This window comes from Cupriavidus sp. U2 (assembly GCF_009663685.2).
Classification (GTDB): domain Bacteria; phylum Pseudomonadota; class Gammaproteobacteria; order Burkholderiales; family Burkholderiaceae; genus Cupriavidus; species Cupriavidus necator_C.
Genome location: NZ_RCOG02000003.1, coordinates 56,690 through 114,093, shown reverse-complemented (window position 1 = coordinate 114,093; position 57,404 = coordinate 56,690). Strand labels below are relative to the sequence as shown.

Sequence of the window (57,404 nt, the reverse complement as noted above, 5' to 3'; positions counted from 1 at the left end):
GCGCGCGGCGTTCTTCCCGCGTATCACGCTGACCGCCTCGGGCGGCACGGCCAGCCGCCAGCTGTCCGGCCTGTTCGATGCGGGATCGGGCACGTGGCTGTTCTCGCCGCAGATCACGCTGCCGATCTTCACGGCCGGCAGCCTGCGCGCGAGCCTGGATTACGCGAAGATCCAGAAGGACATCAACGTCGCCACGTACGAGCGTACCGTGCAGTCTGCGTTCCGCGAGGTGTCCGATGGCCTGGCCGCGCGCGGTACGTTCACCGACCAGGTGGCGGCACAGACCCGGCTGGTAGAGGCCAGTTCGGACTACTACCGGCTTGCGGAAGGGCGCTACCGTACCGGCGTGGACAGCTACCTGACCGTGCTGGATGCGCAGCGCCAGCTGTTCACGGCGCGCCAGGCGCTGATCGAGGCCCGCCTTAACCAGCTGACCAGCGAGGTGAACCTCTACAAGGCGCTGGGCGGCGGCCTGAACGAGGCCACCGGCGCACCGGCGCCCGACGCCGGCACCACCACGGGCAGCACGTCGAACGGCAGCAAGTCGGCGTCCTGATCGGCACTGCGGCATGGTCCGCAGGCAATGAAGGAGGCAGCTTCGGGCTGCCTCTTTTTTTTTGGCTGACGATGTGTTCCGGTGCCATGCGCGGCCAGCGGCAGGCATGGCGCCGTAGCCGCCGCCTACAACGTCGATTTGCCGAACAGGCTTTCGAGCAGCTCCACAACCAGTTCCGCCGTCTGGTTGTGCACATCGCGCGCGGGATTCAGTTCGAGCACGTCCAGCGAGCCGAGCGCGCCGGTATCCTCGATCATCTCCAGGGCAAGGTGCGCTTCGCGGTAGGTCGGGCCGCCGCGCACGGGCGTGCCCACGCCAGGCGCGATCTGGCTGTCCAGGAAATCGACATCGAAGCTGACGTGCAGGTGCGTATTGCCGTCGATACCCGCCAGGGCGTGTTCCATGGTCAGGCGCATGCCGTTCTCGTCGATATAGCGCATGTCATAGACCGTCAGGCCCAGTTCCCGCAGCCGCATCTTCTCTTCGGCATCGACGCTGCGGATGCCGATCTGGCGGATCTGCCGCGCCGTCACAGCCGGGGTGACGCCGCTGAGCGCGGTCAGCGGTGCCGGCCCGTCGCCGCAAAGGCAGGCCACCGGCATGCCGTGAATATTGCCGGTGGGGCTGGTGCTGCCGGTATTGGCATCGGCGTGGGCGTCGAGCCACAGCACCATCAGGCGCTTGCCCTGTTCGCGGCAGTGGCGGGCGGCCGCGCTGACCGACCCGATGGCCAGGCAATGATCGCCCCCCATCAGCAGCGGCATGTGGCCGGCCGCCAGCGTCGCATAGGCGGTCTCGAAAACCTGCTCGTTCCAGGTCAGCACCTCCTGCAGATGCCGCATGCCGTCGACCGGCGCCTGCCACGGGTTGCCCGGCCCGCTCAGGGTGCCCAGGTCGCGCACCTGCAGCCCGTTGCGGGCCAGCGCACTGGCGATGTCGGCCACGCGTAACGCGTCGGGGCCCATCGAAGCGCCGCGAATGCTGGCGCCGACATCGGTGGGCGCGCCAATCAATGTGACTGACTTCATGCAATCTCCCGGGAGCTGGATGAAAGTGTCGAGGGCTCAGTGCATCGATGTGTCCTGTGATGCACCCGGTGGGCCGGCATCAATAAACCTGCTGCTAACCATCATCGCACCGATCCTGTAACCCATCGTAGGAACGCCAAAATCTTCTGCCGGAACAAATTGCCGCCCCTATAATCTGAAGATCATTGATCGCACAATTATTGATCGGGCAATAGATATGGCATCGGATTCGGGGCACGTGCAGGGCAAGTCACAGTCGGGTAGCCAAGGGCAGGTCTTGCCATTTCGCGAGTCGCTGCTGGCGATGCTTGGCATTGCCTTTGTCGTGATGCTGGTCGCACTGGACCAGACCGTGGTGTCCACGGCGCTGCCGACCGTGGTGGCCGAGCTGCAGGGGTTCGAGTACTACGCTTGGGTGGCCACGGCATATCTGCTCACTTCGGTGGTCACGGTGCCGATCTTCGGCCGGCTCGGGGATTACTACGGGCGCAAGCCGTTTGTGCTGGCGTCGATCGTCGTCTTTCTGGTGGCTTCGGTGTTATGCGGCATGGCTTCGAGCATGCCGTACCTGGTGGCGGCGCGTGCGCTGCAGGGGATTGGCGGCGGCATGCTGGTCGGCACCGCGTTCGCCTGTGTTCCCGACCTGTTTCCCGATTCGCATGTGCGTCTGCGCTGGCAGGTCATCCTGAGCACGGCATTCGGGCTGGCCAACGCGCTCGGCCCGTCGCTGGGCGGGCTGCTGACCGAATGGTATGGCTGGCGCGCGGTGTTCTATATCAATGTGCCTGTCGGCCTGATGGGGCTGGTGATGGCCTGGCGCTACCTGCCCCATCTACGCCAGTCGGGGCACGAGGGGCCGGTTCGCATCGACTGGCTGGGGGCGCTACTGATTGCGGCCGGGCTGGGCAGCCTGCAGCTGTCGGTGGAATGGTTGCCGGAGCGCGGCTTCGACATCGTGACCACCGGCCTGATGGTGCTGTCCTGCGCGTCGTTCATCGCGCTGTGGCAATGGTCACGCCGGTGCGAGGCGCCGATCCTGCCGCTGGACATGTTTCGCAATCCGGCGCTGGCGCCGCTGTTCCTGCTGGGCGTCCTGGGTGGTTTTGCGATGTTCGCGCTGCTGCTGTACGCGCCGCTGCTGTTCCAGGGCGGATTTGGCTACTCGCCGAAGGAAGCCGGCCTGCTGGTCACGCCGCTGGTGGTCTGCATTACCGTCGGCAGTATCGTCAATGGCCGTATCATTACGCGCATTCCGCAGCCCAACAGCATGCTGTATGCAGGGTTTGCCATGCTGGCGCTGGCGCTGCTCGGTCTGTCGCAGGCGACGCGCAGCATGCATCACAATGTGCTGCTGGCCATCATGCTGTGCGCGGGCCTGGGGCTGGGCTTCGTCCTGCCTAACCTGACCGTATTCGCACAACAGACGGCGGGGCGCGCGCACCTGGGCATTGCCACCGCCATGTTGCAGTCTCTGCGCATGGTGGGCGGCATGGTGGGCACGGCGCTGGTGGGAACGCTGGTGACGCGCAGCTACACCACAGGGGTGACGGCGTCGCTGGCAGCGGCGAATGCATCGGACTGGGCGTCCCGGCTGACCGATCCGCAGATCCTGATCGACAAGGCCGCCCAGGCGGAATTGCTGACCCATCTGCAAAAGGCAGGGCACAATGGAGCCCTGCTGCTGGAGCAGGCGCGGGTGTCGCTGGTAAGCGCCATCCATCTTGGCCTGTTGCTGGCGGCCGTCGCGGCGCTGATCGGCATATGGCGGGTGCGCCGCGTGCCGCCGATCAGGCTGGCGCGGGTGCATGAGCCCGCAATGGCCGCGGACTGATATCTGCCAACTGGAGACTCGATTTTGGAACTGGAGCGACAAAGCCTGGCCGTGCTGCAACAGTTCGGACGCACTTACCGCGCATACGCCGCCGCGTTCGAACAGCGCATCGGGCATCCGTTGCCGCGCTGGCGCATTCTGTTTGCCCTGTACGGACACGAAGGCCCGATTGCGCAAAAGCCGCTGGCTGACCGCGTGGGCATGGACCCGGGCGCCCTCACGCGCCAACTCAAGGCCCTCCAGGAACTGGGATGGATCGAGCGTTCCACGAGCGAGCGCGACAATCGCATGACCAACGTGACGCTCACCCAGCTGGGCCGCGACATCGTTGACCAGGCCATGCCGCGCCGTTCGGCATTCCTGCAGGACGTGCTGACGGGCGTGTCGGAAACGACGATGCACAACCTGTCGAAGGGGCTGGCCCAGCTGGAAGCCGGCATCGCCGACGCCGTGGCACGCACCGAACGCGACGCCGCCTGACCCGCCGCCCGCTATCGCGCTTCCGTCAGCATGCGCCCAGCACCGCCGCAATCGCGGCGGGATTCGACGGAAAATAAAAATGGACGTACGACGCGGTGAGGCTGCCGGCCTGATAGACCGCTTCTCCCGTGCCGCCATCGCGTGGCGACACGGCCCTGACCGCTGGCGTCAGCGGCGTTGCTGCGCTCGAATAGTGGAACGTATGGCCGCGCAGCACTCCGCCGGTGCCGGGTAGTGTGACCGCCTGGTGGCCAATCGCGGCCAGCCTGCGCTGCATCGTCACCGTTCCGGGCAGCAGACCGGCCATGGCATGGCTGACGCCGTCCTTGTCAACGAGGCGCTCGAACAGCGCCATCATTCCGCCGCATTCCGCCAGTATCGGCACGCCCCGCGCATGCGCATCGCGCAGGGCATCGCGCATCGCCGAGTTGGCTGCCAGTGTGGCGCCGTGGAGCTCAGGGTATCCGCCCGGAAGCCACACGGCGTCGCAAGGTGGCAAGCCGTGGTCGCGCAGCGGCGAAAACCACGCGACATGCGTGCCCAGCGCCGTCAGCGTATCGAGGTTGGCCGGATAAATGAAGCGGAAGGCGTCGTCACGCGCAATGGCGATGCGCTTGCCCGCCAGCAGCCGAGGCAGCGGCGCCGCAGTGTTGGCCGGCCCAAACGCCACGGGCGCGGGCAGGTGCGACAGCGGCAGTGCGGCCAGTGCGTCGGCCAGCCTGTCGAGCCGCGTCATCAGGTCCGGCAGTTCGTCGGCACTGAACAGTCCAAGATGCCGCTCGGGCAGGCTGGCCGATGCGTCGCGCGCCAGCGCGCCGGCCCACGCAATGCCCGGCGGCACGCTTTCGCGCAGCATCTCGGCATGACGGGCCGTGGCAACGCCATTGGCCAGCACATGCATCGCCCAGAACGGCTCCCCGTAGTGCGCCAGCCCGTAGGCCAGCGCGCCGAACGTCTGGGCCATCGCGCCGGCCTGGATGACCACCAGCACCGGCAGGCCGAACAGGCGCGCCACATCGGCGCTGCTCGGCGTGCCGTCGTGCAGGCCCATCACGCCTTCCACCAGGATCAGGTCTGCGTCGGCCGCGGCGTCGCCCAGGCGCGCCCTGGCATCGGCTTCGCCCGTCATCCAGAGATCGATCGACTGCACTGGCGCGCCGCTTGCCGCGGCCAGCAGCGTGGGGTCCAGGAAATCGGGCCCCGTCTTGAAGACCCGCACGCGGCGGCCCTGGCGTGCGTGCAGCCGCGCCAGCGCCGCGGTGACGGTGGTCTTGCCCTGGCCTGACGCCGGTGCGGCAATCATCAAGGCGGGCACCGCGCGGCCAGGGGGCGCGTCGGGAGGTAGCGAAGGCGGTGGCGATGTCGGCAACATGAACGTAGCGGATGCGGCGGGCCGGCCCCCGCACGGTGAGGGCTTCGGAGGGGCCGGTTGGCGTGGCCGATTATAGCGAGCGGCGTCCATGGTCATCCGCCTTGTGGCAGCACCATGCCCTGCAGGGCCGCGCATTCGAACAGCTCGCGGTCGTTGGTGACCCCGAGCTTGTGCATGGCGCAATTCTTCTGCCGGCTGATGGTCTTGACGCTGCGGCACAGCGTGGCGGCAATCTCGGTTACCGAGCGTCCGGTCAGGTACAGGCGCAGCACTTCCGTTTCCCGCGCCGACAGCCGCTGCATGCCTTCGCGCCCGATCGGCATCATGGGGCGTACTTCGGTCGGCGCCAACGCCCGCAGCGCCGACTTGCCGATATAGGTGAAGCCGCGCTGGGCACGGGCAATCGCCGTCACGATTTCGGAAAGCTGGCTGTCCTTGAGCAGCAGGCCCTGCACACGGACATCGAGTATCGTGCGCAGCACCAGCGGATTCGTGATCATCGTCAGCACCACGACCGCCATGGCCGGATAGCGGCGGCGCAAGGCCGTGATCAGGCGTACGCCATCGAGCTCGGCGGGCCCGGGCATGTGATAGTCGGTGACCACGACATCGGGCCGCAAGTTGTCGGCCTGCTGCAGCAGGTCGGTGGCACTGATCACTTCCCCGCAGACCTCCCAGCCGGTCTGCGTCTGCAACCTGGCCCGGATCGCCGCCGTAATGACGGGGTGGTCGTCGGCCAGCAAAATCCTCAACGTCATCCATCGACTCCTGTCCTGTTCACATGGCTCTTCAGCGTTCGGCTTCGCGCTGGCGTCAAAAAATGCGCCGCACGCGGGAGTGGCGTGCGGCGCCAACACGCATCGACTGCGTGCACGCGCGTGGCGGACTGCATGGGAGACAGCCCGCAACACTGCGATGCCCGGCGAGGTTAATGCCCGCAGGCGCGGATGGGAGTAAGAGGATTCGCAAAATGCACGAAAGACTGCTGCGATTGCGCAGGGGAAATGCAGACGGCCCCGCGATGTCGCCATCGCGGGGCCGTGTCAGTGGGTCGGGGCCGTGTTGGGGCCGGCGCTGGCCGGTTCGCCAGGCTCAGGCGATCGCCGCCAGCGCGGGGGTGCGGTGCTGTGCGTGGCGGCGCCCGTCGATGGCCTTGAGCGGATCGCGCAGGATCGACGCGCCCACGTCCATGATGTCGCGCAGCGCGGCGGGGTCCTGTGCCCGCTGCGGCGTCCAGAAATGCAGCGCCGCCCAGGCCGGAAACGCGGCAGGCGGTGCCAGCAGCCGGGTCTTGCGGTCGCGGGTGACCAGCGGCACGTTGAAATCCAGGACCGGGCAGATGCCGCCGGCGGAATGCAGCAGCGTGATCTGCGTATGCCATGACGGCACCACGGTCTCGCGATGGCCTGGCGTATTGGCGCGCCGTGCCAGAAACGCATGCAACGGGCTGCCGCTTTCGCAGTCCTCCTGCAGCAGGATCCAGTCGGTTTCCGCTTCGTCGTTCGTGCCCCCGCGCGCGGCGCTTACCAGGCGGCGCGGCGTGGCCAGGATGCTATGCGGCAGCACGCTGTCGGGCACGTTGGCGCCATCCACCACGAACGCGCAATCGAGGTGGCCGGCGTCGAGACTGTCGCCCAGCGACGCATCGGCAATGACCGGCCGCGTGACGAAGCTGTCATGTGGAAAGCGTTCGCACAGCGTGGTGAGGATTTCCGTGATGACCGGATCGCCGATCGACGACGAGAACCCGATCGAAATGCGCCGGCGGTTGCCGGTGGCATGGGCCGAATGGTCCTGCGGCTGGACCAGATGGTTCCAGCGCGCCAGGATTTGCCGGGCCGTCTGTTCGAGCCGCAGCGCGTGGGGCGTAGGCTCCAGCGTGCCGTTGCGCTTGACGAACAGCGCATCGCCGGTGATCTCTCGCAGGCGGGCCAGGCTGTAGGCCACGGTTGGAATGCGTCCCTGTGTGCAAGCCGCCACCGCGCCGAGGTCGCGGTACTCCATGAGCAGGACGAACACATGCAATAGCTTGGTACTGACGTGCCGCATACTGACTTCTCCCGATCCGAACTTCTGTTTTTCTTGTTGTGGCGAAGCGTTGCAACTTCGTGACTACGAGACCTGCCGTTGCCGGTCCTGCCATCACGCAACGCCTGCGACCTGTACAGCATGAAACTACGGGGGGCGGGAACGAAAAACATGTGCGCCCGGGCAATGCCACCCGCGTCTTTGCACGCGGGTACATCCACGATTGCCGCGCTTCTTCGACAGAGCATCGAAGGCATGTGCGGTACGGCAGTGGCTCCTCTTCCTCAGGCCCGGACCCGGCAATCGCCATCATCACCATGGCGGTGAAGGGGCTGCCGGACGCCTGTCTGCGAACGCCGGGGAGGCGTGCCCTGCAGGCGTTTGAAATTTAGTTGATGCGAAGAAATCTTAATACAACATTTTGGAAACTACTAGAACGGCGTGTGATGTCATGTTTGTCATCTGACCTGCAAAGGCACCTTTGTTCGCACATCCATACAAGGCGAAAACCCGCATGGCACGTACCTCGCAGGGCGATGCACCTGACGCGGCACTGACCCGGAGGCGATTGCACGGTGTGCCAGAAAAGTGTTTCAACCCGATGATCCGGCATGAATTCGGAATCGGAATATTCCAAGATGGAAAAACAAAATTTGGTCGCGGTGGCAAGGCTTGCGCCATAGGGGCGGAGTCCGCATGGGATTGCCGCCGCCAGCGACGTTGACCATGCCGATGCTTTCATTCAATTTGCTTAACTCGTGCGGCGAAGACACTGAATTCCTTTTGCGCAAGGGCTGGGCTACCTTACCGGCATGAACGGCAGGCCGTTGCGCCCGCCGCGCGGGGGGAGGCCACGAGCGGAGGCATCGGTGAACAGACGCTATTCGGAGGAGCAGATCCGCATGTACCTCGCCGAGGCCGCGAATGGCGTGCCCGTGCGGGAACTGTGCGCGCGCTATGGTTTCAGCGATGCCTCGTTCTACGGCTGGCGTGCCAGGTATGGTCCGACACGGCATGGCGACGGCGCCGACACGCGGCGCGTGCGTCAGCTCGAGGAAGAAAATGTGCGTCTGAAGAGTATGCTTGCGGATGCGCTGCTGCAGCTCGAGCTGCTGCGCAACCGAACCGGCAGGCGGAGCCACGGCAAGACGGATGCATGACATCGTGCCCGGACCTCTTGCCTGCCGGAGGCCGTCGCAAGGCAACCCCCGTGTTGCCAATGAATTCTGGAGTGTTTCTGGTGAGAAAGGTTTTGGCAGCCATGGCTGCAGCCGTATGCGTGGTCCCATTCGTTGCCTACGGGCAGGCGCCATCGACGGATCCGTCCACGCCGATGATCGCCCCGCCGCCCCCGCGCATGCTTGATCCCGCCACGTCCACGGTAGATGATCCGGGCGGCGCGTCAGGCACATCGCAGCGCGAGCATTGCCGCCAGTTGCTCGACAAGATCAATGCATTGCCCGCCGGGCCGCAGTGGTCGCAGGGCCAGTCGAACGTCACCACCGCCGACGGGCGCAGCTATTCCACGCTCGAACGCGCGCCGGAACGCAAGCGCCTGGAAGAAGCCTACCGGCAGGAGTGCGCGCAGGCCCGCAAGTAAGTCAATAGTCAGCCAGTCAGTCGGGGTAACGAAGCCTGGGCCAGCATTGGCAGGCAGGTGTAGCGGTCCTTTTTCGTCATTGAGGGAGTGATCATGTTGCGCGTGCGACGAATCGTGGCCTGGCTGCTCGGGCTGACCCTGCTCGCCATGGCTGGCAGTGCGTTGGCCCAGGCCAAGCTGGACAAGCCTCATCTTGACCAGTTGCTGGCGCCCGTGGCGCTTTATCCGGATGCGCTGCTGTCGCAGGTGCTAATGGCTTCGACCTATCCCGCCGACGTGGCGGCAGCCGCGCAGTGGTCGAAATCGAATGCGAGCCTGTCGGGCGATGCCGCCACCAAGGCCGTGGCCAATGAGCCATGGGACCCTAGCGTGCAGTCGCTGGTGGCCTTCCCGTCGGTCATGGACATGATGGGGCGCCAGCCGCAATGGGTGCAGTCGGTGGGCGATGCGTTCCTGGCGCAGCCTGACGACGTCATGGATTCGGTGCAGCGGCTGCGCGTGCAGGCGCAGAAGGCCGGCACGCTGAAGACCACCGAGCAGCAGAAGGTGGTGACGCAGCAAAGTGGCAGTACGACGATCGTACAGATCGAGCCCGCCAATCCCCAGGTCGTGTATGTGCCTGCCTACAACCCCACCGCGGTCTATGGCACGTGGCCCTATCCGGCTTATCCGCCCGCCTACTATCCGCCGCCGCCGGGCTCGGTGTTCGCGACGTCGCTGGTGGCGGGCATCGGCTTCGGGCTGGGTGTGGCGGCGGTGAATTCGATGTGGGGCGGATTCAACTGGGGCGCGCATGACGTCAACATCAACGTCAACCGCTACAACAATATCAACGTGAACCAGCGGCTCGACGTCAACCGCGCCAACGTGAACTGGCAGCATAACCCGGCCAACCGCGGCAACGTGCCGTACAACAATCCCAACGTCGCCAACCGTTTCGATGCGCAGCGGCAGCAGGCCCTGGCCAATCGTCCGCCGCCGGGACAAGCCGGTGGTCAGCGGCTGGGGCAGGGCGGTGGCGGCGTCCAGAACCCGCAGCGGCCAGGACAGGCCGGGGCCGCCCAAAGCCAGCGTGACGCCGCGCGAGACCGCGCCGCACAGTCGTTCCAGGGACGGACCGGCCAGTCGATTGCAGGACACGGCTCGCCCGGCGTCAATCGCCCGGGCAGCGGGCAGAATCCTCGCCCGGCCGGCGCAGATCGCCAGCACGCCGATCAGATGGACGCGCGCAACCGGGCCCGCGACACCAATCATGCCAACGCCTTCCACGATGCCGGCAATGGCGACCGCATGCGCCAGCAGGCCGAGCGTGGCGGTGCAGGACTGCAGAGCTTCGGTGGCCAGCGGACCATGCCGGACCACGGCGGCTTCCACGGCGGCGGCGGCGGAGGCGGCGGCCATTTCGGCGGCGGAGTCGGTGCTGGCGGCGGTCATTTCGGTCACGGTCGGAGATAACGATGAAGCACAACCAGGGAACTCGCGGAAACGCACGCGGTTGGAAGTCGTTGCGCGCGCTGGCCATGGCCGTGCTGGTCGGCGCGTCGATGTCTGCGCCGGCCGTGGCGTTGGCGCAGCAGGTTTTCCCGTCACCCGAGGCGGCCATGGACGCGCTGGGCGATGGCGTGGCACGCAGCGATACCGACGCGCTCAAGCGCGTGCTGGGCGCGCAGTATCGCCGGATCGTGCCGCCACATCTGGACCAGCAGGACATCTACGATTTTCTCGGCGCCTGGGCCAATCACCATGCTGTCCGCAAGGACGGCGAGAATAGCGCCAGCGTGGAAGTGGGCGGCAGCGGCTGGACGTTTCCGGTGCCGATCGTGAAACGCAAGGCGGGATGGCAGTTCGACCTGACGGCAGGCGAGCGCGAGGTCAGGGTTCGCCGGATCGGCCGCAACGAGATCGTCGCCATGGACACGCTGCTGCAGCTGGCCGATGCCCAGCAACGCTATGCCGAGCAGGTGGGCAAGGGCGCCTACGCCGGGCAACTGGTCAGCACGCCGGGCAAGACCAATGGCCTGTACTGGCCGTCGGCATCGAAGGAAAACGACAGTCCGCTGGGGCCGGATGCCCTGGCCATGGGACCGGAGACGCCGCCCGACGAGGCGTTCTTCGGCTATCGCTACCGCGTCATCGCGCCGCCGAAGGGCAGCGACGCAAAATTCGCGTTCATCGCATGGCCGGCGCGCTATGGCGATTCCGGCGTGCATTCGTTCATGCTGGACAGCGAGCGCCGTTTCTACGAGCGCGACCTGGGCAAGGCTACGGCGTCGCGCGCTGCGGCCATCCGGACGTTCGCGCCGCAAGGGTGGAAGCCGGTGGCAAAGGAGTAGGGGATCTTCAGTCGCCCGGGCCCCGCAGCGCCACGCGGTCGGGGTCCGCGTAGACGTCTGCCAGCCCGTCTGGATCGACGATCCGCAGCATGCGGTGCCGTACCGTGATCAGTCCCACCGACCGGAAGCGCGATAGCAGCCGGGACACTGTTTCCAGGGTCAGGCCAAGGTAGCTGGCGATGTCATTACGCGTCATCGCCAGCGTCAATCCGCCGTCGGAAATGCCGCGACGCGCCTGTTCTGCGGCCAGGTCGAGCAGCAGCATGGCCAGCCGTTGCGACGCCTTCATCGACCCAATGGCCACCATCAGTTCGGCTTGACGCCCGGCCTGCCGCCGCAGGTTGGCCAGAATGGCGGCGCGCAATGCCGGATCGGCAAGGCTCTCGTGCAAAGCCTCGATGGGGATGGTGCAGCACTCGCTGTCCTGAAGTGCAACGGCGCTGGCCCCATGGGCGGCGGATTCGTTCGGCTCCAGGCCGCATACATCGCCGCACTGAAAAAAGCCGCTTACCTGCCGCCATCCCAGACGGGATTCGTAGACCTGCTTCAGCCCACCCGTGCGCAGGGGGAAGACCGCCAGTGTGGGCCGGCCCTGCGCATAAAGCACGTCGCCAGCCCGTAACCGCACCCGACCGGGCGCAAGCGGCACGGGTGCCCGCAATGCGCTATCGCCGCAGGCATGGCGACATGCCTGACGGAATGGACAAATTGTGCAGGATGGGGCGCTTGCGCCGGGACGTTCGAAGGACATCGTCGCGCCGATCGGTCCATGGGGTGTTTATGCGTTTCAGTATAAATGTCCGTAAATGGCATGGATTTGCCGCCGTTCTGCATTCTTTCGTCGCCATGACGTAAGTTTTTTCGAAGGCATTCCCCCCGTTCGGGGCAGGACGATTCCCACAAGGGAATCTTTGTTTCCAAAATTCATGTTGCATCTTGCAGACAATGACGGCAGTTCGTCACTTCGCCTGTGTTATGCTGCGTCGCACAAATAGAGGAGGAGACTCGTTCCTAGATGAGCAGGAGTCTTCATATGGCCAAAAGCCTGTCTCCGACCTGGGATGCACAGTGGCGACAATTCGGTCGCCCGCACTCCCAGGCCGCGAAGCAAATTCGTTCCTGGCTGGGGCGCCTTGATCCGGCGCAGCCGGCTGCAAGGCGGCTGCGACACCCCGCGGGTGAGCCCGCGCCAGCCGAACTGCCCGGATCGTGGCAATCCCACAAGCTGGGCCTGGAACCGCTGCCGGGCGAGCTGGTGCCGCAGCTGTCGTATCGTCTCTATATTCCGTCTGGCGCCAAGGGCGCGTTGCCGCTGGTGGTGATGCTGCACGGCTGCCAGCAGACGCCCGAAGACCTGGCTGCCGGCACGCGCATGAACGCACTGGCCGAGCGCGAGGGATTCATGGTGGCTTACCCGCAGCAGCCGTTGCGCCGCTCCGTACACCGCTGCTGGCAATGGTTCGACCTGGGCGACGGCGTGGGCGGTCGCGAGGCGCAGGCCGTGGCCATGCTGATCGACGAACTGTCCAGCCGGCCTGACGTGCGCACAGGCGAGATTTATCTGGCGGGTTTGTCCGCCGGGGCGGCCATGGCTGCCGTGGTGGCGCTGCGTTATCCGGAAAAAGTCGCGGCGGTGGGTTTGCACTCGGGCGTCGTGATCGGCGCGGCCGGTAATCCGGGCGCGGGCCTGAAGGCGATGCGGCATGGCACCGAGCTGGAACCGGCTTTGCTGCTCGATGCCGCCGGCGTGACGCCGGGCGGCCCGGAGATGCCCGCGATCGTCGTGCACGGCATGACCGATGACGCCGTGAATCCCATCAATGGCCGCCTGCTGGCCCGCCAGTTTCTGACCTACAACGGGCTGAGCGAACGCACCGGCGCGCGTCTGGACTGCGCCAACGATGCGCCGCCGCTGGAAGCGGGCGACTATCGGGAAGCCCGCTTTGGCCGATGGAATCGCGACGTCGTGCGGCTGGTGGAGGTGGCCGGTCTGGACCACGCGTGGAGCGGTGGCGACGCCAGCGTGCAGTACCACAGCGACGTTGGGCCGGACGCAAGCTGGATGATGTGGCAGTTCTTCCGGCAGCATCGCCGCGCGGCATGATGCGGCCGCCGTGGAATGGAAAAAGGGGAAGGCTTCTGGCCTTCCCCTTTTTTCATCCGGACGTGCCGGAAAACGCGGTGATGCCGTAAATCAGGCTTCCCGCTTGCGCACGAACAGTGCGGTGATGATGCCCATGACGCAGACACCGACCACGTAGTGCGCCGGGGCCAGCTTGTCGGTCTTCAGCATCAGCGAGACGATGACAGGCGTCAGCCCGCCGAAGATCGCGTACGAGACGTTGTACGAGAAGGACAGGCCCGAGAAACGCACCTGCGCCGGGAAGGCATGCACCAGCACATACGGCACCGCGCCGATCGTGCCGACGAAGAAGCCAGCCAGTGCGTACAGCGGCAGCAGCAGGTCAGGGCGCGTGCCGATGGTGGTGTACAGCAGGTAGGCCGTCGCCGCCAGCAGCGCGCCGCCGATGGACAGCGTCAGGCGGGCGCCGATGCGGTCGGCCAGCACGCCGGCCACCACGCAGCCAATCGACAGGAACAGCGTGGCCGCACTGTTGGCAACCAGCGCCGTGCGGGCGTCGAAGCCGAACAGCGTCTGCAGGTAGGTGGGGGTCAGCAGGATCACCACCACGATGCCGGCCGACAGCATCCAGGTCAGCAGCACCGAGATCAGCACGGCGCCGCGATGGTCGCGCACCACGGCCTTCAGCGGCATTTCGGCGGCGAGCGCCTTGCGCTGCTGCAGTTCGGCGAACACCGGCGTCTCGTGCAGCCAGCGGCGCAGGTACATCGACCCCACGCCGAAGATGCCGCCCAGCACGAACGGCAAGCGCCAGCCATGGGCGAGGAGTTCCTGCGGATCGAAGATCGCATTGATGCCGGTGGCCACCAGCGAGCCCAGCAGGATGCCTGCCGTCAGGCCCGCCGTCAGCGTGCCGCAGGCATAGCCGATGTGGCGCTTGGGCACGTGTTCGGACACGAACACCCAGGCACCCGGCACTTCGCCACCCACGGCGGCACCTTGCAGGATGCGCAGCACCAGCAGCAGCACCGGGGCCAGCAGGCCGATGGTCGCGTAGGTGGGCAGCAGGCCCATCAGCAGCGTTGGCACCGACATCAGCAGGATCGACAGCGTAAACATCTTCTTGCGGCCCAGCAGGTCGCCGAAGTGCGCCATGATGATGCCGCCCAGCGGGCGCGCCAGGTAGCCGGCCGCGAAAATGCCGAAGGTCTGCAGCAGGCGCAGCCAGTCCGGCACCGAAGCCGGGAAGAACAGCTGGCCAATGACCTTGGCGAAAAAGACAAAAATAATAAAATCGTAGAACTCAAGCGCACCGCCCAATGCTGCAAGGGCAAGCGTCTTGTAGTCCTGGCCGGTCAGCGGGCGGGCGGCGTGGCCGCCTTGCGCGCCCAGTTCCCCGGCAGTACTGCTGGACGTGGACATGAAAAGACTCGCATGGATACATTCACATGCGAAGCGCGCAACACGGATGACGTGGAGGAAGACGGCCGAGGGGTGACGACACGAACTTGGCGAACCGGGGCCGGCGGGTAAGCCGGCAGGCACGACGGGACGCTTCGCAAAGGCGTAAAGATACCAGATCGATGTGTTTCATCTGCGATTTTGATCAGATTGAATACTAAATCGGCCGTCGCGCTGCCATAATCCGTCTCCATAATACAAAAGCAAGTGAAATCCGGGGCACAAAGCGCGAAATGCGCGGGGTCATATATTCTGGGGTGACATGGCTTTCAAGGATTCCATCCAGGCTGCAACAGGGGCGGCCATGGCAACGCCGCGCCGGCGCGTGGCCGTGCGCGTCGCCGGCGGCGTGGTGGCCGCGCTGGCTGTTTTCGGACTGGCCGGCTATGTTGGCGGGCCGCCGCTGATCAAATACCTGGTAGAAAAGAACGCGACCGAGGCGCTGGGCCGCAAGGTCACGCTGGGTGGCGCGCAGGTGCGGCCATTCGAACTGGGCGCGACGCTGAACGACCTGACCATTTTCGAGCCCGATGGCAAGACGCCCATGCTGACGCTGGGCGAGGTCGAGGCCAATACCTCGGCCGCGTCGATCTGGCATCTGGCGCCGGTGGTTGATTTCCTGCATGTGGACCGGCTCAGCGTGCATGTGGTGCGCAATGCCGACGGCCGCATGAGCTTTGCCGACATCCAGGAACGCTTTGCCGCCCAGCCGCCCAAACCGGCCGACAGCAAGCCGGCGCGGTTCTCGGTCAGCAATATCGCCGTGTCCAACAGCAGCTTCGTCTATGACGACAAGCTGCTCGATACCGTGCAGCGCGTGGAGAACTTCACGCTGACCCTGCCGTTCCTGTCGAACCTGCCGCACGATGTAGCCATCAATACGCGGCCGTCATTGTTTGCCAAGATCAATGGCACGCCGCTGGCGCTGGACGGTACATCGCAACCGTTTTCCGATAGTCACCAGACCGACCTCAACGTGAATCTGGACGGTCTGGAATTGGCGAAGTACATGGCATTCGCGCCAAAACTGAAGGATGCGGAGGTCAAGGGCGGTCTCGTCGATACCCGGCTGAAGGTGGGCTTCCGGCAGGAAAAGGACAAGCAGGACCTGTATGTATCCGGCACGATCGCGCTGCGCGATGCCGACGTGCAGACGCACGCCGGAGCGCCGATCGTCAAGGCCGGACGTCTGGCCGTCGATCTGGACCGCGTGCAGCCGCTGGCGCACACGGCACATGTGAAAAGCATCGAACTGGAGGGATTCGACCTGCAGGCGCTGCGTCGCCGGGACGGTACGCTGAACCTGGCCACCGCCTTTCTGCCGGCAGCGGCCCCAGCACCGAAGGCCGCGGCACAGGCCCCGGCCAAGGCCGCACCGACATCGGCTGCTTCGGCTGCATCGGCATCCGCGCCTGCGGCAGCAGGCGTTCAGGCGCCGCCGAAGGCCGAGGAGGTGCCGTGGTCGTATGCCGTGGACCGCGTTACGGTCAAGGAAGCCAGGCTCGGGTTTGTCGACGAACTGGCGCCATCGGGCCCCGGCAAGCTCGACATCGGCCAGGTCAACGTCGATATCGTCAATCTCGCCAGTACCGGCGACAAGCCCGCGAAGCTTGACGCCAATATCACGATCGCCAACGGGCAGACCGTCAAGCACACTGGTGAACTGGGCCTGAAGCAGGGCACGCTGACGGGCACGCTGGAAACGGCGGGCCTGCGGCCGCAAGGCTTCTCGGCGTGGTGGCCGCGCGCGCTGCACAGCCAGCTGGGCGAGACGGCCGTCAACGCCGCGCTGCATTACACGATGGCGTGGACGCAGCCAGTGTTCCAGTTCACGTTGCAGAAATCGCGCGTCGAATTGTCGCCGGTCTATGTGGCTACGCGCGATCCGGTCAAGGTGCCGGCCGCGTCAGGCGCATCGGCCGCCGCCAATGACAGCGATGACGATGCCAAGGCCGCATCGGCCCGGCGCGGTGCCCGGGCGGCACGTACGGCGCGCGTGGCGGATACCGCAGGCGCCAACCTGCCGCTGATCCATGCCGACAAGCTGATCCTGGACGATATCCAGCTCGATCTGGCCAAACAGACTTTCGAAGCCGGGCAAGTGGCGCTGGTGAAGCCGCGCATCGCGGCCACGCGCGATCGTCGCGGCGAGCTGCTGGAATCGGCGCAAATCTGGGCCACCGAATCTGCCGAACAGAAGGCAGCGGACCAGAAGGCCGCTGCGAAGCCGGCACCGCAGGCCAATGGCGGTGCGGCGGCGCCCGGCTGGAAGGTGCGCGTGGGCAAGGTGGCCGTGGACGGTGGCGAGGCACGGCTGGCGGACTACGCACCTGCTGAAGTCAATCACGGCCGTCCGGTGATCCACCAGTTCCGCAATATCGGACTGAGCACCGGCACCATCACGTGGCCGCTGTCGCCGGGCGCGTTGCCGATGAAGCTGCATGCCGAAAGCGGCCGCAAGGGCGTGATGAACATCGACGGGCAGGTGGTGCCGACCGGGCCCGCCGCGCAACTGCAACTGGACCTGCGCGATCTCGATATGGCGCCGCTGCAGCCTTATCTGGCCGATCGCTTCAACGCGGCGCTGCGCAGCGGCACGATGACGGTCAAGGGCAAGGTGGCGTACGACGCGCCAGCCGGCAAGCCGATCGCCGTGCGCTTCAGCGGCAACGCCTTTGCGAGCAACGTGCGTACCGTCGATCGCATTTCCGGGGATGACTTCCTGCGCTGGCGCGCACTGGCGGTCAATGGTATCGACTTCAGCATGGACGATGCCAAGGGGCCGATGCAGGTTGGCGTGAGCAACGTGGCGCTGAACGACTTCTATGCGCGCGTGATTCTCAATGCCAACGGCCGGCTGAACCTGCAGGACGTGGTGGCCGGCGGTGCCGAGAAGGGCGAGGCGGCGCCGTCCACGAGCCTGACGCAGGCCAGCCCGGCGTCGGCCCCGGAGGCCAGGCCCGCACCGCAGGCCGCACCCGCCAGGCAAGCGGCCGGCCCGAAACCCCAGATTCGCCTGGGCGGCGTGACGATCAACAAGGGCAACATCAACTTCTCGGACTTCTTCGTCAAGCCGAACTACTCGGCCAACCTGACCGACATGAAGGGCTCGGTGTCGAAGGTGTCGTCGGCCGATCCCACGCCGGCGGACCTGGTGCTCGACGGCCGGCTCGACGACGACGCGCCGGTCAGCATCAGCGGCAAGCTCAATCCGCTGGGCGAGCAGCTCTATCTGGACATCGCGGCCAAGGCTGCCGGCGTGGAACTGACACGCCTGACGCCGTACGCGGCCAAGTACGCCGGCTACCCCATCACCAAGGGCAAGCTGACGGTCGATGTGGCGTACAAGATCGAGAATGGCAAGCTGGACGCGAGGAACCACCTGTACCTGGACCAACTCACGTTCGGCGACAAGGTGGACAGCCCCGATGCCGTGAAGCTGCCGGTGCTGCTGGCCGTGTCGCTGCTCAAGGACCGCAATGGCGTGATCGACATCAACCTGCCGGTGTCGGGCTCGCTGTCGGATCCCGAGTTCAGCATTGGCGGCGTGATCATGCGCGTGATCGTGAACCTGCTGACCAAGGCGATCACATCACCGTTTTCGCTGATCGCCTCGGCGTTCGGTGGCAACGGCGAGGAGCTTGGCTATATCGAGTTCGCGCCGGGATCGTCCACGCTGACCGATGAGGGGCGCAAGAAAATCGAGACGGTGGGCAAGGCGCTGAACGACCGCCCCTCGCTGCGGCTGGAAATCAGCGGGCGTATCGATCCGGCGACTGATGCCGATGGCGCGCGCCGCGTCTGGCTGGACCAGCGCGTGGCCGAAGCCAAGCAGCGCGACCTGCGCCGGTCGGCCCAGGCTGGCGTGCAGGCCGAGGAAGGCGAGGGCGGCGACCAGGGTGCCAAGGTGACCGTGTCGAAGCAGGAGTATCCAAAGTACCTCGAAGCGGTGTACAAGCGCGAGTCGTTCAAGAAACCGAAGAATTTTATCGGCCTGAACAAGTCGCTGCCGCCGGCCGAAATGGAAAAACTGCTGCTGGAAAACGCCCCGGTCACCGATGCCGAACTGCGTGCGCTGGCGGACCAGCGCGCGCTGGCGGTCAAGCAGTCGCTGGAACGGGACGGCAAGGTGCCCGATTCGAAGCTGTTCCTGACGGCGCCGAAGCTGACCGCCGAGGGCATCAAGGACAAGGGCACGCCCAACCGCGTCGACTTCTCGATCCGGCAATAGCCGTCGCCCGACATGCTGCCCGGTGCGGCGTTTGAACGAAAGCTTCGAACGCCGCAGCCCGGGTGCCCGCACCGAAACCGCGTATCATTCGCCCCGGACTGACCGATTGACGATCAAAAGGAGCGAGTGTTGGAGCAGGAAGCGATTGCCTACAAGACCTGGGTTTGCCTGATTTGCGGGTGGGTGTACGACGAGGAACAGGGCTGGCCCGAGGACGGCATCGCGCCTGGCACGCGCTGGGAAGCGATCCCCGAGGACTGGCGTTGCCCCGAGTGCGACGTCAGCAAGGGTGACTTCTCGATGATCGAGATCTGAGTTCCGGCAGGCATTCAGCGGATGTGGGAGTGCCTGTGCCGCAACTCCCTGCACAGGCCGGCGCGTGCGCGCCGGCGCGCGCATCGCGTGTAGCGCATCCGGAAGGGATGGCTGCATCGCCATAGCGCGGACGCCACGGTCAGGACCAGCAGCGCCGCCATCAAGGCAGCGAGCAGTGTCAATGACATCGCGCCTCCTTCTCTCTCACAGGCGCTTCACTTCCAGCGGCCGCGCAGCTATATCAGCAGCGGCAACGCCTCCAGCACGAGCACCCCCAGGAGCACCCCGATGATTGCGCCCGCGCACCGGCAGCTGATACGCAGCGCCTTGGCGGCCACCGGGATCGCACCCATCGCCAACAGCCCGACGAGCGCCATGGGGATCAAAAACACAAGATCGTGCGCCTGTACGTGAATCATGGCGGTCTCCTGTCTTGTTTCGTTCTGATCCCAGTATAGGCCGTGGGTGGCGAATACAAGGCCGGAAGCGTCAGGGTTGTCCCGCAATGTTTGAAACGCTTGCAGAGTTTCTATCTTGCGGCGCATGTCGCGCGAGACGCGGCTGTCGTCGGGCCGTGCGTGCGCTGCGCCGCGCTGCACAACGTGCCGGGCGGGCGCGCCGTCTGCACCTGCCGCGGCCCGTGTCCTATGCTGGACGCATGATGGCTATCGTCGGCCACCAATGGGAGGAAGCTATGGAACTTCACATGCATTCGCACCACTACGTGCGCCGCCTGCCCGACTGGTCTGCCGCCGCGGTATCGGGCCTGGCCGCAGGGGCGTTGCTGATCGTCGTGGAGATGTTCTGGTCGAGCATGGTGGCCGGCGTGCATCCGTGGGGCACCACGCGCCTGATCGCTGCCATCGTGATGGGCCCCGACGTGCTGCAGACGTCGATGTTCAGTGTCAGCACGGTGGCCGTGGCACTGATCATTCACTTTGTGATAGGCATTGTGCTGGGCTGTGTGCTTTGCGCCATCATCGCGCCGTTCCAGCTCGATTCGAGCGCGGGCATGTCGATGCTGGTGGGCGCCGGATTCGGAGTGGTGGTCTACCTGTTCAACTTCCATGTGATGACGGCCGCGTTCCCGTGGTTCATCGACGCGCGGGGCTGGCATACGCTGGTGGGCCACCTGATCTTCGGCATGTGCATCGCGCTGTGCTACTGGAAGCTGGAATCGCGCGATGTCGTGCACTAGATACATCGTCTTGTGATGCAAGGTGTTGTGCGCATGGCATGGCTGTGAGCCACGGCCCGCAGGCGCACACGGATGGCAGTTGGGACCGGCATGTCCCCACTGCCATTTTTGCTGTGCCGCACGCGTGACATGCCGGGTGTGGCCGCGCGAGTGCCTCCGAACGATATGGGGCACATGTCGCCTTGCAGTGGCCTGAACCGATGCACTAGTCTTATTCCACGTGCGTGAACGGGCGCACCTGCCTGCCCCTGCCTTCCGGCCCGTTCCCTTGCGTGCGTAAGAGGAGGGGGACATGGCGATCGCGGTCGTGCTCGTCATCATGGTCGCTGCTTCGGTGCTCTTTCATTTCCTGAGCCCCTGGTGGCTGACACCGCTGGCGTCCAACTGGAAGCAGATGGACGACACGCTCACCATTACCCTCGTCATCACCGGCCTGTTCTTCGTCGGCATCAATGTGCTGCTGGGGTATATCGTCTGGCGCTTCCGGCATCGCGCGGGGCATCGGGCCGCCTACGAACCCGAAAACCGCAGGCTGGAGCATTGGCTGATCGGCCTCAGCGCGGTGGGCATCATGGCACTGCTGGCACCGGGGCTGATTGTCTACGCCGACTATGTCAGGCCGCCGCACGAGGCCATGGCGATGGAGGTGGTGGGCCAGCAATGGCAATGGGCATTCCGCTTTCCCGGCCGGGGCGGCACGCTGGGCACGACGGACCCGCGCTTCACCAGCGCCACCAATCCGATGGGCCTGAATCCGGACGACCCGAACAGCCAGGACGATGTGATCGTACTGGGTCCGGAAGTGCACCTGCCGTTGAACCGCCCGGTCAAGGTGCTGCTGAGATCGAAGGACGTGCTGCACGATTTCTATGTGCCGCCGTTCCGGGCCCGCATGAACATGGTGCCGGGCATGGTGACGTCGTTCTGGTTCACGCCCACGCAGGCGGGCAAGTACGACATCCTGTGCGCGCAGCTTTGCGGCGTGGGGCACTACAACATGCGCGGCCATGTGGTGGTGGAGGATGCCGCGGCATTCGACGCCTGGCTGGCCAAGCAGCAGACGTTCGCGATGACGCAGGCCAAGTCGCCGCAGCCGGCCGCGCTGCCGGGGACCGGCGTTGCCCCCGGCGCGGGCGCCAGTGGCAACGTCGAGCAGGGCCGGGCGCTGGCACAGAGCAAGGGTTGCGTGGCATGCCACAGCATCGACGGGACGCAGGGCGTGGGCCCGTCGTGGAAGGGCTTGTACGGCAGCACGCAGACGTTTGCCGATGGCAGCAGTGCCACCGTCGACGACGCCTTCCTGAAGAAGGAAATCGAGGATCCGCAGGCGCGCGTGGTCAAGGGCTTTGGGCCGGTCATGCCAAAGTTGCCCGTGACCGATGCGGAGGTGGCGGCGCTGTCCGCCTATATCCATTCGCTGGGCTCCGGCGCCGGTGCGGCGCCCCAGGCCGGAAAGTAGGCAAGGAGGATGCGATGGCCTATGCCGACGACGCCACCCATCACGGTCCGCAGAGCTTCTGGACGCGTTACGTCTGGAGCCAGGACCACAAGGTGATTGCCGTGCAATACACGCTGGTGGCCATCTTCGTGGGGCTGGTCGGCGTGGCGCTGTCGAACCTGATGCGCATGCAGCTGGGGTTTCCGGGGAAGTTCGAGTTCATCGATGCCAACCGCTATTACCAGTTCGTCACCATGCACGGCATGATCATGGTGATCTACCTGCTGACGGCACTGTTCCTGGGCGGCTTCGGCAATTACCTGATCCCGCTGATGGTGGGCGCGCGCGACATGGTGTTCCCGTTCCTGAACATGCTCAGCTTCTGGGTCTACTTCCTGTCGGTGATCGTGCTGCTGGCCAGCTTCTTCGTGCCCGGCGGGCCCACGGGCGCGGGCTGGACGCTGTATCCGCCGCAGGCGATCCTGCCGGGCACGCCGGGGCATGACTGGGGCATCATCCTGATGCTGGTGTCGCTGCTGATCTTCATCGTCGCCGCCACGATGGGCGGGCTGAACTACGTGACCACCGTGCTGCAGGCGCGTACCGAGGGCATGACGATGTTGCGCATGCCGCTGGCCGTGTGGGGCATCTTCATGGCCACCATCCTGGCGCTGCTGGCATTCCCCGCGCTGTTCGTCTCCGGGGTGATGATGCTGCTCGACAAGACGCTGGGCACCAGCTTTTTCATGCCGGCCATGGTATCGATGGGCCAGCAGCTCAACTACAAGGGCGGCAGCCCGTTGCTGTTCCAGCACCTGTTCTGGTTCTTCGGCCATCCCGAGGTGTATATCGTGGCGCTGCCGGCGTTCGGCATCGTCTCCGACCTGGTCAGCGTGCATTCGCGCAAGAGCATCTTCGGCTACCGGACGATGGTCTGGGCCATCCTGGCGATCGGCCTGCTGTCCGTGGTGGTCTGGGCGCACCACATGTTCGTAAGCGGCATGAATCCGTACTTCGGCTTCTTCTTCGCCACGACCACGCTGATCATCGCCGTGCCAACGGCCATCAAGGTGTACAACTGGGTCATCACGCTGTGGCGGGGCGACATTCATTTCTCGGTGCCAATGCTGTTCGCCATCGCGTTCATCAGCACCTTCGTGATCGGCGGCCTGACGGGGCTGTTCCTTGGCAACGTCAGCGTCGACATACCGCTGTCCAACACCTATTTCGTGGTAGCGCACTTCCATATGGTGATGGGCGTGTCGCCGATCCTGGTGGTGTTCGGCGGCATCTACCACTGGTATCCGAAGGTGACCGGGCGCATGCTCAACGACACCATGGGCAGGATCCATTTCTGGGTGACGTTCGTGGGCACCTATGCGATCTTCTTCCCGATGCACTACCTGGGCATCATGGGCATGCCGCGCCGCTACTACGCCTGGGACAACTACAGCTTCATTCCGGAATCGGCGCATACGATGAACATGTACATCTCGATCGCGGCCTTCGTGGTGGCGACGGCCCAGCTGCTGTTCGTCTTCAACCTGTTCTGGAGCGTGCGCCGCGGACGGGTGTCGGGCCCCAATCCCTGGCGCGCGGCGTCGCTGGAATGGCAGACGCCGCAGACGCCTCCCGTGCATGGCAACTGGGGGCCGCATCTGCCCGTGGTGTACCGCTGGGCCTATGCGTACAGCGTGCCGGGCGCCAGCGAAGACTTTATCGCGCAGAACGCGCCGCCCGATGCCGGGGGTGGCGAGCCCGAGCCGTATCCCAGCCGGGGAGCCGTGGCATGAATGCCGATCCGATGACGGCCGGTTCGGGAGCCGGCGTTTTCCGCGTATCGCCCGATTCGCCCGGCAGTGGCGCGGGCGGCGACGCCATGCACGGCCACGGCCAGCGTGCACCGGGCAGCACGGGGCTGTGGGTATTCATGGGCGTGGTGGCCGCGTTGTTCACGCTGTTCCTGGCGGCCTACGTCATGCGCATGGACAGCCCGGACTGGCATCGGATTGCCTTGCCGTGGCAGGTCTGGCTCTCAACGGGCCTGCTTGCGATGGCCAGCGTGGCGATGGCGGTGGCATCGCGCGCGGCCACGGCAGGGCGGATGGCGCGCGCGCGCGGCGCGCTGCGGCTGGGCGGACTTGGCGCGCTGGCGTTCGTGGGGTCGCAGCTTTGGGGGTGGGCGGCGCTGTATGCCGCGCATGTCGTGCCGGCCAGCAATCCGGCCGGCAGCTTTTTCTACCTGCTGACGGCCATGCACGGTCTTCACATGATTGGCGGGCTCGTTGCCTTTGCATTCGTGGCGTTCGATCGCGGCAGCGGCATGCGCACGCAGGTGCGCATCGGTCTTTGCGCCCGGTACTGGCATTTTCTGCTGGGCGTATGGATCGTACTGCTGGCCGCGCTGGCGTGGTTGACACCCGAGCTCGTCAACTACATCTGCGGCCGGGGATGAGGGAGGTACACCGATGAGTTCGCAACTCTCCACCCCGGCGGCGTCGCCGCACGATCATCCGCCGGGCGGCCTGCGCGGCCTGGTCGCCGACTGGTCTTCGGACCAGCGCGCGTTCAAGGTGTCGTGGGGCAAGGCAATGATGTGGATCTTCCTGCTGTCCGACACCTTCGTCTTCAGCTGCTTCCTGACCGGCTACATGACCGTGCGGATCGCCACCACCGTGCCCTGGCCGAACGTGGCCGAGCTTTTCGGCATGAACATTGGCGGCCGGCAGGTGCCAATGCTGCTGATTGCGATCATGACGTTCACGCTGATCACCAGCAGTGGCACGATGGCCATGGCGGTCAACTGCGCCTACCGGCGCGACCGCATGAACTGCGCCAAGCTGATATTCGTGACGGCGTGGCTGGGCGAAGTCTTCGTCTGCATGCAGGCATACGAATGGACCAAACTCATCGTCCTGGAAGGCGTGCGCCCGTGGGGTAACCCGCATGGCGCTGCGCAGTTCGGTTCCGTGTTCTTCATGATCACGGGGTTCCATGGCTTTCACGTGACGTGTGGCGTGATCTACCTGCTGGTGATCGCCAGCAAGGTGCTGCGCGGCCATTACGACATCGGCGGGAACTACCAGCCCGTGGAGATCGCCGGCCTGTACTGGCACTTCGTGGATCTGGTCTGGGTCTTCATCTTCGCGCTGTTCTACCTGTGGTGAGGCGCATCATGGCATCGACACCAACCCAAGCGGCGCCGCACGGCGAACCGGCCCAGGAGCACGGCGGGCAATCGCATTCGATCAAGCTGTACCTGAAGGTGTGGCTGCTGCTGTTCGTGCTGTCCACCATGTCGTACATGGTGGACTACTTCAACCTGACCGGGTACCTGCGCTGGTTCCTGCTTCTGCTGTTCATGTTGCTCAAGGCCGGGCTGATCGTTGCCGTGTTCATGCACATGGCGTGGGAACGGTTGGCGCTGATCTGCGCGATCCTGTTGCCGCCGCTGTGCCTGCTGGTGCTGGTATGGCTCATGGCTGCGGAAGCGGATTACACTTTCCTGACCCGCGGCGTGTTTTTCCGCTAGCGTCCCCATGCTGGCGGCGGGCGCCGCGACGTTTCCCAGGGACCTCGCACATGCACGCCGTCACCGAAAGCATCCTGCTCTACAACCATGGCCGCGACCCGGACCGGCTGACCATGAAGCTGGCCGCCATCGCGGCGGAGCCGTTCGCTTTCTTCCGGGGCACCAACCATCTCTACGCGGCGTCGCTGCGGGCCGAGATCGGGCTGGATGCGCCCCGCACCTATGTCTGCGGCGACCTGCACGTGGAGAACTTCGGATCGTTCAAGGGCGACAACGGGCTGGTGTACTTCGACCTGAACGATTTCGATGACGCGCTGGTGGCGCCATTTACCGTGGATACCGTACGGATGCTGTCGAGCGTGCTGGTGGCCGCGCACCAGTACGGGCTGTCCGAAGCCGACGCCCACGTGGCCTGCGCCAACATGCTGGGCGAATATACCCATACACTGCGCACCGGCAAGCCGCGCTGGATCGAACGCGCGACGGCAACCGGGCTGGTGGCCACGCTGTTGCGGCAGGTGAAGCGCCGCCGGCGCGGGGCGCTGCTGGCGGCGCGCACCACGCTGCGTGGCGGGCGCAGGCGGCTCAATCTTGACCGAAGGGCGCTGCGTGCGGAACGCGATGCGCGCGAACGGGCCGCGCATATCCTCGCCCTCTACTCGCAGCAGGAGCATCACGGTCATCGCTTTGTTGCCGAAGATGCCGCCCGCCGCGTGGCTGGTGTGGGCAGCCTGGGACTGGAGCGCTACGTCGTGCTGGCGCACGACACGCAATTTCCCACATCGCAACGACTTATCGATATCAAGCGTGCGGCGCCCAGCGCCTGGCTGGATTTGCAGCGCCACCAGCCGCACTGGAGCAGCGACGCCCAGCGCGTGGTGACGACCCAGCAAATCATGCAGGCGGCCTCGCCGGCGCTGCTGTCGTATGTCGCGCCAGGCAGGCGCGAGTCGTTTGTCGTCAAGAGCCTGCAGCCGACCACCGATCGCGTGGACCTGGCGCATTGCCGTGACAAGGCGGCATTGGTCGATGTGCTGGCCTGCATGGCACGCGCGGCTGCCTGGGCCCATCTGCGTGGCTGCGGCCATCAGGCGGCGGACCGGATCGAGAAACTGCAGGATTACGCCGCGGGCGGGCGCTGGCAGTCGATGGCGCTACGGCTGGCCCGGCACGGACGCGACGTGTCGCTGGCGCAGTGGAAGACGTATGCGGAGGACTACAGGAAGGCCAGGGGCGGAACGTAGGGCGCAGGGGCGGTGAACATCAGGCGGGGGAACAGCAACGGCAAGGCGGGGGCGCCCCTCTCCCGGTGGGAGAGGGGCCGCAACGGCGCTTAGACCTGCGTAATAAACTTGGTCACGAGGTAGCCGTCGAAGGTCTCCTGGCCGCCTTCGCTGCCGATGCCGGAGTCCTTGATGCCGCCGAACGGCGTTTCAGACAGCGCCATGCCGAAGTGGTTGATATTGACCATGCCGGCTTCCAGGCCGTTCGATACGTGGTGGGCCGTCTTCAGCGAGTTCGTGAACACGTACGAGGCCAGGCCAAATGGCAGGCTGTTGGCGCGGCGCAGTACTTCCTCGGTGTCCTTGAAGCGTGTCACCGGCGCGACCGGGCCGAACGGCTCGTCCACCATCAGCTTGGCGTCGTCGGGCAGGTCGGTCACGACGGTGGGGGCGAAGAAGAAGCCCTTGTCGCCGATGCGCGAGCCACCGGCCACGATCTTGCCGCCACGATGGCTGGCATCGTCCAGGAACTGTTCCATCGAGGCAATGCGGCGCTCGTGCGCCAGCGGGCCCATTTGCGTACCGTCGTCCAGGCCGTTGCCGACCTTGATCGATCCGATCACCTCGGTAAAGCGCGCCAGGAAACGGTCATATGCCTTCTCCTGGACGTAGAAGCGCGTCGGGGACACGCACACCTGGCCGGCGTTGCGCAGCTTGAAGCGGGCCAGCATCTCGGCGGCCGGCTCGATGTCGGCGTCATCGAACACAAGCACCGGCGAATGGCCACCCAGTTCCATCGTCACGCGCTTCATGTGGGCGCCGGCCATGGCCGCCAGCTGCTTGCCCACCGGCACCGAGCCCGTGAACGAGATCTTGCGTACGATCGGCGACTCGATCAGGTAAGTGGACACTTCGCTCGGCACGCCCCAGACGATGTTCAGCACGCCCGGGGGCAGGCCTGCATCGTGGAACAGGCGCGCCAGCGCCACCACGGCGCTGGGCGAATCCTCGGGGCCCTTCAGGATCAGCGTGCAACCGGCGCCGATGGCTGCCACGATCTTGCGGATGGCCTGGTTGAACGGGAAATTCCACGGCGTGAACGCGGCGCAGACGCCGATCGGCTCGCGCACCACGATCTGGCGCACATTGGGGTTGCGCGGTGGAATCACGCGGCCGTAGATGCGGCGGCATTCCTCGGCGTGCCATTCCGCGTGTTCGGCGCAGATGGTGACTTCGGCCACGGCTTCGGCCAGCGGCTTGCCCTGGTCCAGCGTGATGTCGCGGCCGATTTCCTTGGCGCGGGTGCGGGTCAGTTCCGCCACGCGGCGCAGAATGGCCGAGCGTTCCAGCGGTGACGTTTTCTTCCACGTCTCGAAGGCACGCTGCGCGGCGGCCAGCGCGCGGTCCAGGTCGGCCTTGCTGGCGTGGGGCAGCTTGCCCAGCAGTTCCTGGGTGGCCGGGTTGATGACGTCCTGCTCGCGCCGGTCGCCTCCCTTGACAAATTCTCCATCGATGTAGAGGGCGAGATCCTGGTACGCCATGCGTGTCTCCTGTACGGGTTGGGACGGCCGGCCGGCGGCCGCGAACGATCGGTCGGAAAGCCGCAAGCTTAACGCGTCGCAGCCAAATGCGCATAGAGATCATGGGTGACCGATAATCGCCCGGGGCGTGTCAGCGCAATGCCGGTGGCGCGGCGGCGGGCCGCCATCTAGACTGGCGGGTCCGTTGCCCGCTCCCGACTCATCCAACCCCGCCGCGCTGCTCTTTTCTTGCTGCAGCGCGGAAAAAATAGATTCCCCTATGAAGCCCGATGCCAGACTGACCACCGGCCCGATTGGCCGGACGCTGCTGATGTTCTCGCTGCCCGTGCTGGGCAGCAACATCCTCCAGTCGCTGAACGCCTCGATCAATTCAGTGTGGGTGGGCCGCTATCTGGGCGAGGCGGCACTGACCGCCACGTCCAACGCCAACATCATCCTGTTCTTTCTGCTGGGCGTGGTGTTCGGCATCAGCATGGCCAATACGATCATGATCGGCCAGGCCATCGGGGCACGGGATATCGACGAGGCGCGCCGGGTGGTGGGCACCAGCACCACGTTCTTCGTGGGCATGTCCGTGCTGGCATCCGCGCTCGGTTTCGTGTTCACCCCGCAGATCCTGGCGGCGATGCAGACGCCGCACGATGCCGCGCCACTGGCCGTGATCTACCTGCGCATCATCTTTGTCGCGCTGCCATTCATGTATTTCTACAACTTCGTGATGATGACGCTGCGCGGCGCCGGCGACTCGCGCACGCCGTTCTACTTCATGCTGCTGTCGGCGGTGCTCGATGTGGTGCTGAATCCGGTGCTGATCTTCGGCGTCGGGCCGCTGCCTGCGCTGGGCATTGCCGGGTCCGCGCTGGCCACGCTGATCGCACAGCTGACCAGCCTGGTGGCGATGATCCTGCTGCTCTACCGGCGCAAGCATTTCCTGCTGCTGCATCGGACGCAACTGGCGCTGCTGAAGCCCGATACGGCCATCCTCAGGGCGCTGGTGGCCAAGGGCCTGCCGATGGGCCTGCAGATGGTGGTGATCTCGTCGTCGGCCATCGTGATGATGTCGCTGGTCAACGGCTACGGGTCACAGACCACGGCCGCATACGGCGTGGCGTCGCAGCTGTGGACCTACGTGCAGATGCCGGCGCTCGCGGTGGGCGCCAGTGTGTCGTCGATGGTGGCGCAGAACGTGGGCGCAGGCCTGTGGGCGCGCGTGTCGCGCATCACGCAGGTGGGCCTGCTGTTCAACGTGCTGATGACGGGCGCGCTCGTGGCACTGGTCTACCTGTTCAACCGCCATTCGCTTGGCATCTTTCTGGGCGACGACAGCGTGGCCATCGAGATCGCCCAGCACATCAACCGCGTGGTGCTCTGGTCGTTCATCCTGTTCGGTTTCACGATCGTGGTGTTCGGCACGGTGCGGGCAACCGGTGCAGTGATGGCGCCGCTGGTCATCCTGTTCATTTCGATGTGGGTGATCCGGCTGCCGTTCGCCTGGGGGCTGGCGGGTCATATCGGGGCCGAATCGATCTGGTGGAGCTTTCCGCTGGGTTCGGTGGTGTCGGTGGCGCTGGCCTTCCTGTACTACCGTTTCGGCAACTGGAAGCGCAGCCATATCCTGCCCGCCACGCCGCAACCCGAAGCGGTGGGCCAAGCGCCCGACACGAGCATGGGATGTCCGTGCGAGGACGTCGACGCAGGCGCCGAAGCTGTCCGCTGAAGAAAAAGACGCATGCACACATGCATCAGGCAGTCCGCATGACAACACATATGATTTCCACGGCCCGCGGCCCGATGCATCTGTAAGCCAGTCGAAAGCTGCGCGGCACCCCGACGCCGCGCGGCCGCTTCACTGCGCAATCTTTCCTTTCATTCGTCTTACCACTCTGCCTTTCAGTTGGCTTGCATCGATGTCGTCGATGCAGGCCTTTTGCATCACGATGTGATGTATTCAGGCCGGGTACCTGCTGAAGTGGGGATCGGGAAATACCCTAAACCCCAGACAAATGAAAGGCGGCTGAAAGTTCCTATTTTTATCGTTCGCCCCATCGCGTCGAACGTGTCCACACTCGCGCGTTCGCAGCGTGGCGTGCCAGAGCCGGTGAACCACGCGTACCGCTTTCACAACTTTGAGGAGAATCGTTTTGCGCATACGCAGCCAAAAGGACTTTGCCTCCGGCCTGATGTTCGTTCTGGTCGGCCTGGGCTTTTCCTTCGTCGCTCGCGGCTATTCCATGGGAACTGCCGCCAAGATGGGTCCCGGATATTTTCCGTTCCTGCTCGGGCTCGTGCTTGCACTGCTGGGCGCGGTCGTGACGATCGGGGCCCTGTCGTCCAAGGGTGAGCAAGACCAGCTCGCCCGCTGGGACCTGAAGATCCTGTTGTGGATTCTCGGCTCCGTCGTCCTGTTCGGCCTGCTGCTCAAGCCGCTCGGCATGGTGTTGTCGGTGTTCGTGCTGGTGATCGTGTCGTCGATGGCCAGCCATGAGTTCAGCTGGAAGGGCGCGCTGCTCAACAGCGTCGTACTCGTGCTGATCAGCATGGGCGCGTTCGTGTACGGCATCAACCTGCAGATGCCGGTGTGGCCTGCCTTCATCACCGGCTAAGGAGTCGCCTCAAATGGAATTGTTTGAACACCTTGCCTTGGGCTTTTCCACGGCACTGACGCTGCAGAACCTGGCGTACGCGTTCCTGGGCTGTGTGCTGGGTACGCTGATCGGCGTGCTGCCGGGCCTCGGGCCCCTGGCCACCATCGCCATGCTGCTGCCGGTGACGTACTCGCTGCCGCCGGTCGCTGCACTGATCATGCTGGCCGGTATCTACTACGGCGCGCAGTACGGCGGCTCGACCACCGCCATCCTGGTGAACCTGCCCGGTGAATCGTCGTCGGTGGTGACCACCATCGATGGCTACCAGATGGCACGGCGCGGCCGCGCCGGCGTGGCGCTGGCCACTGCCGGTCTCGGTTCGTTCTTCGCCGGTTGCGTGGCCACGCTGATCCTGGCGGCCTTCGCCACCCCGCTGTCGGAACTGGCGTTCAAGTTCGGCCCCGCCGAGTACTTCTCGCTGATGGTGCTGGGTCTGATCGGTGCCGTGGTGCTGGCTTCGGGTTCGCTGCCGAAGGCGGTGGCGATGATCGTGCTGGGTCTGCTGATGGGTCTGATCGGTACCGATGTGAACTCGGGCGCTGCGCGCTTCTCGTTCGACGTGCCTGAACTGACCGACGGCATCGACTTCGTGGCGCTGGCCATGGGTATGTTCGGCTTCGCGGAAATCATCGCGAACCTGGAACAGAAGGAAGCCCGCGAGACGTTCACGAACAAGGTGACGAACCTGTTCCCGACCAGGGATGACTTCCGGCGCATGGTTCCTGCCGTGCTGCGTGGCACGATGCTGGGTTCGGCGCTAGGTATCCTGCCGGGCGGCGGTGCGGCACTGGCTTCGTTTGCAGCCTACTCGCTGGAAAAGAAGACCTCGAAGTACGCACACGAGTTCGGCAAGGGCGCCATCGAAGGCGTGGCAGGTCCGGAATCGGCCAACAACGCCGCGGCACAGACGTCGTTCATCCCGCTGCTGACGCTGGGTATCCCGCCGAACGCCGTGATGGCGCTGATGGTGGGTGCGATGACGATCCACAACATCCAGCCGGGCCCGCAGGTGATGACCAGCAACCCGTCGCTGTTCTGGGGCCTGATCGCCTCGATGTGGATCGGCAACCTGATGCTGATCATCCTGAACCTGCCGATGATCGGTATCTGGGTGAAGCTGCTGACCGTGCCGTATCGCTTCCTGTATCCGGCCATCCTCACGTTCTGCTGCATCGGCGTGTACTCGGTCAACAACCAGACCTTCGACGTGTTTATGGCAGCCGCCTTTGGTGTGATCGGCTACCTGTTCCTGAAGCTCAAGTGCGAGCCGGCACCGCTGCTGCTGGGCTTCGTGCTGGGACCGATGATGGAAGAGAACTTCCGCCGTACGCTGCTGCTGTCGCGTGGCGAGTTCACGGTGTTCTTCACCCGTCCGCTGTCTGTGGGCCTGCTGATTGCCGCAGCCGCCCTGGTGGCCGTGGTGGCGCTGCCGTCGATCAAGGCGAAGCGCGAAGAAGCGTTCCAGGAAGAATAACCCTCCGTGGCGTTCCTGAACGATCGCGCCGCCCAGGCGGCGCGACACTAGCAAGCTTTCGGGGTGCCACTGCGTGCACCCCGTTTTTTTGGCATTCAAGACGATGAGGGCCTGGCTGCGCAAGCAGTCTCGGGCTGCGCATGATGATTAGACTTACCGCACCTCTGGCTGCGTCACCTGCGCCTATGAAACCGCCTTCGCTCGACCGGATCGTTTCCCGGCTGTACATCCTCAAGCTGGTGCAGTCCAGCCCCTCCACGGTGTTCAACCTGATGGAGCGTCTGCGCGAGCGCGGCATCGACAAGAATATTCGTGCCTTGCGGCCAGTGCTGCGCAGCCTGATGATGGCCCGCGCGATTACCGCCGAGCTGGTGGAGGGCAACGGGCGCGTGTACACGATCACCGATCAGGGCCGCGCCGAGCTGGATAGTTACCTGTCGCACCTTGCGGTGCTCAAGGACGAGGCCGGCATCGGCAAGGACTGACCGAGGCGGACCCGCCGGGATAGCCGGCGCGTCACAATCACCATCCCGGGCCGCCTGCGTGGCGCCCGCGAGGGGCGCCACATGCACGCTAGTTCTTCTTGAAGGCGGCGTTCAACATCACCCTGTCCACCACCCGCGTGCCGGCGCCATTCACCGCGTGGACGTCGAGCAGTTTCAGGGCATCCGCCATCTTGTACTCGCCCGCTGGCAGCGCCGCATTATCGTCGGCATGGGCCCAGATATCCAGACGATGCAGGTTGTCCGTGAGCGGTTCCAAGCCCGTCCAGTAGTTGGCTGGCGTCTGGCGGAAGCCGCTGGCAGCCGTGTTGACACTGCGGACAGCCCGGAATACCACCGTGTGGGGCGTCCCATCCTGGCCCACCATCGTGACCGACAGGCGCATCGGCTCAATCCTGGCGTTTGCGTCCGCGACCGTGGCACCGTAAGCGCCCTCGCTGGCCGTGAAGTAGAGCTGTGAGCCGTCATCGGGATGCCACGCCACGTTCACACTCTCCTTGTCGCAAGCGTCGGTCGTGCAAAGCCCGTTCACCATTGCCGTGCGCGCTTCCACGAGCGGATTACCGCCGCGCGTCACTACCGCAGGCAGTGCGGACGGTGCGTCGATCGTCCTTGTGAAGAGCGCCGTGTGGCCCGTCAGTGCCAGATTCGTTGCGGGGACTTCGGAGAAATTGGTCGCCAGGCGGAACAGCGTCACTTCACGCGGATCGTCGCCAAGCGGCAGGTTGAACGCGAACATGAAAAGGCCGTAGGTGACATGTTCCTGGGAGATGGCGAACACACGCTGTTGTCCATTCGCGTAGGTCACCCTGACCGCATATCGGCCGATGCCATAGGCGGGAGCGGCCTGGCCAAGCTCGGGCATGGCGAAGGTATTGCCGCTGGCCGCGTACATTGGCGGATAGATCTGGTTGGCTGCGGTATGGGCGTCGGCCGCAATCGTCCCTATCAGCGTCACGACGGGCACGTCTACGTGTTCGGGAGCCAGTTGCAGGTCGCCTTCGGTCCAGTCGGGGCCAACTGGCACGTAGTTCGGCGTGACGGGAATGTAGGTGCGCGTCGCAGGGTTCCAGCCGTAGATGCCCGGCGTGCCGTCGACATTGCGGATGGTCGGGGATCCGTCAAGCCAGTTCTGCATCCGGGCAGTCGTGACATTGGTGTAGGGCGAGTGGCAGCTTTGACTATCCGGTGGATCGTACACAAAGCGCACTGAGACGGGATCGTTCCGGCCGGCCAGCCCCGAGGCGGAAGGGGGCAGTACAAAACCATCGGCTGCGGCATACCAGGTACGGAAGACGCCGCGGATGGTGTCGTAAGGTTGTGCGTCCGAGGCCGACCACGAGAGCGATTCGCTGACGTCGTTGTAGGTCAGCCCGAGGGACGTGCCCAATGCACGCGTCATTTCACTGTTGCATTCGTGGTTCCAGCGGATCTTTGCCCAGCCCTGCTGCCAGTCGCCGCCGCGAGCTGACGTAGTGGGATCGGCGAACTGGCCATTGGCGTCGAGGTAGCGCCCCTCCGAGACAGCCGTGGCGTCAGCGAATGGCGTCGGGTTTGTTATCTGCGACTCTACTGCAAAGGATTCCACAACTGCCCGCAGGCCCTGGCCGCGGTTGGCTCGGCTCGTCAGTACGGCATTCGCCGTCACCTGGTTGGCGTAGTCGAACGGATCGATCTGCGCAGCGGTATTGATCTGCGTCGGTACACTCGGCTGACCGACAGCGGTGCCGCCGGGGGCCCGCGGCGCGATGAAATAGTCCCAGCGCGCCGGCAGATAGTCGACGAAGCTGAGCTTGGCGAAGGGCACCCGTGCGTAAAGCTCGTCGGCCACGGCTTCCGCCGACCTTGTATCGGCGTTCGAATCGGGGCCTTCCATCAACAGGATCTTGGCGCGCGAGATGCGGAATTCGGATGGTGCGGCCAGCGATGGCAGGGCGCCGGCCAGGCGATGCTCGTAGACGCGTTTCTCGTCGTCTCGCACCTCGTCAAAACCTACGCTCAGGCTGATATTGGGCTTGATCCAGCCGCCCGGCATCTGAACGCTCCACGCCTGCGTGCTGTAGCGTGGCAAGACACTCGCCGTCAGTCTGTCCTCGGCATAGCCGGCCAGGGTGGACGGCCGCTTCATGTACAGGCGCCCCATGGGCACCCCGTTGAGGGTGGCTTCGACGAAGACGTTGCGTGTGTCGGCCATCGACGCGGCGGGTGTGAACAGCAGCAAGGTGCTGCGGCCCTCCGCAGGCCGTGGCGCGGTGCGCGTTTCCTCCTGGCCGACGATGCTTGTTTGCCCGAACTCCAGCGTACCGGCCAGCGGCACAGACCTGCGTGCATAGTCGGCGGGCGGCGCCGGCGGCAAGGGAGGGGTGGGCGTCGAGTAGCGCGTCGGTGTAGGGGTGGGGGCGGGCGATGGGGCCGGCGTGCTGTCGCCGCCGCCATCGCCGCCGCATGCCGTGAGGCTGGCGACCGCGATTAGGGAGAGCGCCAGGAAGGCGCGCGTGGCAGGGCGGGCATGCGAGAAACGTTCGCAGCGGGTTTGACTGAGCTTCATATGCCTTGTGGATCGGTGCGCGACAGCGCCAGAACAGGGTGTCCGGGCGGCATGCGTCTTGATGCGAGAGTCGGCGCGGGTTAGCAGGCGAAGCCTAGCCGGGGGAATGCGGCGAATCGGTTGATGCTGGTCAGAATCGACAGCTGTGCGTCACTTTTTAAGCAGCCGTCGATATGGCGGGAGCAGGCGGGTAAATTAAACGTGGCAACCCTACGAAAAACGCCCCGATGCCGCAAGGGCATCGGGGCGTCGCTACCGGAAGCGCCGGCGCAGGTTTGGCGTTACTGCGACGATGTCTGCGTCACCAGTTCCTGGGCCGTCGCATTGTTGGTGTTGCTTTGTGCCACGAGCACCTTGATCTTGTTCGGCACCACGGCGCCAAAGCCATCGGCCGGGATCGTCGTAATCAGCCAGTCGGCGTTCTTGCTGATGGTCAGCGCGCCCGAGTCGAAGATCACGGTCTTGGTGCCCGCCGTGGTGATGCGCAGGCGATAGGTGCCACCATCCACATATTGCGAGTCCTGGCCCGATGCCGGTACGGCGGCCTTGTACTGCACTGATGCCATGTTCGGCGACACCGAGTTCAGATCCACCGCGGGCGTGGTCAGGTACACGTCGATGTTCTGCGCGTTGATCGACGCATTGAAGGTCCGCACGCGCGCCGATGTATCAAGCAGCCCCTTGCCATACGGATCGTCGATCTGCGCCACGTCGGCGGTCGTGGTGCCGGGCAGGGCGATCACGGTGTACTTGTGGCCTGTGTGAGCATCCACGGTGGCCGAGCCAATCTGCGTCGACGTGCCCGTCAGATTGAAGGCGAACAGGTTGTTGCCCGTCGAGACGTCGAAGTAGCCCGACACTGTCTTGTACGGGATGTTCGTCAACGACGTCTTCGCGCCATTCTGCAGCACGTCGACATTGGGGCCTGCCGTGACTGCATGGATCACGCGCACCGCCGGCTTGCTGACGCCGATGCGGTCATCGATGCCGTCGTCGCCACCGCCGCAGGCCGCCAGTACGGCGGTCGTTGCCAGCGCCAGTCCCAGAATGATCCTTTTCCTGAATTGCGTCATGCTTTCACCTCGTTTCCGTTTGAAGTTCAGGGAGCGAGCCAGACATGCCTGCGACGACAGAATCTCCCGGCACCGACGTCGCGGTGCGTGCCAAGGAAGATGCGTCGTTGCGTGCGATGCGCGCCGCGCTCGGCAATCGTTGATGCGGGTTGCAGCTGGCAGCCTTGTGTCATTGCGCTTGCCGTGATGACACGATAGGCATCCGGCAACAGGCGAAACAGACGCGGGGCTCCGAAATGGCTGTCGGAGGAATCCGACAATTTGGTTGCAAAGCTGACACACGCGCGTACGTTTCAAACGCTGGGCGATGTGTCGGGCGATCCATGCATCCGCCGGCGTGCAGGGGACGCGCTAGAGGCCGAAGGGCCACGTCTCTGGCATGCCCATGCCGGGCGTCTGGTCCCCGGGCAAGGGCGTGACGGCCGAGGTCTCCTCGAACCAGATCCACCCATCGAACTGTTCTGGCAGCACCGCGCGTGCATAGTGGCTGACCAGTTCGGTCTCGGGACGGTAGATCACGCCGATAAACCGCTCCTGCCGCGGCGTCATCAAGGCCGCGCGCAACGCCGCACTGGCGGACGCCACGTTGCCGCGCAAATCCACGAATGCGCGAGGCACCCCGGCTTCATGGGCGACGAAGCCGTAGCTGTCGGTCCGGGCCGGCAGCACGCGCTTGACCTCCATCGGACCGTCCCAATCGGAGGCCGCCGCCACGGTGCCGGCATAGGTGTCCTGCCCGATCAACGCCGCGCGGGTTCCGAAACGCTCGCGGCACAGTTGTCCGATGTTCAGTTCCTGGCGCTCGGTGCCCATGGCGGTGGCTGCCGCATTGCCGATATGCGAGTTGTGAGCCCAGACCACCGCCTTGGCGTGCTGACCGTGGGCGTCGAGCAGGCGGGTGAGGACATCGAACATGTGGGTGTCGCGCAGGTTCCAGCTGGCGGCGGCACCGTAGTACATCAGCCGATAGTACTGTTCGGCCGACGCAACGAGCCGCGCGTTCTGGGCCGCGTCGAAATAGTCTTCGAAGCCGTGGGAGCCGTAGTCGATGCGTTGCGCCAGCAGCGACTGCAACTGCGCGATCACGGCGTCTTCGCATGCCGAATATGCGCCTGACAGTACCGCGCGACCGTAGACGGCGGGCTGCTGCCGCCAGGGGTCCAGGCAGGCATAGCGTTGCCGCGCCTCGGCTGCCGCTGCGGGGTCGATCCTGTCGAGGTAGGCCAGCACCGACGCCATCGATGCCTTCATGCTGTACAGGTCCAGCCCAAAAAAACCCGCCTGGTCTGGCGCGGGGCGCTGCGCGTTGAAGCTGCGCAGCCATTGCACGAACGCCGCCACTTCCTGGTTGCGCCACATCCATGTAGGAAAGCGCGAGAACGGCGCGAACGCTTCGATGCCGCCGCTGGCCCGGGTGCCCGAAGGCGGCGGCCGCTGGCGCACGTACCGGTCGATGGAGGCGGCGTCGGGCCAGTCTGCCTCCACGGCGACGATCGTAAAGCCGTGCCGTTCGATAAGCCGCTGCGTGGCGCGAGCACGGGCGCGATAGAACTCCGACGTGCCGTGCGATGACTCGCCCAGCAACACCACGCGGCAATCGCCGAAACGGTCGATCCAATCGGCAAAGTCGGGGGCGTCGATATCGGGAAGCGGGATCGCCGCATCGGCGAACGCCCGCGCAGCGGGGCTCATGTTACCCGCGCGAGGATCCTCCCATCCTTGCTCGCCGATCAGCGGCACGAACATGACTTGCCCGAGGTCGTCGCGCGTAAGGCGTCCATCGGCCTCGCGAACGAGCCGCACCAGCGTTTGCTGCGAATGCAGGGCGCCCAGCGGCATGATCAACGCGCCGCCCGGTGCCAGTTGCTCGATCCATGCGTCCGGGATGCGGGGGCCTCCCGCCGTGGCGATGATGGCGTCGTATGGTGCGCCCGCGGGCCAGCCAAGCGTGCCGTCCGCAATGTGAATCTCCACGTTCGATATGCCGAGTGCCGCGAGCCGTCCGGCCGCGGCGTTCGCCAGCGCACCGTGCCGTTCCACAGAAACAACGTGGGCCGCGACGCGCGCGGTCACCGCGGCCGAATAGCCCGACCCTGTGCCGATCTCCAGCACGCGCGCAGCGGGCGACAGGCGCGCCGCTTCAATCATGCGGGCGACGATATAGGGCTGGGAGATCGTCTGGCCCTGTCCGATGCCAAGCGGCGCATCGTCGTAGGCGCTGGGCGTGGCCGCCACGGGCACGAACTGCTCGCGCGGCACGTCGCTCATGGCTTGCAGGACTCGCGCATCCACGATGCCGCGCCGGCGTAGCTGCAGTGCCACCATGTTTCGGCGGCGATCAGCGGGGGTGTCCATTCGGTGCCCCGGACATTGCGGCGGCTACCGCGCCGGCTTTTGAATCACCGGTTTGTAAGGCGTGCAGTCGCGGGTAGATACGCGCCCCTGCCGACGCCGCGCACCCGTGTGATACGAGTGCGCGATGGCAGTCGGCGCGACGCGTCATCCGGTAGCGAATGTCAGATGGTGCCGCCCACATTGGTCCAGTAGGGATCGCGGCCGTAATACTGGTGGACGGTGGTGGCCCACTGCGGATCGGCCATTCTTGGCCAGCTGTCCTTGTTGAAGCCGGGGGCGTTCTTGATGCGGTCGGCGGTCATTCCAAGCCGGAAGCACTTCGCGTCGGTGTCCATGACCAGCGCGCTCCAGGGAATCGCATGCAGCGTATCGCCAATGCCAAGAAAGCCGCCAGTCGTCAGCACGGCATATGCGACCCGCCCGCTTTGAACGTCGATCATGATCTCCTTGATCTCGCCCACGTGCTCGCCATCGGACGCATAGACCTTGGTGTCGTCGAGGCTCGACGCGGCCATGACTTCGGGGCCGGGGCCTTCGCCCACGCCCGAGCCGACGATGCCGGCGCCTTGGGAGGAAGAGAGATTGGATGCCATTGCAGTCTCCTGTGATGTGCCATCGGAAACCACCGTGGCGCAACAAGCGTGCCCGTCGATGTCGCTCGCGCCGACTGCCGCTTGCGTCGCCCGGCCCCTGCTTACCCGGCGACGGCCAGCTCCAGCTGGTTGCGGATCTCATGGGACGGCAGGCATTCCTGCGCCACGTGTCCGATCCGGGCTTTCGTTTGCGCGTCGTGCACGTTGCCGGTCAACACGCAGACGCCGTCCGAGATTGTTGCCTTGACGGTGCCGGGATCGACCCACTGCGCCAGGCGCTCGTCCAGCACCTCGCGCTGCTGGATTGCGCTGCGTGGCGCGATGGCCTGCATGTCGACGTTGTCGTACTGGCCGAGCGAAGCGGGCCCGGGCAACGGTCGGGTGGATTCGGCCATCGTGGGCGGCGCGGCCGGGCGCGGCGCGGTGCCGTACATGCCGTGCTGTTCGATGCCGGCCGGTTCCGTCGTGCCGCATGGCGAATAGCGGGGCGTGGGAGCGTTGTCCAGATGCGCGGGCATGGCCTGCTCGTATTGGCGCTTTCGATGGTCGTCGCTTACGCCGCTGTGGCCGCCATAGCGATGGTTGGTCAGCGGCGCGCTGGTTTCGGGGCTGGCCGGGTTCTCCAGTTGCACGCCTTCCGGTGTCGTGTCGCTCATGGTTGCGCTCCTCATGCATGGGTTGCGAAGGGCTTTAGTCGACGCATCGACCGTGCCAGCTCACAAAGGCGTGACGCAGAGCACGGATGCAGCCGTTGCACGTACATCTGACGACAGGGCGGAGATTTTTACTACGCGGTTCTCTATTGCGGCACCGCAAGCGCCACATGTCAGGGACGATGCGTGCCAGCCCCAGCGGGTGACGGCAGGTGGCGCAAACGCGGGATCGGGCGCTTGATGGCACGGCGTGCCGGGGCGGCCGGTCACCCGGCATGGCCGTTGCGAGGTTCGTGCATATCTTTCATCCACCGATTGGGAGAGAAGGCATGAAACCAGGCAAGTTGATCGCGATGACAGCCGTCGTGCTATGTACGGGCACCGCATATGCGCAGACAGGCACCGGCGTTGGCGCAGGGGGCACAAGCGGAGGCGCCGGTTCGACGTCGCCCGGCGCGACGACGGTGCCGGGCGGTACGGGCTCCAACGCTGCCGGAAATCAGGCGGGCCAGCGCGGCCGCGCCAATCCGTCGAACTCGGGCAATCCATATGGCGCGCCGAATACGCGGCCGGGCACGGGGCCCACTGACAGCAGCAACTATGGCAGCGCGACGCCGTCCCCGGGCATGCCTGGGACGACGGGGACGCCAGGTACCGTGGGCAGGCCCGGCACACCGGGTACACCGGGAACGCCGGGCTCTCCCGGCAGGCCCGGTACTTCCAGCGTGAACCCGGGCGACGGCAGGACCGATACGCCGACCGGCCTGCCACCGGGAACGGGCATGACGCCGGGCGGACGCGTGCCGGGCGGCAGCGCCGGAAGTGGCACGACGGGCGGCGCCACGGGCACCGGCACCACGGGTAGCGGCACCTCGGGCGGCGGGATGGGTGGAACCTCTGGCGGCGGCGCGGGCGGCGCGGGGGGTGGCGCCGGCGGTGGCGCGCGCTAGTCGGCACCAGGGAGGAAAACCATGAACCGGTTCCAGGACAAGGTCGTGATCGTGACAGGTGCTGGCTCGGGCATCGGCGCTGCGGCCGTACGCAGGTTTGCATCGGAGGGTGCAGCCGTGGTGCTGGCAGGGCGCACACGCGACAAGCTCGAACGGGTGGCCAGCGATTTGCCAAACGGGCAACGCCTCGTACAGGTGACGGACGTGAGCCAGCTCGAACAGGTGGAAGCCCTGGTCCGCGCCGCAGTGGATCGCTTCGGCAAACTCGACGTCATGGTCAACAACGCCGGTGTGGCGCCCGAAGGCCGTGCGACCGAAGCCAGTGTGGAGGATTGGCGCGCTGTCATGGCGACCGACCTCGACGGGGTGTTCTTCGGCGCACGGGCCGCGCTGCCGCACCTGATCCGCACCAGGGGCTGCATCGTCAATACCGCGTCGGTGTCGGGGCTTGGCGCCGACTGGAAGCTCTGCTTCTACAACGCGGCCAAGGGCGGCGTGGTCAATCTGACGCGCGCGCTGGCGCTGGACTATGGCCGCGATGGCGTGCGGATCAACGCGGTGTGTCCCACGCTGACGCGCACCGACCTGACTGTCGACATGTTCAAGGACGAGGCGCTGCTAGACAAGTTTCGCGAGCGCATCGCACTGGGACGCACGGCGGAGCCGGACGATATCGCCGGGGCGATTGCCTTTCTGGCCAGCGACGATGCGCGCTACATCACGGGCGTGAACCTGCCCGTGGACGGCGGCTTGAGCGCGTCGAACGGCCAGCCGCCGCAGTAACCGGACGATGGCGGACAAGCAGCAGCCCGACACCGACGCAGAGGCCGCGCAGGACGTGCGCAAGGGGCAGGTCACGGCACAGATGTCTCGCGAGGTGTTCCGCGAACGCTTTCGCGCCCGGTTTTATGACCCCGCCTTCCGGACCGAGGACACCGCGATCGACCGGCTGGAAGCCATCGCCTGGGATGCCTACCGCGAGGGGCGCAAGGCGCCCGTGACCGAGAAGGCGGGCCCGGGAGCGGCCGATCCGGACTACGACCTGTCCGTCGAATGGCGCCAGTCGCGCGATGCCGTGCGCGATGCGCAGCGCGAGCATGACGATCCTGCCAGCCCATCGCGTGTGCTGCTGGTGGTTGGCGCGGCCAGGAATGACTACACCTGTCCCGGCGAGATCTCCAAATCGTGGCGCCTGGCCGGCATCGCGCGGGCAAGGATGGAAGCCCTGCGGATGACCGTCGACACGCTCGACCTGAGCCTGCTGACATCCGATCCGGACCGGCATATCCACCCCTGCAAGGGGTGTGTCTCCACGGCGATGCCGCTTTGCCACTGGCCATGCAGTTGCTATCCGAACCATTCGCTGGGGCAGGTCAATGACTGGATGGCAGAGATCTATCCGCGCTGGGCCCGCGCGCATGGCGTGCTGATCGTGACGCCGACCTACTGGTATCAGGTAGCGAGTCCGCTGAAGCTGATGATGGACCGGCTGGTCTGTGCCGATGGCGGCAATCCCGATCCCAGCAGCACGCATGGCAAGAAGGTGCCTGAAGCCAAGGCGCTGGAACTGCAGGGCTGGGACTATCCCAAGCACCTGGCGGGCCGCGTGTTCGGCGTGGTGGTACATGGTGACGTGGCGGGCATCGAAGGTGTGCGCCGGTCGCTGTCCGACTGGCTGAACTGGATGGGACTGCTCGAAGCGGGCCCCCAGGCACAACTCGACCGCTTTATCGGGTACTACGCGCCCTATGCCACGTCGCACCGGGCGCTCGACGCGGATACGGGTGTGCAGAAGGAAGTCGAGAATGCCGCCGCTGCCGTGGCGCAGGCCGTCACATTGCGCCGGCAGGGCAGGTTGCCCGCCGTGGGCGAAGACCTGAAGCCGCCGCGCCCAAAGTAACCGGGCAGGCGCCAGCGCGCACGGCACGCTTCTTGCGCCAGCCACGATATCGGCAACCATGAGGAGCGGATCATGTTCGAGTTTTTGCGCCGGCACAGGCATGACCCTGCCGGTGACGAAGCCACGCGCGATGCGGCACGCGATACCGGCCCGCAGCGCCGTGAGTCCCGTGCGTCGTCTGGCGCCGAAAGCTGGCGCGCGAAGGCGCACCGCGACCGCGACCAGCGCCAAGACGAACCCGGCTATGGCGGCGCCGGGTACTTTGGCAACAGCGACAGCGGTGGCCAGTCATTCAACGGTGCCCAGCGCGTGTATCCCGGCGATCCCGGCTACCGCGCGCATCCCACGCATCCGGTCAATTCCGCGCGTATCGGCGCGGCGCGCCATGCCGGCCCGAAAAACTACCAGCGCGCAGACGACCTGATCCGTGACGAAATCTGCGAGCGGCTGACCCTGCACGATGGCGTCGATGTGTCAGAGGTGTCGGTCGAGGTGGCGGCAGGCGTCGTGACCCTGTCCGGCATGGTCGAGGACCGCTACGAAAAGCACCTGATCGAGGACATCGCCGATGATGTGTTCGGGGTGCAGGATGTCGAAAACCGCATCCGCGTGCAGCGTCGCGACGATCTCCAAGACCGCCGGGACGTCGGGGTCGATGACAGGGCCGCGTCCGGGCAATCGGCATCCACGGAGCCCTCGGAGCGAACCCTGAACCTGAGCTGACGGTACAGGCCTGCGCATGGCGGCGAAGCGAGACATCCCGATTGCCGATGCGGCGCACCTGAATGCGTGCCGGCGCTGCGACCTCTGGCACGACGCCACCCAGGCCGTGCCGGGCAAGGGGCCTGCGCACGCGCCGCTGATGCTGGTTGGCGAGCAACCTGGCAACGACGAGGACCTCCAGGGCGAAGCCTTTGTCGGGCCCGCGGGGCGCCTACTGGACGAAGCGTTGGCGCGGGCCGGCGTGCTGCGCAGCGCCGTCTACGTGACCAATGCCGTCAAGCATTTCAAGTTTGAACTGCGCGGCAAGCGCCGCATGCACAAGACCCCAGGGCAGCTCGAAGTCGAGGCCTGCCACTTGTGGCTGGAACGGGAAATCGCACAGGTGCGCCCCAAGACCATCGTGGCGCTGGGCGCGACCGCCGCCGGGTCGATATTGCACCGGAAGCGCGTGACGCTGTCGGAACTGATGCGCGCACCTGTTTCGTGCGACGACATGCTGGTGGTCGTGACGTACCACCCGTCGTTCGCCTTGCGCCAGCGATCGTCAGAGGCGCGCGAGGCGGCGCTGGACAAGATTGTGGCGAGCCTGCGCGAAGCCCGCCCGCCTGGCCCATCTGGACACGGCGCATACAGGCTGACCGGGCCGGCTGCAGCGCCGGCCGGTCAGCCGCACCGCCTAGGCCGGAATCTTCATCGCATCGGGCCGTTGCCACCAGCGGTGCTGTCCCACCGCGTCCAGAAACGCCTGATGGGTCTTGGCATCCTCGCTTTTGCCGATCACCAGGCCCGGTCCGGCAAAGCCGCCCTGTATGCCGGCGCGCCGCGCGGCTTCGGCCACCAGCATTGCGCCGCTACCGCCGGCACCCACCGCCTTGAAGTGCTTGTAGGCCTCGCTGACGAACAGCAACGCGCGCGGATCGGGATCGGCCGGCGGGTTCTTGCCGTCTGGCACGTACACCGCATCGAACAGCACCGAGCCGACGGACGCCAGTGCATAATCCACGGGCAGCGCGGCGCCGCCTGCCGTGGTCACGCTGCTGGCGCGCGGGCCGACGATCTTCGCGCTGGCGCGCAGCCCTTCGGCCAGCGATTGCAGCGACTGGATCGCTGCATCGTCCACGCCGTCGTTGACCAGCACCGCGATCTTGCGGCCCGTGATGTCGCCCTTGGGTTGCGCGTCGAGGCTCAGCGCGGGCGATGTCTGCACGCCATAGTCGTTGATCTCCACCGCCGGCCCGACCGGGTCCACGGCGATGCCCAGCTGCTGCGCCACGCCGTCTGCCAGTTCCTGCGCGATATGCACGATCTGCCCAACTACCCGCGAGCGGATGGCCGGGTCCTGCACCTTGGACAGCTCGAAGCTGTAGGCGTCGATGATCTGCTGCTTTTCCACGTCGGACTGGCTGCGCCAGAACAGGTTGGCCTGCGAGAAGTGATCGGCGAACGTGTTGCTGCGCACGCGCGCCTTGACCGCGCCATCCTCGGCCGGCGCCGGATAGTGGCGGTACGCGTCCTTGTCGCCGGCGAGGAACGGGCAGCCGCCACTGACCGAGTTTGGCTGATAGCTTTCCTTGCCCTGCACCACGGTTTGCCGCATGAACCCGTCGCGCTGGTTGTTGTGGACCGGGCATAGCGGGCGATTGATGGGCAGCTCGTGGAAGTTGGGGCCGCCCAGCCGGGTGATCTGCGTGTCGATGTACGAGAACAGGCGCGCATGCAGCAGCGGATCGTTGGTGAAGTCCATGCCGGGCAGCAGGTGCCCCGGGTGAAACGCCACCTGTTCGGTCTCGGCGAAGAAGTTGTCCGGGTTGCGGTTCAGCACCATCCGCCCGATCCGCTTCACGGGTACCAGTTCTTCGGGGATGATCTTGGTCGGGTCCTGCAGGTCGAAGCCCAGCTTGAGCATGTCGGTCTCGGGCACCAGCTGCACGCCGAACTCGTATTCGGGGTACTGGCCCATCTCGATCGATTCCCAGAGGTCGCGCCGGTGGAAGTCGGGGTCCTTGCCATTGATCTTCAGCGCCTCGTCCCAGATCAGCGAATGGGCGCCGCCCACGGGCTTCCAGTGGTACTTGACCAGCGTGGCCTCACCCCTGGCATTGATGAGCCGGAACGTGTGGACGCCAAAGCCCTCCATGGTGCGGAAGCTGCGCGGAATGGCGCGGCCCGACATCGTCCACAGCACCATGTGCATCGATTCGGGCTGCAGCGAGACAAAATCCCAGAACGTGTCGTGGGCCGACGCAGCCTGCGGAATCTCGTTATGCGGCTCCGGCTTCACCGCATGCACGAAGTCCGGAAACTTGATGCCGTCCTGGATGAAGAATACGGGGATGTTGTTGCCCACCAGGTCGAAGTTGCCCTGGCGTGTATAGAACTTGGTGGCAAAGCCCCGCACGTCGCGCGCGAGGTCGGCGGAGCCGCGCGAGCCAGCGACGGTCGAGAACCGCACGAAGACCGGCGTCTTCTCTCCCACGCGGGTGAACAGTTCGGCCGTCGTGTAGTCCTCGATCGACTCGGTCAGCTCGAAATAGCCGTGCGCGGCCGCGCCGCGCGCATGGACCACCCGCTCGGGGATGCGTTCGTGATCGAAGTGCGTAATCTTTTCACGCAGGTGGAAATCTTCCAGCAGCGTGGGGCCCCGCAAACCGAGCTTCAGCGAGTCGTCATCCTCCGGGATCTGCAGGCCCTGGTTGGTGGTCAGCGTCTTGCCGGCGTTCGACACCACGTTGCCGACGCTGGGCGATCCCAGCCGCTCGGGGCGGCCGGAAAGGCGGTCTGCCACGGCTTTTTCGTAGGTGCCGTCCTGATTGCTGCCGGATGCGCGGTCCTGGCTGGGATTGTCGCCGGAGTGCTGGGGCGTGGTCTGGCCCGTCGGCACGGTCGTCGCTGAGGTTGGCTTTGGTGGGGACTGATCGGGCATGACGGCGCCTCCTTTGCGTTCCATGACGTATTGGGGAACCGTTTGTTCTGCAGAATGCGTGCCATGCCCGCACGCGCGCGGGCAACTACACCATCACCACCTGGTTGCGGCCGTTGCGCTTGGCCTGGTACAGGCCGGTATCGGCCGCCTCGACCAGCCGGCTGAAGTTGCCGTCGCTGTCGGGCACGATCACGGCACCGCCGATGCTGACCGTCACGAAGCCACTGGTGGGCGATCCGCTGTGCGCGATGCGCAGCGTCTCGATCGACCGGCGCACCTTCTCGGCCAGCAGGCGTGCGCCGCCGGGCGATGTGGCCGGCAGGATCATCGAGAACTCCTCGCCGCCAAAGCGCGCGGGCAGGTCCGCCGGCCGGGCACAGTTGTCGCGGATCACGGAGGCCACGCGGCGCAGCACTTCGTCGCCCGCCACATGCCCGTAGGTGTCGTTGTAGGCCTTGAAGGCATCGACGTCGATCATCAGCAGCGCCAGCTGGGTCTGTTCGCGCTGGGCGCGCTTCCACTCGGCGCCCAGGTATTCGTCGAAATAACGCCGGTTGGACAGCCCGGTCAGGCCGTCGGAATTGGTCAGGCGCTGCAGTTCCAGGTTGGTCTCCAGCAGTTGCTGCTGACTCTGGCGCAGCGCGCGGTAGGCCTCGTCGCGCTGCAGCAGGTTCAGGTACGAGCGCGAGTGATAGCGGATGCGTGCCACCAGTTCGATCGTGTCGGGCAGCTTGACCAGGTAGTCGTTGGCCCCGGCGGCAAACGCCGCGCTCTTCATCGTGGGCTCTTCCTTGGTGGACAGCACGATGATCGGAATATCGCGCGTACCCGCGTTCTGGCGATAGCGGCGCACCAGCGTCAGCCCGTCGGTGCCGGGCATGACCAGATCCTGCAGGATCACGGTCGGCTGCGTGCGCTCGGCCACGGCCACCGCTTCCTCCGGGTTGGCGCAATAGTGGAAGTCGATATCGGTCTCGCCGGCCAGCGCGCGGCGGATGGCTTCGCCGATGATGGCCTGGTCATCGACCAGCAGCACCATGGCCAGGTATTCGTTGCCGGCGGCCGACGGATCGGCCGGGTTCCCGAGTCTAGGCATTTCCATTACCCCTTGTTTCTTGTTGTCTCCTGCCCGCCGAAGGCCCGGATCAGCCGGGGTGCGATGCGTGGCAACGGCAGGATCTCGCTGGCCGCCCCCAGCGTGGCGGCGGCCTTTGGCATGCCATAGACGGCACTGGTGGCCTGGTCCTGCGCGATGGTCAGGAAGCCGCGCTCGCGCATGGCCTTCAGGCCCTGCGCGCCGTCACGCCCCATGCCGGTCAGCAGCACGCCCACGGCCTCGCCGCGCCAGTGCTCCACCACGCTTGCGAAGAACACGTCGATCGACGGGCGGTACAGATAGTCGCCCGGTTCGGGCGTGTAGGCCATCCGCGTCCCGCCCACCAGCCGCAGATGATCGTTGGTGCCGGCCAGCAGCACGGTGCCGGGCTGCGGCGTTTCGCCGGCGCGCGCAATGCGCACCGGCAGCGGGCTTTGCGCGTCGAGCCATTCGGCCATGCCCTGCGCAAAGGCTTCGTCCACGTGCTGCACCGCCACCACCGCCGCGCCGAACCCGGCGGGCAGCGCACCCAGCAGCGTGGCCAACGCGGCCGGGCCGCCGGCCGACGCCCCGATCGCCACGAGCCGGGGGGCGGCCGGTGCCAATGCGGCTGCCGCCAGCGGGGGCGGCGTCTGGGCGCGGCCCGCCAGCAGGCGGCCGATATTGCGGATCTTGCGCAGCAGCGGGCCTGCGGCGAGCGTGGCGTCCGACTGGGTCAGCGTTGGCGTGTCGACGGCGTCGATCGCGCCGTGCCCCATGGCGTCGAACACCTGGTTGGCATTGCGCCCCAGGTCCATCGTCACCACCACGATTGCGCACGGCGTGGCCGCCATGATGCGGCGTGTGGCTTCCACGCCGTCCATCACCGGCATCAGCAGATCCATCAGGATCAGGTCGGGCGTCTGGCTGGCGGCCATCTGCACGCCCTGCTCGCCGTCGCCAGCGACCCAGACGATGTCGAGCGATGGGTCCAGTGCCAGCGCGCGGCGTAGTGCGGCCACTGCCAGTGCGGAGTCGTTGACGATGCCGATCTTCATGCGCGTGCCTCGCCGATCAGGTCCCGCACGGCGTCCAGCAGCGCGGTGTCATGGAAACTGCCCTTGGCCAGATAATAGTCCGCCCCGGCCTGCATGCCGCGTTCGCGGTCCTGCTCGCGGTCCTTGTACGACACGATCATCACCGGCAACTGCGCCAGTCGCGGGTCACTGCGGATCCGCGTCACCAGTTCGATGCCGTCCAGGCGCGGCATGTCGACGTCGGTGATGACCAGGTCGAACGCCTCGGCGCGCAGCACATTCCAGCCGTCCATGCCGTCGACGGCCACGCTTACGTCGTAGCCCCGCCCGGCCAGCAGCTTGCGCTCCAGTTCGCGTACAGTCAGCGAGTCGTCGATCACCAGGACGCGCTTGCTGCGCACGACGGCCGTGTCGGCGGCCGACTGGCGTACGCGCTCGATGCGTCCTTCGGACACGAGCTTTTCCACCGAACGCAGCATGTCCTCGACGTCGAAGATCAGCACCGGCGTGCCGTCGTCGGTCAGGCTGCCCGCCGCGATGTCCTTGATCTTGCCCAGCGCCTGCGCCAGCGGCTGCACCACCAGCATACGTTCGCCCAGCAGGCGATCCACGGCAATGCCGTAGACGCGCTCCTGTTCGCCGATCACCACCACGGGCGTGGTGTCGCCCTCGCGCGGCGGCTCCGGGCGCTGCAGGATCTGCGCGGCGCTGACCAGTCCCACCGGACGGCCCTCGTGGCGAAAGTGCTGATGCTGCTCGGTCTGCTCGATGGCGTCGCGCGGCACGGCCACGGCGCGATGCACGAGCCCGAGCGGAAAGGCATAGGCCTCGCCGGAGATTTCCACCAGCAGCGCGCGCACGACGGACAGCGTGAGCGGCAGTTCCAGATGGAAGTGCAGGCCGCTGCCGGGCTGCTGCGACAGCTTCAGGCTGCCACGCACCGCGCGGACCATGTCTTGCACAGCGTCGAGCCCGACGCCCCGGCCCGACACTTCGGACACGGTCTCGCGCAGGCTGAAGCCGGGCAGCAGCAGGAATTCGAGCATCTCGGCCTGCGACAGCCGCGCGGCGGTGCCGGCCTGGGCCAGGCCTCGGCGCACGATGGCCGCGCGCAGCGCATCGAGATCGACGCCGGCGCCATCGTCGAAGATCTCGATCACCAGGCGGCCGGCGTTGTGGCGCGCCATCAGCGTGATGCGTCCTTCCTCGGGCTTGCCGGCGGCACGCCGCGCGTCGGGAGGCTCGATGCCGTGGTCCACGGCATTGCGCAGCAGGTGGGCCAGCGGCGCATCGAGCTGTTCCAGGATGTCGCGATCGACCTGCGTCTGCTCGCCGGACAGCTCCAGGTGCACGTGCTTGCCCAGCGCACGGCCCAGGTCGCGGACCATGCGCGAAAATCCGGTCATGCCGTCCGACAGCGGACGCATGCGGCACGACAGGGCCGTGTCATAGATCCGGCGCGACAGGCGGCTGGCTCGATGATCGTACTGGTCGAACTCGTCCACGCGCTGCGACAACTGGCCGTGGCCGTCTTCGAGCAGCTGGCGCACTTCGGCCAGCGCGGCACGCATGCGCGGCACCGAGCCATCGGGCGTGTCCAGCAGCGCCTGCACGCCATCGAGCACCTGCAGCGCGCGCATCTGCTGGCGGCGCGCCTGCTGCAGGGCGCCGCCGAACGGCCGCAGCCAGTGCGATTCGACCATCGCCTCGCCGGCCATCGCCAGCAGACGATCCAGACGGTCGGCATTGACGCGCAGCATGCGCTCGTGCGTGCCGCCGCCGCGCGCTGGTTCTGGCGCGCTTTCGGGAGACGGCGCACGATCCGGGTCGGCCGCAGGCGCGGCGGTGTGTCCGGCCTCTTGCGGATGTGCCGCCGGTGGCGGCGCGAGCGTGGCGCCGGAGGGCGGCAGGGCTTCGTCGCCGTCAAGCAGCTGGCTCATCCGCGCGATCCAGGCGTCGATCTCGGCCCGCCCCTCGCCTTCGGGCCAGTCGAGGTTGCCGCCGGGCGGGTGGCCGATGCGCTGAAGCAGGTCCGTGCCTTGCAGCAGGGCGTCGATATGGGCGGGCGCCAGCACGATGCCGCCGCGCTGTGCCGCGACCAGGCAGTCTTCCATGACATGCGCCACACGCACGCCACCATCGAGCCCGACGATCCGCGCCGCGCCCTTGAGCGAATGGGCGGCACGCATGCACGCTTCCAGATGCGAGGCGGCGGCGGGATCGCGTTCCAGCGCCAGCAGGCCGGCGTTCAGTACCTCGGTCTGCGCGTCCGCTTCGAGCGCGAACAGGTCCAGCATCGAGGCATCGCGCAATTGCTCGGGGTTCATGCCAGGCTCCGCGACAGGGCCTGGCGCAGCAGGTCGGCATCGAGCAGCCCCACGCTATGGCCGGCGTGTTCGAACAGCGCCTGCGTATAGCGTGACGAAGCGCGCGTCAGCGTGGCGGGCAGCGGCAGCAGCGCGTGACGCGGCACGTGCTCGACACCGGCCACCTCGGCCACGGGCAGCGCGATGGCATTGCGGCCCTGGCCCAGGATCAGGCAGCGCGCGGCCTGCCGGTCCGCGCCTTCCGGGGCGCCGAACAGCAGCGCCAGCGATACGCAGGTCAGCAGCACCCCGCGTACCGCAGCCACGCCGATCAGGGCGGCATGGCGCCTGTGCGGCAGCGAATGCACGGGAACGGGCGCCGTGATCTCTCCGAGCGCGGCCGTGGGCAGCGCCAGCCATTCGTCACCGACGCGAAAGATCAGCAGCGACTGGCCGACGGCGCGATCGATGCCGGTGGCGGCGTTGGCGCCGGCATTGTCGATGGTGCTGTCCCACAGGCTGCCGGCCGAGAGCGAATCGAGCACGGTCACGGCGGCCTGCGCATAGACCGGGCAGTTGCGGCAGCGCAGGTGTTCGTCAAGCTTCGGGCAGGAGCGGTCGCCGCCGGTGCCGATGCGGCGCCAGCAGTCGTCCACGGTGCCGGCGGCCAGGCCGGGCAGCGTGTGGAGGGCGTGTTGGACGATCGGATCAGCCATGGCTCAGTCGAGCATGTCGCTGGGCGCGCTCGCGCAGCCGGTGGGCGCCCGAGGCATCGCCCTCGCTGTCGAGCAGGGCGGCCAGATGATAGAGCGCTTCTTCGTGGGCCGGGTCAAGATACACCGCCTTGCGGTAGGCGGCATGCGCATCGGCGATCCGGCCGGCCGCGTCGTGCAGCACGCCCAGCAGGCACCAGCCGTCTGGCGACGATCCATGCCCGGTCAGATACTGCTGGCACGCGGCCGTGGCGGCATCGAGTTCGCCCCGGTCGGCCATGGCCGAGATCGCCGCCAGCGGGTTGCTGCCCGCCACTGTGGCGGTGACGCTGGCCGTCGGCATTTGCGCGGTCCGGGGCGCTGGCATGGCGGAAGCCAGCGTCGGGTGCCGGATGGAGGCCGCAGGCTTCCAGGCCGGTGGCCGTGGCAACTGTGTCCTTGCATCCGGGGCTGTGGCAGCAGGCGCGGGATGGAACGCGAAGGCTAGCGGCACGCCGGCGCCGGGCAGCCCATCGCGCGTCAGCAGGCTGGCTTCGGCCGGCCCCACGAAGATCAGTCCGCGCGCGGCGGTCAGGCGCCGCAGTGTCTGCACCGTCTGCTGCTGCGTGGCCAGATCGAAATAGATCAGCAGGTTGCGGCAGAACACGAAGTCGTAAGGCGGTTCGTCGGCCAGCAGCCCGGGCGACATCAGGTTGCCCTGCAGCAGCCGCACCTGCGCCCGGACCTTTTCCGACAACTGGTAGCCGGTGGGCGTGGGCGCGAAATAGCGGTCGCGGAAATCGAGCGGCGCGCCGCGAAAGGCGTTGCTGCCGTACAGGCCGGCGCGGGCGCGTTCCAGTGCGCGGGCGCTGACGTCCACCGCATCCACACGGAAGCGGTCGGCCGGCAGTCCCGCATCGAACAGCGCCATGGCGATCGAGTACGGTTCCTCGCCGGTCGAGCACGGCAGGCTCAGCACGCGCAGCAGGCGCTCGCCGTCGCCGAACGCGCGGTGCGCGGCAAAGCGGCCCAGCGCCAGCAGCGCTTCGCGGTGGCGAAAGAACCAGGTTTCGGGAACCACTACGGCTTCGATCAGCGCCTGCAGTTCGTCAGGCACCGCGTGCAGCAGGTTCCAGTAGGCGGCGGGGTCCGGGGCGCCAACGGCCTGCCGGCGCTCGTCGACCGCGCGGGCGATCACGGCCGGCCCGATCGCGGCAGCGTCCAGCCCGATGCGCTCCTTGAGCAGGGCTTCGATCTGCGTGGGGGGATGCGGCAGATCCGTCATGCGGGGTTGGCCTCCGGAAACAGCAGCGTGTGTACCGCGTCGGGCAGCAGGTTGGCCACGCGAATCCATTGCACGAGCCCGCGCGCGTCCTGGCGTACGGGGCCTAGATAACGCGCCGGGCCCGGGTCGATGCCGCTGTCGACGAACGACGCCGGGTCGCAGCGCAGGGTATCGGTAGCGTATTCCAGCCGCAGCCCCAGCAGATGCGTGGCGTCACCGGGCGCGCCGGGGCGCCGGTAGTGGACCAGCACGGTGCGCGTGCTGGTGCGCGCGCCGGCTGTCACGCCGGTCGCCAGCGCGGTCACGTCGATCACGGGCACGGTCTGCCCGCGCCGCGTCATCAGCCCGCTGACCCACGGGGGCGACCCGGGAATCTGCTTGGTGGCGGTCAGCGGCAAGACCTCGGCCACTTCGGCGCTATCCAGCGCGTAGTAGTCGGGGCCGATGCGAAACAGCAGGAAGAGCGCCATGGGGACGGGCGGCTGGGCCGCTCAGACCTTGAAACGCGACACGCCGCTGCGCAGTTCGTTGGCAACCAGCGTCAGTTCGTCGATGGCCTGGCTCGACTGGCGCAGCGATTCCACGGTCTGCTGCGCTGCCTCGGACAGCTGCATCAGCGCCTGGTTGATCTGCTCGGCGCCGCCGGCCTGGGCCTGCATGCCTTCGTTGACCATCTGCACGCGCGGGGCCAGCGACTGCACCTGGCCAATGATCTGCGACAGCTGGTCGCCCACCTGGGTCACCTCGGACATGCCGCGCCGCACTTCCTCGGAGAACTTGTCCATGCCCATCACGCCGGCCGACACGGCCGACTGGATCTCGCGCACGATCTGCTCGATGTCGTAGGTAGCCACGGCGGTCTGATCGGCCAGGCGGCGGATCTCGGTGGCCACCACCGAAAAGCCGCGGCCGTATTCGCCGGCTTTTTCGGCCTCGATCGCGGCGTTCAGCGACAGCAGGTTGGTCTGGTCGGCTACCCGGGCGATGGTGGTCACCACCTGGTTGATATTGCCGGCCTTCTCGTTGAGCGTGGCCAGCCGGGCGTTGACCGATCCGGCGGCGTCCATCACGTGGTGCATGGTGGTTTCCATGCGCGACAGCCCCACCTGGCCGGTACCGGCCAGTCCGGCGGTCTGTTCCGCCGCGTGCGACACCTCGTTCATGGTGCGGACCAGGTCGCGCGAGGTGGCCGCGATCTCTCGCGACGTGGCGCCGATCTGCGTGGTGGTGGCGGCCGTTTCGGTGGCCGTGGCCTGCTGCTGGCGGGCCGTGGCGGCGATCTCGTTGACGGAGGTCGTGACCTGGATGGCCGATCGCTGGGCCTGGCCGACCAGCGAGGTCAGCTCGCCGGCCATCTGGTTGAAGCCGGCTTCAACGGCCTGGAATTCGTCGCGGCGGTTCAGTGTCATGCGCTGGCGCAGGTCGCCGCCACGCATGGCACCCAGCAGCGACACGATCGAACGCATCGGGGCGTTGATCGCCCGCAGCAGCAGGTAGCCGCAGACCAGGGCGGCCAGCACGGCGATGGCCAGCGCCACCTCGATGCTGGTCTTGGCGGCGCTGACCGAATCGACGATGCCGGCGGCGGCCCGGTCGTTGACGGCGCTGTTGTCGTCCACCAGCTCCTGCAGCGTCTTGCGGCCTTCGGCCCAGACGTCATGGGCGCCGCCGCGCAGCGCGGCTTCGGCGGTGGCCGTATCGCGCCAGCGCGTGGGATCGAGATAAGGCTGGGCGGCCTGCTCGTATCTTGCGCGAACGTCGAGGAACGCCTTGAAACGGCCTCTATCCTCTTCGCGCTGAATCGAATCGGCATACAGCTTCTGAAGCTTGTCCAGCCGGCGCGTCGCGTCCTGGGTCTGGGACAGCAGCCTGGCGCGCTGGGCCGGGTCGGATGCCGTGACGGTCTGCCAGGCCAGCACGTAGAGTTCGCCCCAGACGCCGCGCATGCCGGCGCTGTAGTTCAGGCCGGGCAGCGCGTCGGTGCGCATGACCGTGGTTTCATGCTCGATGGCGGACAGGCGGTTGTAGGCCGTCACGCTCATCAGGGTCATGACCAGCAGGATGAAGGTGAAGCTTGCCAGGATGCGCGTGCGGATGGTCCAGTGGTTCACGGTCGATGGAGTTTCTCGTTGGGCGGACGACCGCGGCCGGCGGGACTGGCGGGGCGGTCTGCCAGGGCCCACACTCGGATAAGGGGTATCCCTCGAATGGGTGGTAGGCGTTTGCGGCGTAGGGTACTGTAACGTCCGCGTCATTTCAACGCCGACTGCGTTCGGCCAGCCCGCGCCGTTGCGCGGCGGCGGCGCCAATTTGTAGCCCTTGCTTTTTTCAAAGTTTTCGTCACACTTGCCAGATAGCTTGAGCGGGGAAAATGTTCATCACAACTGATAGGGCAGGGATGGTGGCCAAGTCGGAGGCACAGGTGACTGGCGCCTTGCCGCCGGCGGATCTGGATCCGCTGACCGGCGTGGTCGTCCGCCAGGCATTCTTGAAGCGGGTGGAAGCACGTCTGCATGGCGAGACGACGCCCCGCTTTGCCCTGTTGCTGGTGGGCGTCGACGATTTCCGCGCCTTCAATGACATGCACGGCCACCTGGAAGGCGACACGATCCTTCAGCATGTGGCCCGCCGCCTGCGCGACGCCTCGCCGCGCGATGCCGTGGTCGGCCGGGTGGGCGGCGACGAGTTCGGCGTGCTGCTGACCTCCATTTCCGATCCCACGCTGGTGCGCCACGTCAGCGCGGCCATCCTGTCGATGCTGTCCGCCCCCTATGAGCTGGGCGGCAACCGCCACCATGTGCTGGCCAGCCTTGGCGCCTGCGTGATGCCCGCCGGCGGCGAGTCCACGGCCGACGTACTGGCGGCGGCCAGCCTGGCGCTGGCCCGGGCCAAGCACGACGGCGGCCGCACCATCCGCTTCTTCAAGCCGCAGATGCGCGCCGACGTGACGACGCGCCTGTCGCTCGTCCAGGCCCTGCGCGAAGCCTACGCCCAACGCCAGTTCGAATTGCTCTACCAGCCGCAGGTGGATTTGCGCGACGGCCGCGTGGTGGGCGCCGAGGCGCTGATGCGCTGGCGTCATCCCACGCTGGGCCTGCTGACCCCGGCGGCGTTCATCGACGCGCTGGCCGCCAGCAGCGTGGCCGCCGACGTGGGCATGTGGCTGCTGCACACGGCCTGCGCGCAGGCGCGGGCGTGGTCGCTGACCTTCCCCGACGCGCCGCGCGTCGCCATCAACCTGTTCGCGGCGCAGCTGTCCGAAAGCCGGCTGCTGACCGAGGTACGCCACGTGCTGCGCGCGCTGGAACTGCCGCCGGACCGGCTGGAGATCGAGATTACCGAGACCATCGCGCTGCAACAGGGCGACGAGGTATCTGACCAGCTCCAGGCGTTGCGCCGCGACGGGGTCACGCTGACCTGCGACGATTTCGGCACCGGCTACGCGTCGCTGAGCTTCCTGAAGTCGTTCCCGGTGGACCGGCTCAAGATCGACCAGTCCTTCATCCGCAACGTCACCCACGACAATGTGGACGCCGCCATCGTGCGCTCGGTGATCAATGTCGGCCAGAGCCTGCGGATCGGCGTGGTGGCCGAGGGCGTGGAAACGGCCGAGCAGCGCGACTTCCTGCTGCGCAACGGCTGCATCGAAGCGCAGGGTTATCTGTACGGCAGGCCGATGCCGGCCGACCGCCTGACCGACTTCCTGCGCAACCAGCCGCGCTGAGTGGCGGCACCGAACGCCGATGCTGCAATGCAGCGTCGGTAGCCTGAGTCCCCGCGGGGGGCACGTCGGCCTGCCTATATTTCCTCCATCTGCAAGACTTGTATCCGCCTTTGTCCCGCATGCCACCGCGCGGCGGCGGGGAAATATGTGCTTACAAAGTCCGGTACACAGGCCCGACGCTGCGCCGTTATCCGATATACGGTGGCAGCGGGTGCTTGCCGCCAAGGTCGCCGGCACGGCCCACCGGAATCAGGTAATCGATATGCAATCCCGTCATCGCTTCACGCTCGTGCCAGCCGCCATCGGCCTGGCCGCCGCCGTCCTGGTCCAGGTGAACGCCGGGGCACAGGACTACAGCCCGGGCGCGCCGGGTGTGCCGCCCGGCTATATCCAGCAGGACCCCAACGATGCCAACGTACTGGGCGACCCGTCCGCGACGGTGGCCGACCCGCCATCGCGCATTGCCACGGTCACCGAAATGGCCGGCGGCCTGAGTTTCGCGCCAGCCGGCTCAGACGATTGGGCGGCCGTGGGGTTGAACCGGCCGATCACGACCGGCGACCGGCTCTGGGTGGACCCGGGCGGCCGCGCCGAACTCCACGCCGGCACCACGGCGGTGCGGCTGGGCGGGGGCACTGCCGTGACGATCCTGAACCTCGACGACCGCGCCACCCAGGTAAAGCTGACCCAGGGCA

The 57,404-nt window shown here is 66.3% G+C and carries 48 protein-coding genes and 1 pseudogene (2 of these 49 running past the window's edge); 28 read left to right on the top strand and 21 right to left on the bottom strand.

Features of this window, described 5'->3' with window-relative positions:
* On the top strand, positions 1 to 556 hold the final stretch of the coding sequence (locus tag D9X30_RS05055; RefSeq protein WP_153949179.1) for an AdeC/AdeK/OprM family multidrug efflux complex outer membrane factor. The gene continues 926 nt to the left of window position 1, outside the view; only the last 556 of its 1,482 coding nucleotides appear in the window; the start codon falls outside the window, past its left edge; the stop codon is at positions 554 to 556.
* A 125-nt stretch (positions 557 to 681) separates the two neighbouring features.
* On the opposite strand, the gene rocF is transcribed toward D9X30_RS05055, so the two are convergent.
* A complete protein-coding gene (gene rocF, locus D9X30_RS05050) occupies positions 682 to 1,584 on the bottom strand; it encodes an arginase (protein ID WP_153949180.1) in 903 nt (300 codons plus the stop codon).
* A 217-nt stretch (positions 1,585 to 1,801) separates the two neighbouring features.
* Between rocF and D9X30_RS05045 the strand changes: the two genes are divergently transcribed.
* Both D9X30_RS05045 and D9X30_RS05040 read left to right on the top strand, forming a co-directional pair.
* On the top strand, positions 1,802 to 3,415 hold the full coding sequence (locus tag D9X30_RS05045) for an MFS transporter (protein ID WP_228771014.1): 1,614 nt from the start codon (positions 1,802 to 1,804) through the stop codon (positions 3,413 to 3,415).
* Between the two features lie 24 nt (positions 3,416 to 3,439).
* On the top strand, positions 3,440 to 3,895 hold the full coding sequence (locus tag D9X30_RS05040) for a MarR family winged helix-turn-helix transcriptional regulator (RefSeq protein ID WP_092602590.1): 456 nt from the start codon (positions 3,440 to 3,442) through the stop codon (positions 3,893 to 3,895).
* Between the two features lie 25 nt (positions 3,896 to 3,920).
* Here D9X30_RS05040 and D9X30_RS05035 read toward each other — a convergent pair whose 3' ends face one another.
* From D9X30_RS05035 to D9X30_RS05025, 3 genes are all read right to left on the bottom strand, one after another.
* On the bottom strand, positions 3,921 to 5,198 hold the full coding sequence (locus tag D9X30_RS05035) for a cobyrinic acid a,c-diamide synthase CobB (RefSeq protein WP_228771015.1): 1,278 nt from the start codon (positions 5,196 to 5,198) through the stop codon (positions 3,921 to 3,923).
* Between the two features lie 161 nt (positions 5,199 to 5,359).
* A complete protein-coding gene (locus D9X30_RS05030) occupies positions 5,360 to 6,025 on the bottom strand; it encodes a response regulator (protein WP_153949182.1) in 666 nt (221 codons plus the stop codon).
* A gap of 334 nt (positions 6,026 to 6,359) precedes the next feature.
* Entirely contained in the window at positions 6,360 to 7,316 is a 957-nt protein-coding gene (locus tag D9X30_RS05025; protein WP_153949183.1) for a LysR substrate-binding domain-containing protein, read from the bottom strand.
* Positions 7,317 to 8,164: 848 nt separating this feature from the next.
* On the opposite strand from D9X30_RS05025, the gene D9X30_RS05020 reads away from it, so the two are divergent.
* From D9X30_RS05020 to D9X30_RS05005, 4 genes are all read left to right on the top strand, one after another.
* Complete coding sequence (locus D9X30_RS05020) at positions 8,165 to 8,455, top strand: transposase (RefSeq protein WP_194946572.1); 291 nt, start codon at positions 8,165 to 8,167, stop codon at positions 8,453 to 8,455.
* 101 nt (positions 8,456 to 8,556) lie between these two features.
* Complete coding sequence (locus D9X30_RS05015) at positions 8,557 to 8,895, top strand: hypothetical protein (protein ID WP_153949185.1); 339 nt, start codon at positions 8,557 to 8,559, stop codon at positions 8,893 to 8,895.
* A 93-nt stretch (positions 8,896 to 8,988) separates the two neighbouring features.
* A complete protein-coding gene (locus tag D9X30_RS05010) occupies positions 8,989 to 10,350 on the top strand; it encodes a DUF3300 domain-containing protein (protein ID WP_153949186.1) in 1,362 nt (453 codons plus the stop codon).
* A 2-nt stretch (positions 10,351 to 10,352) separates the two neighbouring features.
* Complete coding sequence (locus D9X30_RS05005) at positions 10,353 to 11,228, top strand: DUF2950 domain-containing protein (protein ID WP_153949187.1); 876 nt, start codon at positions 10,353 to 10,355, stop codon at positions 11,226 to 11,228.
* 7 nt (positions 11,229 to 11,235) lie between these two features.
* Here the strand turns inward: D9X30_RS05005 and D9X30_RS05000 are convergent, their stop codons facing one another.
* Complete coding sequence (locus tag D9X30_RS05000; RefSeq protein ID WP_153949188.1) at positions 11,236 to 11,979, bottom strand: Crp/Fnr family transcriptional regulator; 744 nt, start codon at positions 11,977 to 11,979, stop codon at positions 11,236 to 11,238.
* Between the two features lie 282 nt (positions 11,980 to 12,261).
* On the opposite strand from D9X30_RS05000, the gene D9X30_RS04995 reads away from it, so the two are divergent.
* On the top strand, positions 12,262 to 13,332 hold the full coding sequence (locus tag D9X30_RS04995; protein ID WP_153949189.1) for an extracellular catalytic domain type 1 short-chain-length polyhydroxyalkanoate depolymerase: 1,071 nt from the start codon (positions 12,262 to 12,264) through the stop codon (positions 13,330 to 13,332).
* Positions 13,333 to 13,422: 90 nt separating this feature from the next.
* Here D9X30_RS04995 and D9X30_RS04990 read toward each other — a convergent pair whose 3' ends face one another.
* Entirely contained in the window at positions 13,423 to 14,733 is a 1,311-nt protein-coding gene (locus tag D9X30_RS04990) for an MFS transporter (protein ID WP_153949190.1), read from the bottom strand.
* A 301-nt stretch (positions 14,734 to 15,034) separates the two neighbouring features.
* Here D9X30_RS04990 and D9X30_RS04985 point away from each other — a divergent pair, with 301 nt between their 5' ends.
* The gene (locus D9X30_RS04985; RefSeq protein WP_153949191.1) at positions 15,035 to 19,003 is read left to right on the top strand and encodes a DUF748 domain-containing protein; all 3,969 of its coding nucleotides are present in this window, start codon (positions 15,035 to 15,037) and stop codon (positions 19,001 to 19,003) included.
* A 129-nt stretch (positions 19,004 to 19,132) separates the two neighbouring features.
* Entirely contained in the window at positions 19,133 to 19,318 is a 186-nt protein-coding gene (locus D9X30_RS04980; RefSeq protein WP_153949192.1) for a rubredoxin, read from the top strand.
* A gap of 236 nt (positions 19,319 to 19,554) precedes the next feature.
* On the opposite strand, the gene D9X30_RS04975 is transcribed toward D9X30_RS04980, so the two are convergent.
* Positions 19,555 to 19,737, bottom strand: coding sequence for a hypothetical protein (locus D9X30_RS04975; RefSeq protein ID WP_092602616.1), 183 nt, complete (start codon positions 19,735 to 19,737; stop codon positions 19,555 to 19,557).
* 275 nt (positions 19,738 to 20,012) lie between these two features.
* Here D9X30_RS04975 and D9X30_RS04970 point away from each other — a divergent pair, with 275 nt between their 5' ends.
* The 7 genes from D9X30_RS04970 (at position 20,013) to D9X30_RS04940 (ending at position 26,730) form a co-directional block, all read left to right on the top strand.
* A complete protein-coding gene (locus D9X30_RS04970) occupies positions 20,013 to 20,516 on the top strand; it encodes a hypothetical protein (RefSeq protein WP_153949193.1) in 504 nt (167 codons plus the stop codon).
* A gap of 292 nt (positions 20,517 to 20,808) precedes the next feature.
* A complete protein-coding gene (locus D9X30_RS04965; protein ID WP_153949194.1) occupies positions 20,809 to 21,975 on the top strand; it encodes a cytochrome c oxidase subunit II in 1,167 nt (388 codons plus the stop codon).
* Positions 21,976 to 21,989: 14 nt separating this feature from the next.
* Positions 21,990 to 23,747 carry a cytochrome c oxidase subunit I gene (gene ctaD / locus D9X30_RS04960; RefSeq protein ID WP_153949195.1) on the top strand — a complete coding sequence of 586 codons (1,758 nt, stop codon included), beginning with the start codon at positions 21,990 to 21,992 and terminating at the stop codon, positions 23,745 to 23,747.
* Positions 23,744 to 24,409, top strand: coding sequence for a cytochrome c oxidase subunit 3 (locus D9X30_RS04955; RefSeq protein ID WP_153949196.1), 666 nt, complete (start codon positions 23,744 to 23,746; stop codon positions 24,407 to 24,409). Before ctaD ends, D9X30_RS04955 begins: the two co-directional genes overlap by 4 nt.
* Before the next feature lie 13 nt (positions 24,410 to 24,422).
* Complete coding sequence (locus D9X30_RS04950; RefSeq protein WP_153949197.1) at positions 24,423 to 25,121, top strand: heme-copper oxidase subunit III family protein; 699 nt, start codon at positions 24,423 to 24,425, stop codon at positions 25,119 to 25,121.
* 8 nt (positions 25,122 to 25,129) lie between these two features.
* On the top strand, positions 25,130 to 25,486 hold the full coding sequence (locus D9X30_RS04945; RefSeq protein WP_153949198.1) for a cytochrome C oxidase subunit IV family protein: 357 nt from the start codon (positions 25,130 to 25,132) through the stop codon (positions 25,484 to 25,486).
* Between the two features lie 50 nt (positions 25,487 to 25,536).
* Positions 25,537 to 26,730: a DUF2252 family protein gene (locus tag D9X30_RS04940; protein ID WP_153949199.1), complete on the top strand. Its 1,194-nt coding sequence runs from the start codon at positions 25,537 to 25,539 to the stop codon at positions 26,728 to 26,730.
* 89 nt (positions 26,731 to 26,819) lie between these two features.
* On the opposite strand, the gene D9X30_RS04935 is transcribed toward D9X30_RS04940, so the two are convergent.
* Positions 26,820 to 28,250, bottom strand: coding sequence for an NAD-dependent succinate-semialdehyde dehydrogenase (locus D9X30_RS04935; protein WP_153949200.1), 1,431 nt, complete (start codon positions 28,248 to 28,250; stop codon positions 26,820 to 26,822).
* A gap of 259 nt (positions 28,251 to 28,509) precedes the next feature.
* Between D9X30_RS04935 and D9X30_RS04930 the strand changes: the two genes are divergently transcribed.
* The 4 genes from D9X30_RS04930 to D9X30_RS04915 all read left to right on the top strand — a co-directional run bounded on the left by D9X30_RS04930 (position 28,510) and on the right by D9X30_RS04915 (position 32,854).
* Entirely contained in the window at positions 28,510 to 29,967 is a 1,458-nt protein-coding gene (locus D9X30_RS04930) for an MATE family efflux transporter (RefSeq protein ID WP_153949201.1), read from the top strand.
* A 424-nt stretch (positions 29,968 to 30,391) separates the two neighbouring features.
* Positions 30,392 to 30,853, top strand: a complete 462-nt coding sequence (locus tag D9X30_RS04925) for a tripartite tricarboxylate transporter TctB family protein (protein ID WP_153949202.1) — start codon at positions 30,392 to 30,394, stop codon at positions 30,851 to 30,853.
* A gap of 13 nt (positions 30,854 to 30,866) precedes the next feature.
* Positions 30,867 to 32,369 carry a tripartite tricarboxylate transporter permease gene (locus tag D9X30_RS04920; RefSeq protein ID WP_153949203.1) on the top strand — a complete coding sequence of 501 codons (1,503 nt, stop codon included), beginning with the start codon at positions 30,867 to 30,869 and terminating at the stop codon, positions 32,367 to 32,369.
* A gap of 185 nt (positions 32,370 to 32,554) precedes the next feature.
* Positions 32,555 to 32,854, top strand: coding sequence for a helix-turn-helix transcriptional regulator (locus D9X30_RS04915; protein ID WP_153949204.1), 300 nt, complete (start codon positions 32,555 to 32,557; stop codon positions 32,852 to 32,854).
* 88 nt (positions 32,855 to 32,942) lie between these two features.
* On the opposite strand, the gene D9X30_RS04910 is transcribed toward D9X30_RS04915, so the two are convergent.
* From D9X30_RS04910 to D9X30_RS04890, 5 genes are all read right to left on the bottom strand, one after another.
* Entirely contained in the window at positions 32,943 to 35,420 is a 2,478-nt protein-coding gene (locus D9X30_RS04910; protein WP_153949205.1) for a TagA domain-containing protein, read from the bottom strand.
* Positions 35,421 to 35,701: 281 nt separating this feature from the next.
* Positions 35,702 to 36,493: a DUF4397 domain-containing protein gene (locus D9X30_RS04905; protein WP_153949206.1), complete on the bottom strand. Its 792-nt coding sequence runs from the start codon at positions 36,491 to 36,493 to the stop codon at positions 35,702 to 35,704.
* Between the two features lie 351 nt (positions 36,494 to 36,844).
* Positions 36,845 to 38,848, bottom strand: coding sequence for a protein-L-isoaspartate(D-aspartate) O-methyltransferase (locus tag D9X30_RS04900; protein WP_153949207.1), 2,004 nt, complete (start codon positions 38,846 to 38,848; stop codon positions 36,845 to 36,847).
* Positions 38,849 to 39,009: 161 nt separating this feature from the next.
* Positions 39,010 to 39,441: a PRC-barrel domain-containing protein gene (locus D9X30_RS04895; protein ID WP_153949208.1), complete on the bottom strand. Its 432-nt coding sequence runs from the start codon at positions 39,439 to 39,441 to the stop codon at positions 39,010 to 39,012.
* 101 nt (positions 39,442 to 39,542) lie between these two features.
* Entirely contained in the window at positions 39,543 to 40,097 is a 555-nt protein-coding gene (locus D9X30_RS04890) for a BON domain-containing protein (RefSeq protein ID WP_153949209.1), read from the bottom strand.
* Between the two features lie 326 nt (positions 40,098 to 40,423).
* Here D9X30_RS04890 and D9X30_RS04885 point away from each other — a divergent pair, with 326 nt between their 5' ends.
* The 5 genes and pseudogenes from D9X30_RS04885 to D9X30_RS04865 all read left to right on the top strand — a co-directional run.
* A complete protein-coding gene (locus D9X30_RS04885) occupies positions 40,424 to 41,044 on the top strand; it encodes a hypothetical protein (protein ID WP_153949210.1) in 621 nt (206 codons plus the stop codon).
* 21 nt (positions 41,045 to 41,065) lie between these two features.
* Positions 41,066 to 41,827, top strand: coding sequence for a meso-2,3-butanediol dehydrogenase (gene budC, locus D9X30_RS04880; RefSeq protein WP_153949211.1), 762 nt, complete (start codon positions 41,066 to 41,068; stop codon positions 41,825 to 41,827).
* Between the two features lie 7 nt (positions 41,828 to 41,834).
* Complete coding sequence (locus D9X30_RS04875) at positions 41,835 to 42,944, top strand: flavodoxin family protein (RefSeq protein ID WP_153949212.1); 1,110 nt, start codon at positions 41,835 to 41,837, stop codon at positions 42,942 to 42,944.
* A gap of 72 nt (positions 42,945 to 43,016) precedes the next feature.
* A complete protein-coding gene (locus D9X30_RS04870) occupies positions 43,017 to 43,667 on the top strand; it encodes a BON domain-containing protein (protein WP_153949213.1) in 651 nt (216 codons plus the stop codon).
* Positions 43,668 to 43,683: 16 nt separating this feature from the next.
* Positions 43,684 to 44,265: pseudogene (locus D9X30_RS04865) on the top strand (UdgX family uracil-DNA binding protein); the annotation flags it as partial.
* A gap of 78 nt (positions 44,266 to 44,343) precedes the next feature.
* Here the strand turns inward: D9X30_RS04865 and D9X30_RS04860 are convergent.
* The 8 genes from D9X30_RS04860 to D9X30_RS04825 all read right to left on the bottom strand — a co-directional run bounded on the left by D9X30_RS04860 (position 44,344) and on the right by D9X30_RS04825 (position 55,096).
* A complete protein-coding gene (locus tag D9X30_RS04860; RefSeq protein ID WP_153949214.1) occupies positions 44,344 to 46,590 on the bottom strand; it encodes a catalase in 2,247 nt (748 codons plus the stop codon).
* Between the two features lie 85 nt (positions 46,591 to 46,675).
* A complete protein-coding gene (locus D9X30_RS04855; RefSeq protein WP_153949215.1) occupies positions 46,676 to 47,686 on the bottom strand; it encodes a response regulator in 1,011 nt (336 codons plus the stop codon).
* A gap of 5 nt (positions 47,687 to 47,691) precedes the next feature.
* Positions 47,692 to 48,723: a chemotaxis response regulator protein-glutamate methylesterase gene (locus D9X30_RS04850; protein WP_153949216.1), complete on the bottom strand. Its 1,032-nt coding sequence runs from the start codon at positions 48,721 to 48,723 to the stop codon at positions 47,692 to 47,694.
* Positions 48,720 to 51,029: a hybrid sensor histidine kinase/response regulator gene (locus tag D9X30_RS04845; RefSeq protein ID WP_153949217.1), complete on the bottom strand. Its 2,310-nt coding sequence runs from the start codon at positions 51,027 to 51,029 to the stop codon at positions 48,720 to 48,722. Before D9X30_RS04845 ends, D9X30_RS04850 begins: the two co-directional genes overlap by 4 nt.
* Positions 51,026 to 51,724: a chemotaxis protein CheW gene (locus D9X30_RS04840; protein ID WP_153949218.1), complete on the bottom strand. Its 699-nt coding sequence runs from the start codon at positions 51,722 to 51,724 to the stop codon at positions 51,026 to 51,028. Before D9X30_RS04840 ends, D9X30_RS04845 begins: the two co-directional genes overlap by 4 nt.
* Positions 51,717 to 52,985: a CheR family methyltransferase gene (locus D9X30_RS04835; RefSeq protein WP_153949219.1), complete on the bottom strand. Its 1,269-nt coding sequence runs from the start codon at positions 52,983 to 52,985 to the stop codon at positions 51,717 to 51,719. Before D9X30_RS04835 ends, D9X30_RS04840 begins: the two co-directional genes overlap by 8 nt.
* On the bottom strand, positions 52,982 to 53,455 hold the full coding sequence (locus D9X30_RS04830; RefSeq protein WP_153949220.1) for a chemotaxis protein CheW: 474 nt from the start codon (positions 53,453 to 53,455) through the stop codon (positions 52,982 to 52,984). The genes D9X30_RS04835 and D9X30_RS04830 overlap by 4 nt, the downstream gene beginning before the upstream one ends.
* A 21-nt stretch (positions 53,456 to 53,476) precedes the next feature.
* Entirely contained in the window at positions 53,477 to 55,096 is a 1,620-nt protein-coding gene (locus tag D9X30_RS04825; protein ID WP_249640887.1) for a methyl-accepting chemotaxis protein, read from the bottom strand.
* 287 nt (positions 55,097 to 55,383) lie between these two features.
* Here D9X30_RS04825 and D9X30_RS04820 point away from each other — a divergent pair, with 287 nt between their 5' ends.
* Together D9X30_RS04820 and D9X30_RS04815 are read left to right on the top strand one after the other, a co-directional pair.
* Positions 55,384 to 56,709, top strand: a complete 1,326-nt coding sequence (locus D9X30_RS04820) for a putative bifunctional diguanylate cyclase/phosphodiesterase (protein ID WP_153949269.1) — start codon at positions 55,384 to 55,386, stop codon at positions 56,707 to 56,709.
* Between the two features lie 262 nt (positions 56,710 to 56,971).
* Positions 56,972 to 57,404, top strand: partial view of a DUF6600 domain-containing protein gene (locus tag D9X30_RS04815; protein WP_153949222.1) — the 5' end (the start) only. 2,270 nt of this gene lie beyond the right edge of the window; only the first 433 of its 2,703 coding nucleotides appear in the window; it begins with the start codon at positions 56,972 to 56,974; its stop codon lies beyond the right edge, outside the window.

Bases quoted from the DNA above. Each gene is read 5' to 3' on its own strand.
- rocF (WP_153949180.1), bottom strand. From the start codon at position 1,584: ATGAAGTCAGTCACATTGATTGGCGCGCCCACCGATGTCGGCGCCAGC.
- D9X30_RS05045 (WP_228771014.1), top strand. From the start codon at position 1,802: ATGGCATCGGATTCGGGGCACGTGCAGGGCAAGTCACAGTCGGGTAGC.
- D9X30_RS05035 (WP_228771015.1), bottom strand. From the start codon at position 5,198: ATGATTGCCGCACCGGCGTCAGGCCAGGGCAAGACCACCGTCACCGCG.
- D9X30_RS05030 (WP_153949182.1), bottom strand. From the start codon at position 6,025: ATGACGTTGAGGATTTTGCTGGCCGACGACCACCCCGTCATTACGGCG.
- D9X30_RS05025 (WP_153949183.1), bottom strand. From the start codon at position 7,316: ATGCGGCACGTCAGTACCAAGCTATTGCATGTGTTCGTCCTGCTCATG.
- D9X30_RS05015 (WP_153949185.1), top strand. From the start codon at position 8,557: ATGGCTGCAGCCGTATGCGTGGTCCCATTCGTTGCCTACGGGCAGGCG.
- D9X30_RS05010 (WP_153949186.1), top strand. From the start codon at position 8,989: ATGTTGCGCGTGCGACGAATCGTGGCCTGGCTGCTCGGGCTGACCCTG.
- D9X30_RS05005 (WP_153949187.1), top strand. From the start codon at position 10,353: ATGAAGCACAACCAGGGAACTCGCGGAAACGCACGCGGTTGGAAGTCG.
- D9X30_RS05000 (WP_153949188.1), bottom strand. From the start codon at position 11,979: ATGTCCTTCGAACGTCCCGGCGCAAGCGCCCCATCCTGCACAATTTGT.
- D9X30_RS04995 (WP_153949189.1), top strand. From the start codon at position 12,262: ATGGCCAAAAGCCTGTCTCCGACCTGGGATGCACAGTGGCGACAATTC.
- D9X30_RS04990 (WP_153949190.1), bottom strand. From the start codon at position 14,733: ATGTCCACGTCCAGCAGTACTGCCGGGGAACTGGGCGCGCAAGGCGGC.
- D9X30_RS04985 (WP_153949191.1), top strand. From the start codon at position 15,035: ATGGCTTTCAAGGATTCCATCCAGGCTGCAACAGGGGCGGCCATGGCA.
- D9X30_RS04975 (WP_092602616.1), bottom strand. From the start codon at position 19,737: ATGATTCACGTACAGGCGCACGATCTTGTGTTTTTGATCCCCATGGCG.
- D9X30_RS04970 (WP_153949193.1), top strand. From the start codon at position 20,013: ATGGAACTTCACATGCATTCGCACCACTACGTGCGCCGCCTGCCCGAC.
- D9X30_RS04965 (WP_153949194.1), top strand. From the start codon at position 20,809: ATGGCGATCGCGGTCGTGCTCGTCATCATGGTCGCTGCTTCGGTGCTC.
- ctaD (WP_153949195.1), top strand. From the start codon at position 21,990: ATGGCCTATGCCGACGACGCCACCCATCACGGTCCGCAGAGCTTCTGG.
- D9X30_RS04955 (WP_153949196.1), top strand. From the start codon at position 23,744: ATGAATGCCGATCCGATGACGGCCGGTTCGGGAGCCGGCGTTTTCCGC.
- D9X30_RS04950 (WP_153949197.1), top strand. From the start codon at position 24,423: ATGAGTTCGCAACTCTCCACCCCGGCGGCGTCGCCGCACGATCATCCG.
- D9X30_RS04945 (WP_153949198.1), top strand. From the start codon at position 25,130: ATGGCATCGACACCAACCCAAGCGGCGCCGCACGGCGAACCGGCCCAG.
- D9X30_RS04940 (WP_153949199.1), top strand. From the start codon at position 25,537: ATGCACGCCGTCACCGAAAGCATCCTGCTCTACAACCATGGCCGCGAC.
- D9X30_RS04935 (WP_153949200.1), bottom strand. From the start codon at position 28,250: ATGGCGTACCAGGATCTCGCCCTCTACATCGATGGAGAATTTGTCAAG.
- D9X30_RS04930 (WP_153949201.1), top strand. From the start codon at position 28,510: ATGAAGCCCGATGCCAGACTGACCACCGGCCCGATTGGCCGGACGCTG.
- D9X30_RS04920 (WP_153949203.1), top strand. From the start codon at position 30,867: ATGGAATTGTTTGAACACCTTGCCTTGGGCTTTTCCACGGCACTGACG.
- D9X30_RS04915 (WP_153949204.1), top strand. From the start codon at position 32,555: ATGAAACCGCCTTCGCTCGACCGGATCGTTTCCCGGCTGTACATCCTC.
- D9X30_RS04910 (WP_153949205.1), bottom strand. From the start codon at position 35,420: ATGAAGCTCAGTCAAACCCGCTGCGAACGTTTCTCGCATGCCCGCCCT.
- D9X30_RS04905 (WP_153949206.1), bottom strand. From the start codon at position 36,493: ATGACGCAATTCAGGAAAAGGATCATTCTGGGACTGGCGCTGGCAACG.
- D9X30_RS04900 (WP_153949207.1), bottom strand. From the start codon at position 38,848: ATGGACACCCCCGCTGATCGCCGCCGAAACATGGTGGCACTGCAGCTA.
- D9X30_RS04895 (WP_153949208.1), bottom strand. From the start codon at position 39,441: ATGGCATCCAATCTCTCTTCCTCCCAAGGCGCCGGCATCGTCGGCTCG.
- D9X30_RS04890 (WP_153949209.1), bottom strand. From the start codon at position 40,097: ATGAGCGACACGACACCGGAAGGCGTGCAACTGGAGAACCCGGCCAGC.
- D9X30_RS04885 (WP_153949210.1), top strand. From the start codon at position 40,424: ATGAAACCAGGCAAGTTGATCGCGATGACAGCCGTCGTGCTATGTACG.
- budC (WP_153949211.1), top strand. From the start codon at position 41,066: ATGAACCGGTTCCAGGACAAGGTCGTGATCGTGACAGGTGCTGGCTCG.
- D9X30_RS04875 (WP_153949212.1), top strand. From the start codon at position 41,835: ATGGCGGACAAGCAGCAGCCCGACACCGACGCAGAGGCCGCGCAGGAC.
- D9X30_RS04870 (WP_153949213.1), top strand. From the start codon at position 43,017: ATGTTCGAGTTTTTGCGCCGGCACAGGCATGACCCTGCCGGTGACGAA.
- D9X30_RS04860 (WP_153949214.1), bottom strand. From the start codon at position 46,590: ATGCCCGATCAGTCCCCACCAAAGCCAACCTCAGCGACGACCGTGCCG.
- D9X30_RS04855 (WP_153949215.1), bottom strand. From the start codon at position 47,686: ATGCCTAGACTCGGGAACCCGGCCGATCCGTCGGCCGCCGGCAACGAA.
- D9X30_RS04850 (WP_153949216.1), bottom strand. From the start codon at position 48,723: ATGAAGATCGGCATCGTCAACGACTCCGCACTGGCAGTGGCCGCACTA.
- D9X30_RS04845 (WP_153949217.1), bottom strand. From the start codon at position 51,029: ATGAACCCCGAGCAATTGCGCGATGCCTCGATGCTGGACCTGTTCGCG.
- D9X30_RS04840 (WP_153949218.1), bottom strand. From the start codon at position 51,724: ATGGCTGATCCGATCGTCCAACACGCCCTCCACACGCTGCCCGGCCTG.
- D9X30_RS04835 (WP_153949219.1), bottom strand. From the start codon at position 52,985: ATGACGGATCTGCCGCATCCCCCCACGCAGATCGAAGCCCTGCTCAAG.
- D9X30_RS04830 (WP_153949220.1), bottom strand. From the start codon at position 53,455: ATGGCGCTCTTCCTGCTGTTTCGCATCGGCCCCGACTACTACGCGCTG.
- D9X30_RS04820 (WP_153949269.1), top strand. From the start codon at position 55,384: ATGGTGGCCAAGTCGGAGGCACAGGTGACTGGCGCCTTGCCGCCGGCG.